49 protein-coding genes (2 of these 49 running past the window's edge) are annotated in these 57671 nt (G+C 35.8%); 29 read left to right on the top strand and 20 right to left on the bottom strand.

Annotated elements, in window-relative coordinates; all coding sequences use genetic code 11:
- From D7004_RS17825 to D7004_RS17815, 3 genes are all read right to left on the bottom strand, one after another.
- Positions 1-1257, bottom strand: partial view of a glycoside hydrolase family 2 protein gene (locus tag D7004_RS17825; protein WP_123207175.1) — the start only. Its footprint begins 1347 nt before the window's first position; only the first 1257 of its 2604 coding nucleotides appear in the window; it begins with the start codon at positions 1255-1257; its stop codon lies off the left edge, out of view.
- Between the two features lie 188 nt (positions 1258-1445).
- On the bottom strand, positions 1446-3137 hold the full coding sequence (locus D7004_RS17820) for a S41 family peptidase (protein ID WP_123207174.1): 1692 nt from the start codon (positions 3135-3137) through the stop codon (positions 1446-1448).
- 197 nt (positions 3138-3334) lie between these two features.
- On the bottom strand, positions 3335-3550 hold the full coding sequence (locus D7004_RS17815) for a hypothetical protein (RefSeq protein ID WP_123207173.1): 216 nt from the start codon (positions 3548-3550) through the stop codon (positions 3335-3337).
- A 151-nt stretch (positions 3551-3701) separates the two neighbouring features.
- Here D7004_RS17815 and D7004_RS17810 point away from each other — a divergent pair, with 151 nt between their 5' ends.
- On the top strand, positions 3702-4304 hold the full coding sequence (locus tag D7004_RS17810; protein ID WP_123207221.1) for a porin family protein: 603 nt from the start codon (positions 3702-3704) through the stop codon (positions 4302-4304).
- Positions 4305-4365: 61 nt separating this feature from the next.
- Here the strand turns inward: D7004_RS17810 and D7004_RS17805 are convergent, their stop codons facing one another.
- From D7004_RS17805 to D7004_RS17795, 3 genes are read right to left on the bottom strand one after another with little or no spacing between them, the layout of a single operon-like run.
- Entirely contained in the window at positions 4366-5151 is a 786-nt protein-coding gene (locus tag D7004_RS17805) for a DUF4397 domain-containing protein (protein WP_123207172.1), read from the bottom strand.
- A gap of 7 nt (positions 5152-5158) precedes the next feature.
- Positions 5159-6748, bottom strand: coding sequence for a RagB/SusD family nutrient uptake outer membrane protein (locus D7004_RS17800; protein WP_123207171.1), 1590 nt, complete (start codon positions 6746-6748; stop codon positions 5159-5161).
- 16 nt (positions 6749-6764) lie between these two features.
- Complete coding sequence (locus tag D7004_RS17795) at positions 6765-9866, bottom strand: SusC/RagA family TonB-linked outer membrane protein (protein ID WP_123207170.1); 3102 nt, start codon at positions 9864-9866, stop codon at positions 6765-6767.
- A gap of 235 nt (positions 9867-10101) precedes the next feature.
- On the opposite strand from D7004_RS17795, the gene D7004_RS17790 reads away from it, so the two are divergent.
- A complete protein-coding gene (locus tag D7004_RS17790; protein ID WP_123207169.1) occupies positions 10102-10848 on the top strand; it encodes a DeoR/GlpR family DNA-binding transcription regulator in 747 nt (248 codons plus the stop codon).
- A 43-nt stretch (positions 10849-10891) separates the two neighbouring features.
- On the opposite strand, the gene D7004_RS17785 is transcribed toward D7004_RS17790, so the two are convergent.
- The 3 genes from D7004_RS17785 to D7004_RS17775 form a co-directional block, all read right to left on the bottom strand.
- Positions 10892-12190, bottom strand: coding sequence for a RagB/SusD family nutrient uptake outer membrane protein (locus D7004_RS17785; protein WP_123207168.1), 1299 nt, complete (start codon positions 12188-12190; stop codon positions 10892-10894).
- Between the two features lie 19 nt (positions 12191-12209).
- Positions 12210-15383 carry a SusC/RagA family TonB-linked outer membrane protein gene (locus tag D7004_RS17780; RefSeq protein ID WP_123207167.1) on the bottom strand — a complete coding sequence of 1058 codons (3174 nt, stop codon included), beginning with the start codon at positions 15381-15383 and terminating at the stop codon, positions 12210-12212.
- A gap of 70 nt (positions 15384-15453) precedes the next feature.
- The gene (locus tag D7004_RS17775; RefSeq protein WP_123207166.1) at positions 15454-16650 is read right to left on the bottom strand and encodes an anhydro-N-acetylmuramic acid kinase; all 1197 of its coding nucleotides are present in this window, start codon (positions 16648-16650) and stop codon (positions 15454-15456) included.
- Between the two features lie 157 nt (positions 16651-16807).
- Here D7004_RS17775 and nagB point away from each other — a divergent pair, with 157 nt between their 5' ends.
- Together nagB and D7004_RS17765 are read left to right on the top strand one after the other, a co-directional pair.
- Positions 16808-18733, top strand: coding sequence for a glucosamine-6-phosphate deaminase (nagB, locus tag D7004_RS17770; protein ID WP_123207165.1), 1926 nt, complete (start codon positions 16808-16810; stop codon positions 18731-18733).
- Positions 18734-18868: 135 nt separating this feature from the next.
- Complete coding sequence (locus tag D7004_RS17765; protein ID WP_123207164.1) at positions 18869-20011, top strand: acyltransferase family protein; 1143 nt, start codon at positions 18869-18871, stop codon at positions 20009-20011.
- On the opposite strand, the gene D7004_RS17760 is transcribed toward D7004_RS17765, so the two are convergent.
- Positions 20012-21559, bottom strand: a complete 1548-nt coding sequence (locus D7004_RS17760) for a glycoside hydrolase family 10 protein (RefSeq protein WP_123207163.1) — start codon at positions 21557-21559, stop codon at positions 20012-20014.
- A 207-nt stretch (positions 21560-21766) separates the two neighbouring features.
- Here D7004_RS17760 and D7004_RS17755 point away from each other — a divergent pair, with 207 nt between their 5' ends.
- Entirely contained in the window at positions 21767-22669 is a 903-nt protein-coding gene (locus D7004_RS17755; protein ID WP_123207162.1) for a hypothetical protein, read from the top strand.
- Between the two features lies 1 nt (position 22670).
- Here D7004_RS17755 and D7004_RS17750 read toward each other — a convergent pair whose 3' ends face one another.
- The 4 genes from D7004_RS17750 to D7004_RS17735 all read right to left on the bottom strand — a co-directional run bounded on the left by D7004_RS17750 (position 22671) and on the right by D7004_RS17735 (position 28514).
- Positions 22671-26399, bottom strand: a complete 3729-nt coding sequence (locus D7004_RS17750) for a sensor histidine kinase (protein ID WP_123207161.1) — start codon at positions 26397-26399, stop codon at positions 22671-22673.
- Positions 26400-26502: 103 nt separating this feature from the next.
- Positions 26503-27384 carry an ACP S-malonyltransferase gene (gene fabD / locus D7004_RS17745; RefSeq protein ID WP_123207160.1) on the bottom strand — a complete coding sequence of 294 codons (882 nt, stop codon included), beginning with the start codon at positions 27382-27384 and terminating at the stop codon, positions 26503-26505.
- A gap of 81 nt (positions 27385-27465) precedes the next feature.
- Positions 27466-28098 carry a GTP cyclohydrolase I FolE gene (gene folE, locus D7004_RS17740; RefSeq protein ID WP_123207159.1) on the bottom strand — a complete coding sequence of 211 codons (633 nt, stop codon included), beginning with the start codon at positions 28096-28098 and terminating at the stop codon, positions 27466-27468.
- Between the two features lie 5 nt (positions 28099-28103).
- The gene (locus D7004_RS17735) at positions 28104-28514 is read right to left on the bottom strand and encodes a 6-pyruvoyl trahydropterin synthase family protein (protein ID WP_123207158.1); all 411 of its coding nucleotides are present in this window, start codon (positions 28512-28514) and stop codon (positions 28104-28106) included.
- 88 nt (positions 28515-28602) lie between these two features.
- On the opposite strand from D7004_RS17735, the gene mqnB reads away from it, so the two are divergent.
- Positions 28603-29229, top strand: a complete 627-nt coding sequence (gene mqnB, locus D7004_RS17730) for a futalosine hydrolase (protein ID WP_341867687.1) — start codon at positions 28603-28605, stop codon at positions 29227-29229.
- Between the two features lie 40 nt (positions 29230-29269).
- Positions 29270-30097 carry a menaquinone biosynthesis family protein gene (locus D7004_RS17725; protein WP_123207156.1) on the top strand — a complete coding sequence of 276 codons (828 nt, stop codon included), beginning with the start codon at positions 29270-29272 and terminating at the stop codon, positions 30095-30097.
- A gap of 8 nt (positions 30098-30105) precedes the next feature.
- Here the strand turns inward: D7004_RS17725 and D7004_RS17720 are convergent, their stop codons facing one another.
- From D7004_RS17720 to D7004_RS17710, 3 genes are all read right to left on the bottom strand, one after another.
- The gene (locus D7004_RS17720) at positions 30106-30801 is read right to left on the bottom strand and encodes a response regulator transcription factor (protein WP_123207220.1); all 696 of its coding nucleotides are present in this window, start codon (positions 30799-30801) and stop codon (positions 30106-30108) included.
- Positions 30802-30983: 182 nt separating this feature from the next.
- Positions 30984-32801, bottom strand: coding sequence for an ATP-binding protein (locus tag D7004_RS17715; protein ID WP_123207155.1), 1818 nt, complete (start codon positions 32799-32801; stop codon positions 30984-30986).
- Between the two features lie 222 nt (positions 32802-33023).
- Positions 33024-33398, bottom strand: a complete 375-nt coding sequence (locus tag D7004_RS17710; protein ID WP_123207154.1) for a DUF3127 domain-containing protein — start codon at positions 33396-33398, stop codon at positions 33024-33026.
- Positions 33399-33470: 72 nt separating this feature from the next.
- Here D7004_RS17710 and D7004_RS17705 point away from each other — a divergent pair, with 72 nt between their 5' ends.
- The 8 genes from D7004_RS17705 (at position 33471) to D7004_RS17670 (ending at position 41506) form a co-directional block, all read left to right on the top strand.
- Positions 33471-34664 carry a THUMP domain-containing class I SAM-dependent RNA methyltransferase gene (locus D7004_RS17705; protein ID WP_123207219.1) on the top strand — a complete coding sequence of 398 codons (1194 nt, stop codon included), beginning with the start codon at positions 33471-33473 and terminating at the stop codon, positions 34662-34664.
- Positions 34665-34907: 243 nt separating this feature from the next.
- The gene (locus D7004_RS17700; RefSeq protein ID WP_123207153.1) at positions 34908-35186 is read left to right on the top strand and encodes a helix-turn-helix domain-containing protein; all 279 of its coding nucleotides are present in this window, start codon (positions 34908-34910) and stop codon (positions 35184-35186) included.
- A 70-nt stretch (positions 35187-35256) separates the two neighbouring features.
- On the top strand, positions 35257-35901 hold the full coding sequence (locus tag D7004_RS17695; protein ID WP_123207152.1) for an HD domain-containing protein: 645 nt from the start codon (positions 35257-35259) through the stop codon (positions 35899-35901).
- 110 nt (positions 35902-36011) lie between these two features.
- Entirely contained in the window at positions 36012-37271 is a 1260-nt protein-coding gene (locus D7004_RS17690; protein WP_123207151.1) for a putative DNA modification/repair radical SAM protein, read from the top strand.
- 27 nt (positions 37272-37298) lie between these two features.
- Entirely contained in the window at positions 37299-38063 is a 765-nt protein-coding gene (locus tag D7004_RS17685; RefSeq protein WP_123207150.1) for a TIGR03915 family putative DNA repair protein, read from the top strand.
- Between the two features lie 33 nt (positions 38064-38096).
- The gene (locus tag D7004_RS17680) at positions 38097-39122 is read left to right on the top strand and encodes a sensor histidine kinase (protein ID WP_123207149.1); all 1026 of its coding nucleotides are present in this window, start codon (positions 38097-38099) and stop codon (positions 39120-39122) included.
- 719 nt (positions 39123-39841) lie between these two features.
- Entirely contained in the window at positions 39842-40483 is a 642-nt protein-coding gene (locus D7004_RS17675) for a DUF47 domain-containing protein (protein WP_188414583.1), read from the top strand.
- Positions 40484-40495: 12 nt separating this feature from the next.
- A complete protein-coding gene (locus tag D7004_RS17670) occupies positions 40496-41506 on the top strand; it encodes an inorganic phosphate transporter (protein WP_123207147.1) in 1011 nt (336 codons plus the stop codon).
- Between the two features lie 463 nt (positions 41507-41969).
- Here D7004_RS17670 and D7004_RS17660 read toward each other — a convergent pair whose 3' ends face one another.
- Together D7004_RS17660 and D7004_RS17655 are read right to left on the bottom strand one after the other, a co-directional pair.
- Positions 41970-43226, bottom strand: a complete 1257-nt coding sequence (locus D7004_RS17660) for an energy transducer TonB (RefSeq protein ID WP_123207145.1) — start codon at positions 43224-43226, stop codon at positions 41970-41972.
- Positions 43219-43797, bottom strand: coding sequence for an RNA polymerase sigma factor (locus D7004_RS17655; protein WP_123207144.1), 579 nt, complete (start codon positions 43795-43797; stop codon positions 43219-43221). The genes D7004_RS17660 and D7004_RS17655 overlap by 8 nt, the downstream gene beginning before the upstream one ends.
- A gap of 336 nt (positions 43798-44133) precedes the next feature.
- Here D7004_RS17655 and D7004_RS17650 point away from each other — a divergent pair, with 336 nt between their 5' ends.
- Complete coding sequence (locus tag D7004_RS17650; protein WP_123207143.1) at positions 44134-44892, top strand: DUF4197 domain-containing protein; 759 nt, start codon at positions 44134-44136, stop codon at positions 44890-44892.
- Between the two features lie 85 nt (positions 44893-44977).
- On the top strand, positions 44978-45913 hold the full coding sequence (locus tag D7004_RS17645; protein WP_123207142.1) for a TolB family protein: 936 nt from the start codon (positions 44978-44980) through the stop codon (positions 45911-45913).
- A gap of 565 nt (positions 45914-46478) precedes the next feature.
- On the opposite strand, the gene D7004_RS20765 is transcribed toward D7004_RS17645, so the two are convergent.
- Positions 46479-46652: a hypothetical protein gene (locus D7004_RS20765; protein WP_167459533.1), complete on the bottom strand. Its 174-nt coding sequence runs from the start codon at positions 46650-46652 to the stop codon at positions 46479-46481.
- A 229-nt stretch (positions 46653-46881) separates the two neighbouring features.
- Between D7004_RS20765 and ffh the strand changes: the two genes are divergently transcribed.
- The 12 genes from ffh to D7004_RS17585 all read left to right on the top strand — a co-directional run.
- Positions 46882-48219, top strand: a complete 1338-nt coding sequence (gene ffh / locus D7004_RS17640) for a signal recognition particle protein (protein ID WP_123207218.1) — start codon at positions 46882-46884, stop codon at positions 48217-48219.
- Between the two features lie 415 nt (positions 48220-48634).
- Positions 48635-50173, top strand: coding sequence for a YifB family Mg chelatase-like AAA ATPase (locus D7004_RS17635; protein WP_123207141.1), 1539 nt, complete (start codon positions 48635-48637; stop codon positions 50171-50173).
- Positions 50174-50194: 21 nt separating this feature from the next.
- The gene (locus tag D7004_RS17630; protein ID WP_123207140.1) at positions 50195-51022 is read left to right on the top strand and encodes a toxin-antitoxin system YwqK family antitoxin; all 828 of its coding nucleotides are present in this window, start codon (positions 50195-50197) and stop codon (positions 51020-51022) included.
- 13 nt (positions 51023-51035) lie between these two features.
- Positions 51036-51758: an XAC2610-related protein gene (locus D7004_RS17625; RefSeq protein ID WP_123207139.1), complete on the top strand. Its 723-nt coding sequence runs from the start codon at positions 51036-51038 to the stop codon at positions 51756-51758.
- Positions 51755-52132, top strand: a complete 378-nt coding sequence (locus tag D7004_RS17620) for a hypothetical protein (protein ID WP_123207138.1) — start codon at positions 51755-51757, stop codon at positions 52130-52132. Before D7004_RS17625 ends, D7004_RS17620 begins: the two co-directional genes overlap by 4 nt.
- A complete protein-coding gene (locus D7004_RS17615; protein ID WP_123207137.1) occupies positions 52119-52787 on the top strand; it encodes a hypothetical protein in 669 nt (222 codons plus the stop codon). The genes D7004_RS17620 and D7004_RS17615 overlap by 14 nt, the downstream gene beginning before the upstream one ends.
- Before the next feature lie 180 nt (positions 52788-52967).
- A complete protein-coding gene (locus D7004_RS17610; protein ID WP_167459532.1) occupies positions 52968-54134 on the top strand; it encodes a toxin-antitoxin system YwqK family antitoxin in 1167 nt (388 codons plus the stop codon).
- Between the two features lie 62 nt (positions 54135-54196).
- Positions 54197-54544: a hypothetical protein gene (locus D7004_RS17605; RefSeq protein ID WP_123207135.1), complete on the top strand. Its 348-nt coding sequence runs from the start codon at positions 54197-54199 to the stop codon at positions 54542-54544.
- A gap of 359 nt (positions 54545-54903) precedes the next feature.
- Positions 54904-55698: a hypothetical protein gene (locus D7004_RS17600; protein WP_123207134.1), complete on the top strand. Its 795-nt coding sequence runs from the start codon at positions 54904-54906 to the stop codon at positions 55696-55698.
- Between the two features lie 9 nt (positions 55699-55707).
- Positions 55708-56427 (top strand): hypothetical protein, encoded by a 720-nt coding sequence (locus D7004_RS17595; RefSeq protein ID WP_123207133.1) that lies wholly within the window; start codon positions 55708-55710, stop codon positions 56425-56427.
- Positions 56428-56710: 283 nt separating this feature from the next.
- Positions 56711-57082 (top strand): hypothetical protein, encoded by a 372-nt coding sequence (locus D7004_RS17590; RefSeq protein ID WP_123207217.1) that lies wholly within the window; start codon positions 56711-56713, stop codon positions 57080-57082.
- 111 nt (positions 57083-57193) lie between these two features.
- On the top strand, positions 57194-57671 hold the 5' portion of the coding sequence (locus D7004_RS17585) for a Crp/Fnr family transcriptional regulator (RefSeq protein ID WP_123207132.1). The gene runs 92 nt beyond the window's last position; the window shows 478 of its 570 coding nt (coding positions 1-478); it begins with the start codon at positions 57194-57196; its stop codon lies off the right edge, out of view.

The following is a 57671-nucleotide window of genomic DNA, read 5'->3' as shown; positions in this document are numbered from 1 at the left end:
CTGGAAAACTAGAAGCCCATATTTATCGCATGCGTTGTAAAATTCTGGTCGTTCTAAAATTGCACCACCCCAAATTCGAATTAAATTAAGGTTCATGTCTTTATGGTAACGAACTTCAGCATCATATCTGGCATCTGTAAAGCGAAGCATTGCATCAGAAATAATCCAATTGCCGCCTTTGATAAAAATCTTTTGTCCGTTGACATAAGCACCCATACTTCTGGTTTGCTCATTCCAGATATTATCTATCTGGCGAATGCCAACTTTTAAATTTTCTTCATCAAATACGGTAGCATTGCTGATGAATTTAATTTTTAAATCGTACAAATATTGCTCACCATAACCATTTGGCCACCAAAGTTTAGGATTTTGAACTGTCAAATCATCGAAACCAATCTCAGTTTTTTGATTCGCTTTAATGGTAACTGCTTTTTGAATGGTTTGCCCTGCAAACTGATACAGCAAGGTGCCTGACACAGCTTTGCTTGTGGGGTTTTCTACCTCTACAGAAACCTTTACCGTTGCGGGTTTCTGCTTACCTTCGGCTAAACGCTTGCCAGGAACTAAGGTAACCACATGTGGATTTTGAAGGTTTACCGACTGTGTTTTCTCTATCGTAACTTTATCCCAAATGCCTGTATTTCTATCGCGAGTGGGCTGAATCCAATCCCATCCAGCAGTATATTGCGTAGTTAATCCTTTTGCTATAGTTCCATCACCACCTTGCCCGCCGTTCGGGTTACCAACAAAATCTGGTGGATGAACGATAACGGCTAACCTGTTTTTGCCATTCGCGGCAAGCATTTTAGTGATGTTAAAATGGCTTCGTAAGTGCATTCCTTCTATTGTAGTCAGATTAATCTTTTTACCATTTAAGAAAATATCTGCCTTATAATTTATGCCTCTAAATTGCAGCCAAACTTGTTCGTTTCCAATCGCCTTTTCATCAAAATCTTTAACAAACCAATAGGTGTAATAAGCATTCCCGGTTTTATAAACATCGTCAATCCGCTCATTATTTATACCATAAAAAGGATCTGGAATTTTTTTATTGTTTAATAAGGTTGTTAAAATTGTACCCGGAACAGTGGCTGCCATCCAGTTGTTTATAGTGAAACTTTTCGTTGAAATCTGACTTCCATTAGCATTTACATCTTTAACATTGGCGCAAACCCATCCCGAGTTAAGTTCATAACGTTGTTGTGCATTGGCAAAAAAAGGAAGGGATATCAGCAGGAGGATTAAAAAATTTTTCATTAAAAGATTAGATTTGTTTGGGCACACAAAGAAAGTAAATTATAGCGAAAATGAATAAGAAGCTGTTTGATTATTTGTTTCAGCACGATGCTAACCAAAAGAATTTTGTTGTACAAAACTTTCAATTTAGGTTTTTGAAGAGGAATGAAAATTATACCTTCTTATAAACCAGCGATACTTTACTTATGCTAATCTAAAGTTGTGCTTTCTTTTACAGGTTTCCCAATCACTTTATAATTGCCATCACCTTTTAAAATTGCCAGCATTTGAGTTTGATTGTTAAAAAGAGATTTAGCGGCATTTAATTCTTTATCGTATTGAAAACTCTGCTCTATTCTTCCTTTTTCGTAAAAATATCGACTTACAATTTGGGTTTCCAATACTCTTTTAATCTCTGTCTTATGATTTGCTAAATCGGTCTTTTTAGCTGAAGTAAGTTTATTTTTAAGGTTTTCTAAATCGGCTTTAACTTCGGCAGTTTTATTTTCCTTATCTGCTTCGTAGCGCAATTCGGTAAGTAATCTTTCGGTTCTGCTTTGATAACTTAAATCCTTATCTGCCAGCGAATTTGCAAAAGCCGCATAATCGGCATCGGTAATTTGAAATGTTTTGGCTGATGCTACACTAGGTTTGTCTTTTTTATATTGATTTGCATAGTTAAAAAACATGCTTTTATTTAACATCGTTATAGTTATAGGGCTCAATTTTGCTGCCTCAACAACAATATCAGGATAGACGCCATTACCACTGTAAACATTTCTGCCCGCTTTGGTTTGGTACATGGTTATCGTCGAATCTGCAAAACGTTCTGCAATACCATCAGCATTTTTGTGTGTGTAATCTAGCTTTTGAATACATCTACCCGATGGCGTGTAATACTTGGCTACCGTAACTTTCACCAAACTGTTATAAGGCAAATTGAAAGTTTGTTGCACTAATCCTTTGCCATAACTGCGTTGTCCAATTACAATTGCTCTGTCTAAATCTTGAAGCGAGCCAGCAACAATTTCTGAAGCTGAGGCAGAATTATTATTTACCAAAACAACCAAGGGAACAGCTATTGAAATCGGTGGAACCTGTGTTTTGTATGATATGGTTTTCTCTGCATTTTTACCTTTTTGAGTTACAACGAGCAAATCTTTATTAACAAAAAGGTTAACAATTTTAACGGCTTCCTGCAATATTCCTCCTCCATTATTTCGCAAATCGAGTACAATGCCTTTTGGGTTTTCTTTATTTAAAGTTAACAACGCATCTTTAACCTCCTGACCAGAATTTTCCAGAAACTTATCTAGTTTGATGTACCCAACTCCATCGCCAACCATTCCGAAATAAGATACATTTGGCTGCTTAATTTCCTCACGAATGATTTTTTTAATCAGCTCTTTTCCATCGCGGTTTATGGTTAAATCTACTGCTGTTCCTTTTGGTCCACGGAGGAGTTGACTAATTTGCCCACGCTCCTTACCTTTAATTTCGATATTATTAATTTTGATGACTTGGTCGCCAGCTTTTACATCAGATTTATTTGCAGCATAACCTTCGCTTACTTCATTAACAAACAGTTTCCCATCAATTATCACAGTTCCAGCGCCAATACCGCCATACTGTGTACTTACATATTTTAGTTTATAATCTTCAATTTCCGATTCAGGAACGTATTCTGTGTATGGATCTAAACTTTCCAGCATTGCGTCAATTCCGGTTCTCATTAATTCGGGCGCACTGGTTTCATCAACATAATTAATATTGATTTCTTTGTATAGCGAAGCAAAAATATCGAGGTTTTTAGAAACCAGAAACAAATCTTCTTTAAAAGAAAAGGATAAAATTGCTAAGCCAGAAACCGCCGCAATAACTAAATATTTAATCTTTTTCATCCCTTATTAAATTTAAAATCTGCTGGTAAATTAAAATCTTGTTTCGAGATTAATTTTTGAATTGTACAATGTAAATGTACAAAAAGTGATAAAGATTTAAAACAGGCTAAACCCCTAAATAGATGATAAACTGATATTAACAGGCTTAATAGAAAGATTATTGCCCGAACTAAAATGGTAAAGAAGAAAATTGAAGATTACAATCGGTTGCCTTTAGTATCAGCAAGTGCTTTTTGAAGGGTAAACTCTACATAAGTACGATCGCGTTTTACCAATCGCATAATATCATCAACCAATTTATCTTCGTTTCCCGGAGTAAAATCTAAAGGTTGATCAACAAGATCGCGATATTTTCTAAAAAACTTAATTTTAACCTTTTCTGCGTTATCTTTTGTTAATTGGAAATTTGCCATCGTTGTATTGATTTGAAACAAAAGTAAAAATATTATCGCTGATTGACATCTTTTTTATACAATTTTGTTGCGAGGTTTAAATAGATTTCGGCATTACATGATAATTCTGTTAAATGTGCGTTATATTGAAAAACCCATAAACTTAAACACAATGAAAAAACTTATCTTCTCAATCATTTTCCTAACCGTTGGTTGGGCTAGTGCTCAGGCACAGAGTTTTAATCTCGGCATAAAGGCCGGCGTAAACCTCGCAAAAATTAATGCTGATTTCGCAAGCGAAGAAAACAGATTAGGTTACCAAGTTGGTGCATGGGCCAGAATTGGTGGTGCCAGCTTTTATGTACAGCCAGAAGCCTACATCGGAAGTAAAGGCAATAAATTTATAAGCTTTACCAACAACAGCAACACTGAAATTGCAGCCGAAGGAAAAGTAAAATTTACCACATTAGATATTCCGGTTTTATTAGGAACAAAATTTGGAAGTAAAAACTACAATATTCGCGTTATGGCTGGCCCAGTTTTATCATTGATTTTAGATGATAGCTCTACTTTTAGCTCGGCTTACCAACAAGCAACAGATTTCGACAATTACAAGAACCAGGCTTTTGGCTTACAGGCAGGCGCAGGTGTAGATGTTGGTTCGATATCTGTAGATTTACGCTATGAAGCCGGATTAACAAATATTAGTAAAAGTGAAAAATACAAGCAAACACCTAACTTATTTCAGTTGAGTTTAGGGTTTAAGATTTTGTAAACAGATTTTGAGTAAATAAAAAAGGCGACCGATGGTCGCCTTTTCTTTTTGTTATTTTCCTTTATCGATTCGGAGTATTATCAATAACAGGCCGATTAACAGCAGTACCTGTATAAGGCAATGTTATATCCCCTCTTAAACTGAAGCTATAGGTATTAGATTTGATAACACTTACTGCAGTTCTGATTACAATATTGTTTGGTGTACCCGTGTATCTTAATATCAAATCGTAAACTCCTTGTGGGACCTTGGCAAAATTTGAAGCACTTTTATAAGCTACATTTGTTGCAACAGTTGTTTCAACCAAACTTGTTGTATTTTTTAGAACCAAATCAAAAGGATTTGCATTGTAAGAAGCATGAACAAGACGTATGTAAGCTCCAGATGTATCAATAGCGGGCAACACATCATCAATCACAAAAACATCTGTTTTCTTGGTTGTGGTGTTATACAGGCCAGATAAATAAATGGAATAATTTTTACCTTCAGCAACTTGTTTGTTTAGAGTTGCAATAACCAAATTAGGATCTGCCGTAGCTGTACTAGGACGTTGTGCCATAAAATCGTAAGTACCTGGGGCAATAATAGCATATGCATTCGTTGACGGATAAACATTTGAAAACGCAACTCCAGAAGTTCCACTTTCTATTCCTGTTGTAGAGCTAGCAGCCGTAACTTTTGTACTTCCTGCATAAAAATTAACAACTGGAGCGTTTAGTGCGAAATTGAAATATTTTAATTGAGCGCCAGATACCGGTACTGAAATTTCTTGAACAGCGTTTTTCTTACAAGAATAAATTATTGTAGATAGCAGTATTACTGCTGATATGATGTATTTTCTTTTCATAATTAAATTATTGAGGCGTTGTTATCCACATTTCCTTAGTTTGATAATCGGTTGCCAAACCACCAATCGCGCTAAGGCCAACTCTATTCCAAACATATTCTGAATTAAACCTAGGACGCATTCGCTGAACTACTTTCGCTTGATTATCTGGAAAAAGCACTGTAGGAATAGTAAACCCTATAAAAACCTGATTTGCCGTAACTGGATCTTTATCAGTATAATGGTATCTTCTCAAGTCTGTCCATTGTTCTAAATGGCCCCATGCCCATTGCGCAATATATTTTTGACACATAATCTGTGATAGTGTCAAATCATTCGGATTTCCTGGTACAATAAGCGGCGAAGCAAGGTAAGTATTCTTTTCTGTTGCACTTATTTGAGTTGGAGTTTGTCCATCATCAGTATTTCTTGCATTTACAAAGTCAAAATGAGCTGAAACTGCATTTCTGTACGCAGTTAAAGCAGTTGACTTATCTCCCTTTTTATAAGCGGCTTCAGCTTTTATGAACTGCAATTGGGAATAAGTCATGATTGGAAACTTATTTTTACGTGCAAATAAATATCTAGCAGGTGTAGTGGCCGAAGCATTTGCGGCAGCCTGAGAAGCGTAGCCCCAAAGATTTAGTGGTTGTTGGGCTGCTGTTAACGCACCTATCCCTAACGTTGGCTCCAGACCGCGATATAATCCATCTGGAGATGGAGCAAGCATTCTGGATAATCTTGGGTCAACGACCCCAGTAAATGTGGTACCATCCAGTAAGGATAGAATGAATTTTGTCTGTCTTAGTGTGCCTATGTTATTTCTTGTTGCCGATAAAAAGTTGGCATCATCATTTGCTGTTCCTGCGTAAGGAATCAGAGCATCATCAGCATTACCAGCAAATGAGGCATCAACTGCAGCAATAATATCATCTGGCTTGTAAAGCGAGGTTTTATTAGAATAATGATTTAAAACCATTGCTTTAAAACCATAAGCAAATTTAATCCATAAAGCACGGTTGCCTCTGTAAACAAAATCCGTTTTGCCTAAATAAGCATCGTTTACTGCTCCATCAGTTCTCCTTAAATTGGCAATAGCTGCATCAATTAATCTTAATGTTTCTTGATATGCAAATTCCTGTGTATCGTAATTGAAAGAGGTTTTATTTGGGTCAAATGCTTCTTTAATAATAATTTCACCATTGGCATCTGTAGCGCTAAGCCATCCCCATGCTTTCAAAATTTGTGCTACACCTAATAAATCCCAACGTTGCTGACTTTCTGCCTTATTCGTCATATCAATTAGATTTTGCCCAAAATCAAAATAAGTGGCTCTCCATATCTGACCACCCTGATCAGGTGCTGTACCAGCTTGATTATTGCCATGCCTTTCCCAAAGGTCTTGGGTAGCTGTAGAGGCTAAGTTCTGGGTATAGCGACCAATATAAATTCCATCAAACTGAGGTGCTGAAGCCATCCAGTGCAACATTGGAGATAAATACAAATTTGCTTCAACTGACTGTGGTGCATTTGGGTTTGTATTTACATCCAAGAATTTCTTACAACCACTTACGGAAATAAGACTTCCCAATATTAATAGTATATATAATTTTTTCATTTCTTATTTCTCCTTATTATAAACCGATTTTAACACCAAAGTTTAATCCTATTGGTATTGGGAAATTACCATAATCTATCCCTGAAGCACCAGAACCACCTACCGCAGCTGTGTTTCCATTAACAACGGGATCAAGTCCTGAATAATTTGTAATTAAGAATAAATCTGTACCGGTTACAAATACGCTTGCACTCTTAACAAATTTTTGGCGTTTTAGTAAGTTTTGAGATAAACGATATTGTAAGGTAACATCCTTTAATCTTATCCAGTTAATATCTTTTTCAATAAAAAGCTCTTCACTTAAAGTTGTATAATAGGTATTTTGATAAAAGGGAGTGACTGCAATATTATTAATTGTTGGATTTGCGCTGTTTTCTTTACCATCTTGAATAACACCTTTAACAATTCTAGGCGTTAACCTATCTAGTGTCATGGTACTTAAGCCTCTTTGTGTAAGAAAACTCTGGGTGGCGTTAAGTACATCGCCGCCTTTTCTAATATCCAACAAGAATGACAATGCAAAATCTTTATATGCGAAAGTATTTGTAATACCGATGGAAAAATCTGGTTGTCTGTCATATCCTTTTCCAGAACCTTGAATAACAACCGATGATCTAACTGGCAATCCAGACACTGGATTGATTAAAATATCTCCACTATTATTCCTTAAATAGAACGTACCTGTCAAAGACCTTGTCGAATAACCTGGTGTTGTTCCATTTCTAATCGTTCCATACACATTGGTATCAGAAACATAAGATTCAGGAAGTTCATTTGGTAAACTTATAACAGTTGCTCTTGCACTTTCAAAATTTACTAAGGCATCCCAGCTAAAATTATTTGTTTTTATCGGTGTTCCACGTAAGGTTATTTCGATACCTTCATTTCTGGTTTTAGCTCCATTTAAATTGAATAAAACGTATCCAGTAGCGTAGCTACCTCTAATGTCATTAACAATCTGATCGGAGGTTTCTTTGCGGTAAACAGTGAAATCGAATCCCAGTCTATCTTTAAAAAATGCCAATTCTGTTCCTACCTCGTAAGAACTTGCAAACTCTGGTCTTAAAGCCAAATTCGGTCCTGTAAAACCGTAACCAAATCCTCCTCCAACAGTTGCCTTACTTTCTAATGATGGAACATAACTATAAGGTCTCGCATCTTTACCTACGTTAGCAAATGCAGCTCTTAATTTACCTGAGGTAAACACGGTACTTAAAGCTTCTTTAAAAGCAGGAACTTCTGTAAATATAAAACTACCTGATACAGAAGGATAAAAGAATGAATTAGCTCCGATTGGAATAGTAGATGTCCAGTCATTTCTACCAGTAGCGGTTATATATAGATAATCCTTATAACTTAAAGTTGCCCGACCAAACAAACTGAATAACCTTCTTTGCGAAATAGAAGATTTTGCATTTCTTAACGTTGTTGTAGTATTATTTATGGAGATGAAGTTAGGCTCTAAAAAGCCTTCTCCGTATTGCGCATCGATGGTAGATCTTAAGTCCTGTATCGCATTACCTAAAGTAGCATCGAAAGACAAATCAGATGTGATTTTTTGCTTTGTTAAATTCAGTAAATTCTGAACGTTGATATTTCTGGTATTGTCATTTGCGACATCCATAATTCCTTGCTTATTAAACCCTCTAGAACTTTCTGGGTGACTTAGCAATAAATTTTTGTTAGAATATACATCAAAACCAATATTTGATTTTAGATTAAGCCATTTAACAGGTGTAATTGTAAAGCCAAAGTTCGAAGTTATCCGATTTTGAATGGAATTAATTTTATTCTTATTTACGTTAAAGTATGGGTTTTCAATCTCTGATGTTAAATCTGTAGCAGTTGTAAACCTTCTACGCGTACCTGCAGCCGTTAAATAGTTTCTCGCATCATCTTCTTGAGGCCATAAAAGCAATCCGATTAACGGGCCCCCAGATCCTTTAAATGGCTGATTATTCAAGGCGTAAGTGTAAGTCATGGATAAATCAACTTTCATCCAATCATTCAACTTACCATTGGTAGAGCCATTTAACGTAAACCTATCGTAATTAGAATTGGGCACAACTCCATTTTGTGCAGTGTAAGATGTAGAGATTCTGTAACTCATGTCCTGTCCACCGCCATCGAAAGATAGGTTATGTTTCTGAGTAAGTGCAGTCTGAAAAAAACCATCAATATTATCGTATAACACCGTACCAGGTGCATAAGCAGGTCCAAAATATTGTAGTGTTCCTGGCCCAGAAACACCATTTGTACCTAATCCATATACACCTTGAATTTCAGGTTTGGCACTTGTTTTTTCTATACGAAAGCTATTGCTATAATTAATTGAACCTTGACCCGATTTACCACGCTTTGTTGTAATTACAATTGCACCATTTGCAGCATCGATTCCATATAATGCTGCTGCTTCCGGACCCTTTAAAACCACCAAGCTTTCAATGTCTTCTGGATTAATGTCGGCTGCACGGTTGGTAAAATCAACACCTCTGTTGGAAAACGCCGTAGTTGAACTGTTGTCTGAATAAAATGCACTTGTATTCAGAGTCTTATTATCTATGGGTAAACCATCTACCACAAATAATGGCTGATTGCTACCACTAATAGAACTTACACCTCTAATTGTAATTGACGATGATGCACCTGGTACGCCAGAAGAACTTGTAACCTCTACCCCTGCAATACGACCTTGAAGAGAATTTATGAAGTTCTCTCTTTGTGTCCCAGCAATTGCAGCACCAGATACCGTTTGTTGAGATGTTCCTAACTCACGCTTTTTTACGGTGTTACCTAAGGCAGTAATCACAACCTCATCCAAACCTTTCGCATCAGATTGTAATGCAACGTTAATAGTTGTATTTGCACCTACGCTTCTTTCTACCGTTGCATAACCAATATAAGAAAACGTTAAAACATCTGTTTTCGATGCTTTAATGGAGTAAGTACCATCTCCATTTGTTTGAAAAACTACCGTGCTTCCTTTAACTTTGATGGAAACACCAGGTATTGGTCCGTCGGATGACGTAACCCTACCGGTAACGGTTATTTGTTGCGCTATGGCATGAGCCAGCAACAAAAACGTACCGATAAAAATTAAGAGTAACTTTTTTTTCATAAACTGCCAATAAGGTTAGTAAAGTGTTTAGTTGTTTGATGTTGGGTTGATTCTTTCAAAAACACGCAAAATACCGCATGTTATTTAATATTAGGCTAATATCATAAATGTTTTTCAATAAAAGAACAAACAACCAACTATTTTATTTACAACCTACAGTATATAATTGCACAAAACCGCAAAAACACGCACAATTCTGAAAATAATTTTTACTTTCGTGTAAACCAAACCTTATATGCTCAAAAAAGAAAGGCACGATTTCATTATGCGCCAAATCAATCTCCATAACCGGGTACTTACTTCAGATTTAGTTCAATTGTTAAATGTTTCTGAAGATACCATTAGAAGAGATTTGCAAGAGTTGGTTGATATGGGTTTGCTTTTTAAGGTTCACGGAGGTGCATTATCAAAGTCTTATCATTCTTCATTTGATGACAGTACGGTGTATGCCAGAGATAGTAAAATCATCATTGCCAAAAAAGCAACCAACTTAATTAAAGATGGCATGGTTGTACTAACGGGTGGCGGAACCACCATTTTAGAATTTGTAAAGCAACTTCCCGAAAGCATTCAAGCTACTTTTTTTACGATAAGCCCATTAGTGGCTGTAGAACTGGCGAAGTACAATAATATTGAAGTTATTTTAATCGGAGGGCTTTTCTCTAAAAATTCGCAGATTACATATGGCGGACATGTAATTACACAGCTATCTGAAATTAAAGCCGATCTTTGTTTAATGGGTACTAGTGCCATTCACCCCGAAGAAGGTTTAACCGATACCGATTGGGAAATTAACCAATTAAAAAAAGCCATGTTGGCTGCTTCTAAAAAATCGGCTGTGCTTTGTATCTCCGAGAAACTAGATATTGCTTTGCGCTTGAAAGTTTGTGCTATCGAAAGCATCAGTTACCTGGTTACTGAACTGGATGCTACCGATGAAGCCCTTTCGGGATACACGATAAAAAGTTTGAACATCCTATAATTAAAAATGGTTCCGGCGTAAAGTCGGAACCATTTTTTTTGCTTTAGAATGCCGGATCGGCAGGCGTATTTGGATTATTATCGCGTTCTTGAAATGGATAAGGGAAAAAATTTCTCTTTCTATCTGTAAGTGGTTGATTAAATCTTCGCATATCTTCGAGCTTCAAGCCAGACATGTAAAGTTCTATACAGCGATTTTTATAAATCAAATCCAATAGTTGTTGTTGTGTATAAGTACCGGTTAAAGCTGGTAGTGCTGCGCCTACACCAAAAGGATCTGTAGCAGCCGTTTTTGTTACCACTTTATTTAATTCGTTTAGTGCGTTGTTTAAATCTGGTGTTCTCGCATAAACTTCCGCTTTTATCAAGATAATTTCTCCAGGCAAATAAATTGGATAAGCAGTTCCTACAGCAGCACCAAATCCATTAATACGGACCGTTGGAGCAGTAGTTGATGTTGTTGTGTAAAATGGTATACGCTTATCAGCAGCATCAGGAATAAATGCACCGGTTAAACCTAAATTTGAATCAGTAGGTTGAAATACATTGTTCGTAGACGTTGATATTTCAAAAATCGGATTTAGGGTAATTGCATCGAAATTGAACGATGATCTTTTTGTTAAATCTACCAAATTTGCTGCTGTTAATGCCAAAGCATAGTTTCCGGCAAACAGTGCATACCTTGCCTTTAATGCATACAAGGTATTCATAATATCAATACCTGAAGGAATTTGCGCTAAAAATGTTGTGCTCATTGGATTCGCGGATACGACAGCAATTGCATTATCAATTACCGCTATGGCTCTATTAAAACCTTCTACACGAGTTATAAATGAAACATTAGCACCAATAGAAGAAGGAACTCTTTCCCAATACTGAGACATGTTTCCAATTGCCATTGCTTTAAAAACACTCGAATAAGCAATTAAACCCGCGGCGTAATTTTTATCAGCTAATGCAGCTGAATTAGTGATTACATTATCTGCATCATATATAATTTTATTGGCATTAGTCCATAAATTTAATAAAATCGAGTTGGTTCCATCAATAGCGCTACCACCTGTGCTTAACTGCAATTCAGGAATATTTCCAGAGTTACGCAAAAGTACTTCGTTGGTTACAAAACCATTTGCAGTAATGGAATTAAAAAGCAAACCTGGCCTGCTAACCGTGTAAACTCTCTGCAAACCTACGGATATACCTGTTAAACCCTTTGACGATGCCAATACATCGGCAGCAATTGCCCCATTGGGGTCTTTATATTCTTTTTTGCATGAAAACAACATCAATGAGGCTGTAATCATTATTAAAAAAGATGGATATTTTATGTTTATACTTTTCATAACGATTAATTTTTAGGAATTAAAATTTAGCCTGTAAACCCAAAGAAAATGTGCGTGGAATTGGCACAGAACCAAAATCAATGTTTCTTAGAATAGTTGATTGCCCTCCAGAATTTAATTCCGGATCGTAGCCTTTGTAGTTATCCCAGCTGAATAAGTTTCTACCACTTACATTAACAGTAAGATCTTTTACAAACGAAACTTTACCTAAGTTATAACTTAAAGAAATCTCTCTTAATTTTACAAATGAACCATCATCAATACGCCATTCTTCAGTTGCATAAACACCTGCGATATAACCTCTAGGTATTTGACCTAAATCTTCTTGTTCTGCAACTTTACCATTCCCAACACCCTGCCTTGTTCGCCAGTCTGCATTCCAAACCTCACCGCCCTGAACAGCATCCAACTGAACATGTAAACTCAATTTTTTATATGTAAAATCATTAACAAAAGATGCTGTATAGTCAGGATTAGGATCGCCTAAAACCTTCCGTAAAGTTGTTCCTGTCGGCAATCCATTTGCATCGCGTTGAGGTGTAAATGTTGTTGATGAAGTTTGAACACCTTTTTCTAATTGAGGTATACCTGCTGAATTGGTCAATAAGTTTCCATCAGCATTGCGTGCGAAAAATGTTCCATAAAATACTCCAATTGGCTGACCATCGATAATAGCAACAGGTGCACCAGGGTTGGTTGATATCAAACGTAAGCCACCAGTACCAACAGCTTTATTTCTGTTTCTGTTAAATATTACAGTTGTGTTCCAACTGAAATCTTTAGTCTTTAAAGGCACGCCACTAAGCATTAATTCGAAACCTCTGTTTCGGATAGAACCCGCATTATCCAGTAAACTAGAGAAACCAGTTGTTGGCGCAACAACCACCGGGATTAATAAATCCTTAACATTTTTATTATACCAGCTAAATGTTAAACTTAAACGATTCTTAAAAAAGGCCATATCTGTACCAATTTCCAATTCTTTCTGCCTTTCTGGCTTAACGCTTGTATTCGCTAACTGGCCGCTGGAAACTAAAGAAATTTTACCTACATAAGAACTTGAAGAATACTCGTTGAAACGGTCGTACGGCCCTATGCCAGTTAAGTTACCTGATTCGCCATAAGCTGCCCTAACTTTAAAGGCATTCCACCATGAGCTAACGCCAAAATCTTTCCAATAATCAGCAGATGATGGAACATAACTAATGTTAGCTTTTAAATAATATTGAGTTCGGTTATCTTCGCCAAACACGGTTGATTGATCGACACGAACAGCGCCTGTTACAAATAAATGATCTTTATATTTAAAGTTTTGTTGTAAATAAGCCCCGGAAATCGACAATTCTGATCTTCTATCACTATTTGGCAAAATTGAACTTGCTCCGTTTACTGTTTCTACGAATGGTGCTAAACCTCTTCCGTTTAATAAACTATATAAATCTTTCTGATATTGATATGACCCCCCCAATTGTGTGGTAGAACTCAAAAGCGATGTTAATTTAGCATCGTATGTAAAGTTCAATTCATTATTAAATAACGTTGTTGTTGCATTGGCTGCACTTGCATAACCATTAAGCGATGGATCTAAAGTTGCGCCTCCTCCGTAAAACCCTGTGCTAACGTTGTAAGCAAAAGGCGGAATAAAAGTTGTACCATTTTGAATGGAATTATCTACACCCATGGTGTAATCAACTGTTAAATTTTTAACAGGATTTAATTTTAAACCCGTATTTGCTATAATCCGATTGGAAAATTGCCGCTGTTTTATATCTTCAATTACTGAAACCGGATTTACACGACCACGTTCGCCAACCGCAAGTAAATTCCCTAAAGCATCGCGTTTAAAAATATCATGGAAATTACCAATAATGGTTACCGAATTCATTGGAGAAAAGAATGAGTTTCCATCAGGTTTTTCGTTTGCATCGCTATGTACATAATTGAATCCAGCAGTCATTCTTGCCCAATTATTAATTTTCTGATCTAAATTGGCTTTAAAATTATACCTTGTAAAATCTGTATTCTTAATAATTCCCTGGTTTTTGAAATAACCAGCTGAAGTATAAAATTTAGTATTATCATTACCTCCAGAAACTGAAACCGAATTATCTGTACCAACACCTGTTTGGAAAATATAGTCCTGATAATTATAACGCGTAACTGGTGTTGTGTTAGTTAACAATACTGCGGGCGTATTCGGAACTACAACAACTGTTTGAATAATATCTTGTGTAAAATCGTTAACCGAACCACCAAATTTAATCGGTGCCTGGTTTACTTCCACTTGCTTACGCAATTCGCTAATGGTTACACTGGTATTAAAGCTTACTTGTGTTGCACCAGATTTACCTCTCTTTGTAAAAATCTGGATTACGCCAGCATTAGCTCTAGAACCATAAATTGCCGCAGCTGCAGCACCATTTAAAACCTCAATATGATCGATATCGGCTGGACTTATATCTACCATTCTGTTTTGCCCTATTGAACCAACAAAAGTTCCATTTCCGCCGGTACCACCACCTCCTCCATCATAATTGGCAGAAGTATTGGTAACACGAGTGGTTGAGTTATTCGCAATAACACCATCAATTATATAAAGTGGCTCTGATGATGAATAAACAGAACTGATACCCCTCAATCTCACTGACATGCCCCCAGCGGGATCTCCATTATTCTGACTTATTTGCGCCCCTGGTGTTTTCCCTTGTAATGCAGATAAAACGTTTCCACTTGGTGCTTTATTTAAATCATCACCTTTTACGGTACTTACATAGCTACCCAATTGTTTACGGGTTGTACCTTGAGATGTACCTGTAACAATAACTTCATCCAAACCAACAGCATCAGTACCTAAAGCACCATTTAACTGAACTTGGTCTGCACTTCCCAAATCGGCAGTTTGCGTTATGGTTTTATAGCCTACATAAGATATTTGTAGCTGATACTTGCCTGCAGCTAAATCAACCTCAAAACTGTAAGCTCCATTTGCATTGGTGCTGGTTGATAATGTAGTATTTAAAATTTTTACTACAGCCCCAGGAATTGGGTCTTTTGTTGCGCCATCTGTTACCTTTCCGCTAATGGTATAGCGTTTGGTTTGGGCATGAGCCACCTCTGTTAATAAGAGCAACAGAAATGGAATCATCAAAATTAAAAGAAACTTTGATAACCATTTTTGGTAAATTTTTTCCATAAAATTAAGGATTTTAGTAAAGATTAGGATTGAGAGCAAATTTAATAAAATAGCGCATATACAAAATGTTTTATTTGGGCAAACTAATTTTTCCCATACATATTGATGGCACACCTTGTCTTTCTCCAAAGTTAATTGGGTTTCCGCACAATGTTTCATTAGCTAAAACTGCAAATAACACAGCTTCTTTCGCATCAGGGTTGATGTTTAAATCATCTGTTGTAAGAAAAGTAGAATAAGGCAACTTAGCTTTCAAAAGGCTAACCAGTAAAGGGTTATGCATACCGCCACCACTCATAAATACCTGTGCCGCAGCATCATTCCCAAAACATCGCTGAATTGCATTAGCTATGGTTTCTGCAGAAAAATGGCATAAGGTTGCCATTACATCTTCTTTACTTATATTTTCTGCTGATGATTGCCTTTGAGCTGCTAACAAATATTCGAGATTAAATAATTCAGGCCCTGTGGTTTTCGGAAACTCAACCTCAAAAAAATCGCAGCTAAGCAAAGCAGATAATAAAGGCTTATTTAATGTTCCCGATGAAGCAATTGCTGCATTTTTATCATAAAAAAGGTTGTAGTGCTGCTGAACATATTGATCCATTATGGTATTTCCCGGACCAACATCTGTAGAGAAAATTTCATTTGCGTTTAATGTTCCGGGCAAATAAGTGAAATTGGCAATTCCGCCAATGTTTAGCATTACTCTATTTTCGCCCTTTTTCGAGAAAATCAGATAATCGCCATAAACCGCTAATGGAGCGCCTTCACCTCCAGCAGCCAAATGCTTTTGCCTAAAATCCGACAAAGTTATAATTCCTGTTTTTACTGCAATATGGTCGCCATCGCCGATTTGTAAAGTGCCATTCGGGTAATCTGTTATCTTATGTAACGATTTTGGCGCATGAAAAATGGTTTGCCCATGGCTTGCTATAAAATCAATTTCATCATTTTTATAACCCCATTCTTTCAAAGCACGATTAATTAATGATGCATGTACATCGGCAATATGTTCATTCATCAGGCAAACCAGTTGTAAGTCGACTTCTTTTTTAGAAAATATGGCTTTTATTTTAGCACGAAAGTCATCCGTAAATTCACCGGTTTTAAATTCTAAAATCTTAATGTCGGTTTCTGCACCACTACCGCTAACTTTACAAAGCGCAATATCTAGTCCGTCCATCGAGGTACCACTCATCAAACCAATAATCAATCGCTCTTGCTTATTAGCCTTTGTGTACAATTTTTCTATCTGATGATTCATAATTGAAGTGATTATTCTGAAAACGATCAAACGTTTGTTTGTGCCTTTAATTCGTTTTTCACGATTTACTTGCAATAAAAGTAAATAACCTTTGTTAAAAATCGGGCACAACTATCTATATTTACTGCTCCGTACATCATAATCCATACAAAAAAAAATGGCAAGATTAAATCTACTGGAGGAAACACGCTTCGAAAAACTACCGGTTAGCGTGTTCGAAAATCCGAAAATTGCATCTGTAAATGTTGCGCATCGCATTGCAGAACTCATCAAAACAAAACAAGCTAATAACACACCTGCCGTGCTCGGCTTGGCTACTGGTGTTACGCCAATTGCTGTTTATGCAGAATTGGTAAGGCTACACAAGGAAGAAGGATTAAGTTTTAAAAACGTAATTACTTTTAACCTGGATGAATATTATCCAATGCAGCCTAACGCTGCACAGAGCTATGTTACTTTTATGAACGAAAATCTTTTCGATCATATAGACATTGACAAGAACAACGTACACATCCCAGATGGTACTTTAGCTTTAGAAGATATACCAGCCTTTTGTTTAGATTATGAGAAGAAGATTGGCGATTTAGGCGGACTAGACATTCAGATTTTAGGTATTGGTCGTACTGGTCACATTGGTTTTAATGAGCCGGGTTCTGCACCAAACTCCGGAACGCGTTTGGTAACCTTAGATGATTTAACCCGCAGAGATGCTGCACGTGATTTTGGTGGTAAAACTTTTGTGCCAACGAAAGCAATTACCATGGGAATTGGTACCATTTTTAAAGCCCGGGAAATTATTTTAATGGCCTGGAGCCGTAAAAAAGCTTCAATTATCAAAAAAGCTGTTGAAGGTGAAATTTCTGGAGATGTACCGGCAACATACCTTCAGCTATCCGATCATGTTGAGTTTATTTTGGATGCTCCAGCAGCGTCAGATTTAACTCGTTTTGATACACCTTGGTTGGTTAAAGATTGTGTTTGGACAGAAGCTTTGATTCGTAAAGCTGTAATCTGGCTGGCAAATACCTTGAAAAAACCAATTTTAAAGCTTACTGAAGACGATTATAACAATAATGGTATGGCACAATTGGCTACTGAAAAAGGGCCAGTTTATAATATCAATATTCATATTTTTAATAAATTACAACACACCATCACTGGTTGGCCGGGTGGAAAACCTAATGCTGATGATTCTCAAAGACCAGAAAGAGCAGAACCAGCTAAAAAAAGGGTAATTATTTTTTCTCCACATCCGGATGATGATGTGATATCTATGGGTGGTACCTTCATTCGTTTGGTAGATCAAAAACACGATGTACATGTTGCCTACCAAACTTCGGGCAATACAGCGGTTTGGGATGATGATGCCCTACGTTTTGTCGAGTTTAATGTAGATTTTACCGAGAAAATGGGAATGGATAATACTCATCTTAAAGAGCTTTATCAAAAGATGAGGACTTTTATTGATGATAAGAAACCCAACCAGGTTGATACCCCAGAAATACAAACGGTAAAAGGTTTGATTAGAAAAGGTGAGGCCATTGCCGGCGCTCGTTATTGCGGTTTAGATGATGATCACATTCATTTCCAGGCACTTCCTTTTTATGAAAGTGGTAAAAATCAAAAAAACCCGGTAACGAATTTAGATATTGAATTAACCATAGCGCTTCTACAAAAAGTTAAGCCAGAACAAGTTTTTGCTGCGGGAGATTTTGAAGATCCACATGGTACGCATATTGTTTGCTTTAATATTATTTTAGCTGCTTTAACCGAATTGCGTAAAACAGAGGCATGGGCTAAAGATTGCTGGTTGTGGATGTATCGTGGTGCATGGCACGAGTTTGAAACACATGAAATTGAAATGGCAGTGCCTATCAGTCCACAGGAGTTGGAGCGTAAAAAGTATGCCATCTTTAAGCACCAGAGCCAGAAAGACAGAGCTGTTTTTCCAGGCGATGACGCAAGAGAATTTTGGCAAAGGGCTGAAGATCGCAATCGCGATACCGCCAAAGCTTATGATGATTTAGGCTTAGCCGAATATGAAGCGATGGAAGCTTTTGTTAGGTGGAAGTTTGAAGATTAGGTTATAATTTAGAAAATCCTGCTTTGGAAATACAAAGCAGGATTTTTAATTTAAATCGATTACAAAAGTTTTTGAAGTTTCTATTTCCAAAAACAATACTCTAAATTAGTTTTCGAAATCTAACCCAAATTTGAAATGACCCAACCCAAACAACGTTTGCTGTCTCTTGATTTTTTTAGGGGATTAACCGTAGCCGCCATGATTTTAGTAAATAATCCGGGCAGTTGGAGTCATATTTATGCACCTTTAGAGCATGCAGAGTGGAATGGTTGTACGCCAACAGATTTAGTATTTCCATTTTTCCTTTGGATTGTAGGTGTTTCAATAGCTTTTGCGATGAGTAGCAGCAAAGCAGATCCATCAACACATAAAAAAACTATTTTAAAAGCAATTAAACGCGGTTTAACCCTTTACTTTTTAGGCTTTTTCCTAGCCATTTTCGGGAAACTTCTTAACGATCCTGCCCATGCTTTACAAACTGTAAGGCTACTAGGTGTACTTCAGCGCATTGGCATTGTATTTATCATTAGCAGTATAATCTTTTTAAAAGCTTCACAAAAAACGATTTTTAAAACCCTTATAATCATACTCGCAGTTTATTGGGCATTATTAACCTTCGTTCCTGTTCCGGGTGTTGGTTATCCAAATTTAGAAAAGGAAACCAGTTTAGCAGCATGGATTGATAGAGGGATTTTGACTGAGCCACATATTTGGGCATCGTCAAAAACCTGGGACCCAGAAGGGGTTTTAAGCACATTACCCGCCATTGGAACTTGTTTATTCGGCATATTGGTCGGAATTTGGATGCGCAGAAAAGATGTAGATAACCCTACAAAAGTTGCATGGTTGTTTAGCGCTGGTGTTGCTGCAATTATTCTAGGCTTGTTGTGGGATTTACAATTACCGATTAACAAAGCACTTTGGACAAGCTCTTACGTTTTATATGCTGGTGGTTTAGCTTCAGTTGCCTTGGCACTTTGCTATTGGATAATTGATGTTCAGGGCTATAAGAAATTTACAACCCCTTTTGTAGTATATGGTGTAAATGCCATTACGGTGTTTTTTCTAGCCGGATTAATGCCAAGAGTGTTAAATTTAATTCAGGTAACAAACCCTGATGGAACAAAAACCGGCATTTTAGTTCGTTTTTACGAAACCTGCTACGCACCTTTTTTCTCTCCGATAAATGCCTCGTTGGTTTGGGCAATAACTTATGTGCTTGGCTTTTACGTTCTCCTTTACATTATGTATAAAAAGAATATTATTATCAAAGTTTAATTAATCTTCTTTAGCCATTGGAATTTCTACGCCAACTGGTCCGGATGGCTCACTTTCGTTTTTCAATCTATCTAAAGCAGTTACTAAATAGCTATATCTTTTCCCGCTTTCTGTGGTTGTATCAATGAAAGTCAGGTAATTATCAAAACTAATTTTTAAGATATTTTTAGGGTCGAGTATTGATATTTTCTCACCCTCTACAAATCTGTAAACTACAAATCCAGATGCAGTTTCTCCATCAGTAGCTTTTGTTGGCATTAACCACTTCAAATGCACACCATCTTTCAATGCATCAGCGGTTAGCGCTAATGGCTGGTTTGGCGGCGTTTCATCTAACCAAGGCATTTGAGGTGGTAAAGCCGGGTATTTGTATAAATCGACTTTTAAAGAATCGCCAACTGCCCTTGCAACGGTACTTAACGACTTAGAAGAGAAGAAAACACTTCCTTGGATACGAGAACTTTCTCTAACCTTTCTTATTTGATTTGGAATTTCTGATAGGTTTCTCCAAGCTAGTTCTGCCCTCGAATTTACTAGATAAGCGCCTTGCCCAATATAAACATGCCTTCCGTAAGCATTATTACTCCACCAATCTAAAAGCACTCCAAATGGGGCTACCTTCCTGGTAAACGTAAAATAAATTTGTGGGTTGATGTAATCTACCCAGCCCTCCTTTACCCATTTCCTACTATCAGCATACAATTCTGCATAATTTGACAGGCCACTACTTGCCGAACCTTCTGGATCTTCATATTTATTTCGCCAAATCCCAAAAGGACTAATACCGAATTTAACATACTTTTTATAATGATGAACGCTATCATCAACCATTTTGATTAACAGATCTACATTGTTTCTTCGCCAATCCTTTATGTTAGAGAAGTTGTTTGGATTTTTGTAGAAAGTATCTCCATCATTAATCCTTTGTCCTTCAATTGGATATGGATAAAAATAATCATCAAAATGAATCCCATCAACATCATAATTTTTTACAACATCTAAAATAACCTGTGTAATGTATTCCCTAACTTCAGGTATGCCGGGGTCAAATTGCTTCTTTCCTCCATAGGTAAAAAACCATTCAGGGTGTTTTTTTGTAATGTGCTCTGCACTTAGCGGCGTTACGCTATTCATACTTGCCCGGTATGGATTAAACCATGCATGTAGTTCCATCCCGCGAAAGTGAGCTTCTTTGATTGCAAACTCTAATGGGTCATAACCGCCTGCTGGGGCTAAACCTTGTTTGCCCATAAGCCATTGGCTCCAAGGTTCTCTTCCTTTGCCATAAAATGCATCGGCAGCTGGTCTAACTTGTAATAAAATGGCATTTAAACCTTGAGATTTATGTCTTTCAAGAATACCAATTAACTCTTGCTTTTGTTGATCTACAGATAGCCCTGGCCTTGATGGCCAATCAATATTGCTTAAGGTAGCAATCCAAACCCCTCTAAACTCTCTTTTTGGTGCAATTTTTGATGTTGGTTGTGCATTTGATATATAAGGTAGTATAATTAAAGATAAAAGTGCGTATAGGAAGTTTTTAAACATTATTTCTGTCTGTTTTTTTATTCGGGATGTAAAGTTGTTTAAATTTTAATACAATTTGAACATTAGCAAGTAAACGATTTTTTTTACAAACTCATATATTTTTTTTTAAAAAATATTGCCATTACGTTTTTCTATACTTGATTGTAATACCATTTACCTATGAAGACAAAAAGTATAATTAACTGAAACGAAAGAGCATGATTAAAAATGGAACCACAACAAGTTAATAAGGGCGATAGAAATAAAATTTACTTTCTTATAATTGTAATCGCTGCTTTAATTGGCACAAACGGATATTTATTTTTTAAAGATCGGCAACAAGGAGAAAAAATTGTTACGGTAAGTACAGAAAAAGATAAACTAAGGCTTGAGGTAGAAAAGATTGAGGTAGAATTAGATAAAGTAAATGCTCTTAATCTCGATTTAAATGAGAAACTATTGGCGGAGCAAAAACTTGCCAGAGAGAAAATTGCTGAGTTAAAACTCGCTCTTGAAAAAGGAACCATCACCAGAAATGAGTTGGATAAAGCTCAGATTCAAATTGATGAGTTGAAAGTTTTCATTAAAAATTACAACGACCAGGTTAATCAACTTCAAAAGGAAAATATATTTCTAAAATCAACAAAGGATAGTTTAGAAAATTCGATTAGAAATGCGAACGACAAAGCCAACAACTTGGCAAATGAAAACGCAAATCTTAACGCCAAAGTAAAAAAAGCTGCTGCTTTAAAAATACAAAAGGCAGAAATTATTGCATACAGAACTAAATCTAGCGGTAAAAAAATCGAAGTAACTAAATCATCTGGTGCTCAAAAATTAAGCATTCGTTTTGTTGTAACGCCTAACGAACTTGCTGAAAAAGGCCATCATAATATCTATTTAAGGGTATTTGACCCAGCAGGAAATTTGCTTGCTGATGAAAGTAATCGTTTCGAGGCAGATGGACAAGAAATGCAATTCAGCCACTCTATATTTATCGATTACAATAACGATAATAGCACCTACACTATCGACTGGACAAACCCAAAGCCTTATATAAAAGGAATTTATACGGTTATTCTATACACCGACGGAACAACAATGGGTAAAGCACAATTGGAACTTAAATAAACTAGACTAATGGAAAGTTTAGGTAAAATGTTGTACCATTTCCAATTATCGATGTAAAAGAAACACTTCCACCTGCATTTTCTACCGCTTGCTTAACGAAAGCTAAACCCAAGCCTGTTCCTGATGTTTTAGTTGTAAAGTTTGGAACAAATATCTTATCATGTAAAATGGCCGGAATACCCTTTCCATTATCTTTTATTTCGATGTAGGCATTCTTATTATCATGATAGACCAAAACGCTAATTAAGCACTTGCGGTCTTCATCATTTGCTTCTATAGCATTTTTAAAGAGGTTGTTAAATGTTCGTAAAAGCTGGTCTTTATCTGCCTGTATGTAAACATTAATTTCCGAACGGTTCATAATATTTATCTCTACCTGCTCAATGCTTTTAAAAACCTCTCTTGCTTGTTCTATAACAGGTAAAATTGCTGTTTGCTCCAACTTTGTATCTGGCATTTTAGCAAAGTTCGAAAACTCCGAAGCAATTTTTGATAAGCTATCTATTTGCTCGATGAAGGATTTACTAAATTTATTAAACTTGAGTTCAAAGTTAGGATCTTGCTCTTTCCATGATTTTTCTAACAATTGTACACCTAGCTTTAGTGGCGTTAATGGATTCTTAATTTCATGAGCCACCTGCTTCGCCATTTCTCTCCATGCACTTTCCCGCTCCGAACGGGCGAGTTTTGTCGCACTATCTTCTAAAGCGGCAATCATACTATTGTATTCTTTTATCAAAGAACCAATTTCATCGTGACGACGCCAAACAATGGGTTCGTTCCTTTGCCCGATTTTTGTTTTGCTAATGCTTTCCTGAATAAAAGTTAAAGGACTCGTAATCTGATTGGCTAAGAAAACGGCTAAAACACCTATTGCCACAAAAACCAGAGCATAAATATTTATAAGATTACTTACAAATAGAGCAATTTTATCTTTGTATTCATCCTCGTTAGAATAGTTGGGCAAACCTATGTAAGCGATGGTTTTATTTTGCGCATTTCTTATCGGCGCATAAGCAGCTGCGTATGTTAGGTTACCTATTTTTTCATCCTGATTAATAAATTCTGACCGTTGCAAACCATTTAAGTTTAAATAAGCCATCGGACCCATTTTACGCCCTATAATTTTAAAGTTATAAAGCTTAGGGTAGGTTGTCATAATTACATCACCATTTGTATCATAAAGCGTTAAATCTGCATTATTAATATCGGCGAAGTTATTAAAGTCGGCTACAGCATTTTCATCAGTACTTATCTTCCCCTCATTAAAAACTTGTTTTTCAAAATTCTGCTGTACTTTTCTAATATTATCTTTAATTAAAACATCTTGTTGACCACGGTACTCATTGTTCATATACCAATACGTCGTCCATCCTACCACGAGTAAAGTGGCTACAACAGTTAAAATAATCGAAACCTGAATACGTGTTTTATAGAGTATTTTATTTGCGTTAATCATTAAAGAACGATTAATGCTAAACCAGCCAACCCTATCGTCATCAAGATTTTTTACAAGCCAAACTAAACCATAAAGTATAATACTAAAAAGAATAAAAACCAGAAAGAAAAAGGAAAGTGCGGCAAGTCTTTCAACATAACCAACCTTTTCTTTACTGATAATAACCATTTTACGTTCGCTTGGCTTAAAAATTAGGTGGTTGTAACTTTGTGATACTTCGTTGGTCGTAACAAAATCATTTACTTTCCCTTTAAATCCACTTCCATTTAAGGGATACGTATAAGCACCTGATTGATTGAGCAACTTTTCATCGTTATACAGCGCAATAGAATAGCCTTTAAATTCTTCATCTTTACCATATTTCTGCTCTGCCAGCAGGTCAGGAAGCCGATTATTGTAGTTATATGGCTTAGAACGCAATTCTATTATTAGTGTACCAAGTAAAATATTGTCTTTAATTACGGGTACAATGCCAAAATAATCTTGATAACCAAAGGTATTGTTTACCTGATAAAAGAAATTTGAAGCTTCTATTTTAATAGATCCTGATTCTACTAACCTTTTGTATTTTTCTATAGGTTGCGCTTCTAAATTGCTTATAGCCGTTTCAAATTTATTATAATCGTAAATGTTATAATCGTAGCGATTTAAATATCCATCTAAATAATCTTTTAAGTGATTCTTTAAAACTGCAAAATTAGCCTTGTCTGCGTTCGTAAAGTATTTAACTAAAAATTCATCTTCAAGCAATTGCCTTTCCAATTTGCTCAGGGCAATAATTGCATTTGGATCCTCTGTAGATTGCACCTTTCTGGCAAGCAATTCGCGTTCACTTCTTTCTTTAATATCTTTATACTTAATGTATTTTATGGACGTATTGAATGCCAAACAGAAAAAAAGAATGGCAAGCAAGCCAACTGAAAAATGCTTGTTTTTGATGTAAGATATTCTACCAATAATAAAAAGAACCAAAGCATATACTATAAAAAATGCAGTAAAATCGGTAAAAACCTTGTATATAAAAACGCCTGCAAAACCTGTTAAAAACAAAATTACCCGCTCTTTATTGGTAACATTAAGCTGTTTTGATATTTCAATAGATACAACTGTAGTTAAATAAATTTGAAACCAAACCAGGCATAAAATAACAATGCTTACCCAGCTATTGCCACTCAGTTTAAGGATGTTTATTATGTCGAAATTTATTTTAGAGTTGTTAATTAGTCCGAAAAATAAATCATCAACAAAGAAGGCTACGGCAGAAATATGAATAAGCAAAAGCACATGAATGAACAAGCCAATCGGTTTACTTTGCTTTATCCAATCAGGAAATTTATATTGATCTTTATGATTGTAAACAAATAAAAGCCACCAGGTACCCGCAAAAACGTTCATTAAAAAATCTCCTAATGAGGGTATGAGATCGCTGTTTGCATAAATTTTTGGGTCGAAAAGTTCTAAAGGAAAATGATGGTTAAACCAGCCAAAACTTATGTCAGTTAATCTACCAATTAAAAAGAATGCAAAAAACAATAAGCTAGCCCAAACTAAATAACCTCTCCTGGCGATGTATGAGCATAAAGAATTAAAAAACATACATATACACAAAATGCCAGCTACAAATAGCCAGACTTGTGTGTCAGAATAATAATCATCGGCATAGCCTGGCTTAACTTTTAATCCGAAGAGAAAAATATTTTCGCGGCTTTTGATGGAGTAAATATCTTTATCGTAATACGAAGAAACAGTTATAATTTTCGAATCGGATAGTAAACCATCCATATCGTTCTTGAAATATTTATTTTCAGGAACGGCATAACGAGATTGAATGGAGATTAAAAAAAGTAGCGTGAAGTCTTTATCGGTTTTCTTAATAACTTCATAATCGCCATTTGATAAATAGATAACAGATTTACCTTCCTTAATTGATGCAGGATTAATATCTGAAACTTTTATCGTGCTCCAATATTTAAGTTTGTTGTTTTGAAAAGTTTGGAGGTTTATGCCAATCGGGCGATATTTTATTAAAAAATCTAGGGCTGGTTGTGCATCTATGTGATACCTTTTTGCCGCAGCAATTTCTTTTTTATTAGATAAGAAATCATCAACAATTTTTTCTTTAGATAAAAGATTTTCCTGAACCTCCTTCGCATCCCGCTCCAAAAGTTCCTCTTTATCTGTAAATCTGTTTAAAGAAATAGAGGTTGCAATAAGGCAGCAACCCAAAACAAATAATAGAAATCTTATTTTTACACCAAAGCTCAATTTCATCAGTTTGATAAAGATATTAAATATTGGCGAAAGATAATTGTTGCATCACAAATCAAATTGATATTGTGATGCAGCCTGTAAATGTTTATTATATCAACGCAAACTAAGCAACTGTAGCACTACTTGTTGCAACTTCTCTGCTAACTTTTTTTACTAAGCCTTGTAAAACATTACCCGGACCAACTTCTACAAAATCAGTTGCACCATCTGCCAACATGTGTTCTACAGTTTGTGTCCACCTTACGGCACCAGTTAATTGCTTAATCAGGTTTTCTTTTATTTGTACCGGGTTAGTATAGGGTTTTGCATCAACATTTTGGTAAACCGGACAAACTGGAGTAGTAATATTTGTAGCCTCAATTGCGGCTTGCAGTTCTATTTTAGCAGGCTCCATCAATGGTGAGTGAAAAGCACCACCAACGTTTAATTTTAATGCTCTTTTTGCACCAGCTTCAGTAAGCTTTGCACAAGCTAAATCAATTCCTTCAATACTACCTGAAATAACCAATTGCCCAGGGCAGTTGTAATTTGCCGGAACAACTACTGCATCAATTTCTGCGCAAATTTTTTCAACTACATCATCAGCCAAGCCTAAAATTGCAGCCATTGTAGAAGGTTGCGCTTCGCAGGCTGTTTGCATCGCGTTTGCACGTGCAATAACCAATTTAAATCCATCTTCAAAACTCAAAGCGTTGGCCGATACCAAAGCAGAAAATTCGCCTAAAGAGTGGCCTGCAACCATATCTGGTTTAAAATCATCACCTAAAACTTTAGCCAAAATTACTGAATGCAAAAATATTGCAGGCTGAGTTACATTTGTTTGCTTTAGTTCTTCATCAGTTCCACCAAACATAATATCGCTGATTCTAAAACCGATAATTTCATTGGCTTTCTCAAATAATCCTGCTGCTTTTGGGTTTTCATAAAGATCTTTACCCATTCCAACAAATTGTGCTCCCTGACCAGGAAAAATATATGCTTTCATACCCCTTAATCCCCTAAAAGGGGAAATATTTAGTTAAATTTATTAATAGTAAAACCCGTGTTCCCCTTTAGGGGTTGGGGGTTAATCCAAACTCGCTGTAATAAGCCTTAAAAACTCTGCTCTGGTTTTATCATTACTTAAAAAACTACCGGTAAATGCCGAAGTTGTGGTAACGGAATTTTGCTTTTGTACACCACGCATGGCCATACATAAGTGCCTGCATTCTATCACTACAGCAACACCTTTTGGCTGTAACGTATTTTGAATGCAATCTCTAATTTCGTTGGTTAATCGCTCCTGAACTTGTAAACGGCGGGCAAAAGCATCAACTACACGAGGGATTTTACTTAAACCCACAATGTGACCATTTGGAATATAAGCAATGTGGGCTTTACCGAAAAAGGGCAACATGTGGTGTTCGCACATCGAATACACTTCGATATCTTTAACCACTACCATCTGGCTGTAATCTTCTTCAAACATAGCCGATTTTAAGATTTCATCGGGCTTTAAATCGTATCCATGAGTTAAATACTGCAAAGCTTTTGCAACACGTTCGGGCGTTTTTAATAAGCCTTCACGCTCGGGATCTTCACCTAACTGACTTAAAATATCTTTATAGTGTGTTGCTACAGCCTCGATTTTGGATTCGTTATAACGATCTATTTTTACATAGCCATCTCGCGATTCGCCTTTTAAAATGTCTTTTCCCATTTAGTTTAGCCTAAGTATTCAACAAAATTATTCTCCGTTTCGTAAATTTTAACGCTGTGTAAAATGGCACCACTTTCTGCAATAGGCGCATATAATTGCTCCCAAACTGCAATTGCAAGATTTTCTGTTGATGCTAGTATGCCTTTCATAAAATCTACATCAAGATTTAAATTTTTGTGATCTACTTTATCGACAACGTAAGTATTCATTACGTCTTTTAACCATTTTAAATCAACTAAAAACCCTGTTTCTGGATCAACTTCGCCTTTTACGGTTACATACAACCAATAATTATGGCCATGCCAATTTGGGTTTGCGCACTTGCCATAAAAAGCGTTATTTTTTTCATCATCCCAATCTGGTCGGGCTAGTTTATGCGCTGCATTAAATGATGCTTTTCTTGTTATGTAAATCATTGTTATAAAAATAGACCGCAAATATACGTTTAATGGTTAAACACTAAAGAAAGGATAAATTTTAATGGAAACAATCTGTTAAATTTACATGATGAAAACATTAGTTGTTGCCGCTACCAAAGCTGAACTTACGTTTCTTTACCAACATTTTAATTTAGATGATGGAGATTTTGTTGAAGCCAAAAACTTTGATATTTTAATTACTGGCGTAGGCATGGTAGCAACCGCATTTGCATTGGGGAAGCATTTAACGCATAAATATAAATTGGTTATCAACTTAGGCATTGCCGGAAGTTTTGATAGAAACATAGAGCTTGGTAGTCTGGTAAATATTACCGAAGATACCTTTGCAGAACTTGGTGCAGAAGATGGAGAAAATTTTCTAACCATAACCGATTTGGGTTTTGGAGAGAACACCTACAAAGCTAAATGCAGCATTAATACCAACATTTTAAAAGTTACCGGAGTTACGGTAAATCGGGTAAGTGGTAATGATAAAAACATCAGGAATTTAATGGAACGGTTAAACCCACAAACAGAAAGCATGGAAGGAGCAGCGGTTTTGTATGCCTGCCAAAAAGAACATGTAGATTGTTTGCAAATCCGCAGCATTTCTAATTATGTAGAACCCCGCAACAGAGATAAATGGCAAATAGGGTTAGCAATCAAAAATTTAAATGATTGGGCAATTGCGTTTTTAACAGATATGAATTGATTATGACTAACAAATTTGCGGCATAAGCTAATTTTGAATTATGAAACTTACACTCGGTTTTTCGCCCTGCCCTAACGATACATTTATATTTGATGCCCTTATTCACAATAAAATTGATACCGAAGGTTTAACTTTTGATGTAATATTTGATGATGTTGAAACCTTAAATCAAAAAGCTCTAAATGGAGTGTTAGACATTACGAAGCTAAGTTTTCATGCTTTTGCTTATGTGGCAAACCAATATGCTTTACTCGATGCTGGTAGCGCTTTAGGTTTTGGTGTTGGGCCCTTACTTATCAGCAAAAATAAATTTGAAGGTGATTTAAATCCTGATTTAAAAGTGGGTATCCCTGGGAAATATACCACTGCCAATTTTCTTTTGGGCATTGCTTATCCTCAATTACAGCATAAAGAAATCATGGTTTTCTCAGAAATTGAATCGGCTTTACTGGAAGAGAAAATTGATTTAGGATTAATTATACATGAAAACCGCTTTACCTATCAAGATAAAGGCTTAAATAAAATTGTTGATTTAGGCGATTATTGGGAAAAATTAACAGGATGCGCCATTCCATTGGGCGGTATTGTAATTAATAGAAATTTAGATAGGGAAATTCAGCTAAAAGTTAACCGCCTGGTACGTCAATCAGTAGAATATGCATTTGCACATCCAAAATCATGCATAGAATTTATCCGCCAACATGCACAAGAAATGGATGAAGCCGTGATGTATAAACACATAGAATTGTACGTAAATAAATATAGTATCAATTTGGGTAACGAAGGAAGAAAAGCCATTGATACCTTGTTTAATCTCGCTCAAGCAAGAAACCTAATCCCAGCAGTACAACAAAATTTGTATATTTAAGTGTAAGCCTAATTTACCAAAAGCTTATAACCTTTTCCATGTACGTTGATGATTTCTACCGTAGAATCATCTCTTAAATATTTACGCAGCTTACTTAAAAATACATCCATACTGCGTCCGTTGAAGTAATTATCATCATGCCAGATGGTTAATAATGCTTCTTCACGGGTTAAAACAGTATTTTTCTTCAAACACAACAAGCGTAACAATTCGGCTTCCTTTGTAGATAGTTTTTGTATGTGCTCTCCAGCGGTAATTAATTGTGTAGTGTAATCGAAATTGTATTTGCCAATAGAAAACTGACTTTCTTCTACTTCTTCTCCACTGCCGGATTTATTTGCAACACGTTTAAACATGGCATTAATACGCAGCAATAATTCTTCGATACGGAACGGTTTAGTGATGTAATCATCTCCACCCAAATCATACGCTGCAGATTTATCTTCGAGCATAGTTTTTGCCGTTGCAAAAATCATTGGTACCTGGGCATTTATCTTCCTGATATCTTTCCCTAATGTAAAACCATCCTTCTTAGGCATCATTACATCTAAAATACAAAGGTCGAAATTTTGTTTATTAAATGCCCTTAAGCCTTCTTCGCCATCGGTGCATAAAACTACATCAAACTTGCCTTTTAATTGCAGGTAATCTTGCAGCAATAAGCCCAAGTTCGGGTCGTCTTCTACCAAAAGTATTTTTTTCATTTCTTTATAGTTATTGGTGTAAGCACTTTGGCCTACGCTAAGGGTTTGAGTATGATTTTGCATTACGGTTTAATCTAAAACTGATATAAAATTAATTATCAGCTATTTTAGATAAGTTTTATTGTAAACCTTTTTATGTATCGGTATAGCACTATTTTGTATCGATAGTTTTTCGCTTGCTTTTATAAAGGTAAAGATATTTCGAAGGTGGTACCCTTATCTTTTTCGCTACTTACTTTAATGGTTCCGTTTAATTTCTTAATAATATCCTGCACATAGTTTAAACCAAGACCAAAGCCTTTAACATCGTGCAGGTTACCTGTTGGCACTCTATAAAACTGGTCAAATATTCTTTTAGCATTTTCTTTGTTCATACCAATACCTTTATCAGTTACCTCGATGATTAAGTTTTTACCAGCGTTTCTGGTGGCAATGGTTATTTCAGGGATTTCTTTGCTGTACTTATTTGCATTATCGATTAAATTGTACAATACATTTGATAAGTGAAGCTCATCACCAAAAACTACAGCATTTTCGGCATCGGTATTTACATTTAAAATTGCATTTTTTTTCTGCAGTTGCAAGCTCATACTGTCTAGAACAATCATAATTAAATCGTTCATATCAACCTCTTCATGCTCTAATTTTAGTTCGCCTTTTTCTAAGCGGGCAATGCTTAAAACCCTTTCAATATGGCTACCCAAACGAACATTTTCATCGTAAATTATACCAGCCAATCGTTTTAACCGAGCTTTGTCTTCTGTAATTTCAGGGTCTTTAAGCGCTTCGCTTGCTATCATTATCGTTGCAACCGGCGTTTTAAACTCATGCGTCATATTATTGATGAAATCTGTTTTCATCTCAGAAATTTTCTTCTGTTTTAATATGGCATATAATGTATAGCTAAAGATAAAAACCAATACCAATAACAAACCGACAGATGATGCCAAGGTGGCGCTCAAATTGCCAACAATAGCTGAATTCTTACCCGGGAAACTTATTTCCAAAACACCTGGGTCTCTAAACAAATCATTGTTAAATAGCTCAGTTCTGTAGGTATTATCGGGTAGAAATACCGCATTTTGATGTGAGGCCTGTAGATACAATACAGAATCTTTTTGCGCCAGTTTAACCTGTACGTTATATGGTTGGTTGATGTTATGATTGAGCAATTCCTTACGCAGAAGTTGCTCCAGGTTATTAAAATTTATTCTTTTGTAAAGCGGGATATCTTTCTCTTTCATTTCTTTGGCTACATCATCTAAAAGTTTGTAGTAAGAATATTCCGCAGGTACTTTCCCAAGAGCCGATATTTGAACTTCAAGTTTTCGTTTCGCTATTGCATCTTCACGTTTAAATTTTTTTACTAATTCCTCTGATATTTTTGGCAAATAAACAAACTTAGGATAACCTCGGTTATCAAAAACCTGGTATCTAATTGTATCGGGAAGGTTTTGTGGTGTTCTAAAATTAAAAGTTTTTGCAGTATTTAATATCGGCTTTGAGCGCATGCTGTAGCCCTTTATGGTATAACTATTTAAGTCAACATAAGCTTCCATTTGCAAATCCAACCTTGCATTTCCACCTGGCGAAAGCGAAACGTATTCTTGCTCGGTAATTACTTTAGGTGCAACAAACCTTTCGCGTATTAAGCTATCTTGCTGATTAAGGTAGTTTTCAATCTGGCTTTCTCGCTCAGCTTGCCTTATTTCTGAGGCCTGTGCAAATTGTTGTTTTAAATCTTTTATATCAAGCAATCGTTGTCTGATATCTTGCCCTCTTCTTATTTTATTTTCAGCATCTTTTTTATTTATTCTATCTGCTGCATTTAACCGTTGAAGCTTATTTACGACTGATGTAAGCGTTTGGTTTACTTGCTGATCGAACAGTTGAGATTTTAGGTTATAGGCTTCCCTGATGTAATACAATTGCATTACAAAAACACCAAGTAAAGCTACCGTCATTAAAACGGTAATTAACCAAAAACTTCTTTTCTTCATTTAATAATTAGTCGATTTATTAAGTAAGGCATGTTAAATATACCATCAGATTTAAAAAACTTAACGCTCGTAAAAATACTTAATAAGTGCCTGAAAAGCATGTATTTAACATATTTTAACAAGAACAGTATGATAGTTTAATTTTAAACCGAATTATGTATAAACGAAAAATGCCAGATTACATCCGGCATTTATCAAATTGTTTATTAAAAAGAATCTTTATTAGAATGGCAGGTCATCATCTTCACCGGCTGTATTGCTTACATCAGCAGGTGCTGCATAGGCAGGTGTATTTGTTGCTGCCGCAGGTGCACCACCAGCAATAGCGTTAATACGCCAAATTACCAAACTGTTAAAATATGATGTTTTTCCTGTTTTATCTGTCCAAGGGCGACCACGTAAATTAAAGAAAACTTCAACCTCATCGCCTGCTTTAAAACTATCTAATAATGCTGTTTTATCTTGCAAAGCCTCAAAACGGATGTACTCCGGATATGTAGGGTTTTCTGCAAATTCTACTATTAAATCGCGTTTTTTAAACGTTTCACTTACTTGTTGTGTGGCACCTACTTCGTGTACTTTTCCTTTAATTTCCATATCAAATACTACTTAATTGTACTATAAAGATCAAATCTCTATAATTTTATTGATAACTTCGCATATAATATGATGCAAGTTTTCCACAATAAAAGCAAGGTAATTATTACCTGCAACAAGCGCCTTTCTCCCTATTTACAAGACGAAGTTACGGCCTTAGGTTACACCATAGAACGAGCTTTTGCTACAGGCGTTGAGCTTAATATAAGCCTTACAGAGTGTATAAAGCTAAATTTGAATTTGCGTTGTGCAAGTCAGATACTTTATTCTATAAAAAGTTTTAAGGCCATAACGCCTGATGATTTGTATAATGAAATTTCGGCTATTGAATGGGAAGATTTGATAGATTTTACCGGCTATTTTTCGGTTACATCGAACGTTGATAATCCAAATATTACGACACCTCTTTTTGCCAATTTAAAAGTTAAAGATGCCATTGTAGATAGACTAAAAGAAAAGAAAGGCATTCGCCCAAATTCTGGTTCAGATGGGAATAAAACTGTAGTTCATTTATATTGGAAAGATGCTGAAGCAGATGTTTTTATGGATACTTCGGGCGAAACATTAGCCAAACACGGATACCGCAAAATACCAGGAAAAGCACCAATGTTAGAAGCTTTGGCGGCAGGTGTAGTTTATGCTACCCAATGGGATAAGAAATCGCCATTTATCAATCCGATGTGTGGTTCTGGAACTTTAGCTATAGAGGCTGCATTGATCGCAACCAATCGGGCACCCGGACTTTACCGCATGAACTATGGTTTTATGCATATTATGGGTTATAACGAAGAAGAGTTTTTTGCAGAACGAAGAATATTAAAAGACCAAGTAATTAAAAACATCGATTTAAAAATCGTTGCTTCTGATATTTCTGAGGATGCTGTTGAAGTGACCAGACGAAATGCAAAAACTGCCGGTGTAGATACACTTATCGATTTTGAGGTATGCGATTTTGAAGCTACGCCAGTTCCAGAAAATGGCAAAGGCGTTGTGGTTTTTAATCCAGAATATGGTGAACGCTTGGGTGTTCATAGTCAGCTGGAACTAACCTATAAACGCATGGGTGATTTTATGAAGAAAGAGTGCAAAGGATACTCTGGTTACATTTTTACCGGAAACCCAGACTTAGCGAAAAAAATAGGTTTAAAGGCATCAAAAAAAGTAGAATTTTATAATGGTAAACTCGATTGCCGTTTGTTAGAATATGAATTGTATGATGGTAGCCGCAGACTGCCTGTTAATGATGTGCAGCAGAATGACTTATAGTCGGAAATACTAGACAATTTTTTTAAATTTTACTCAAAAACATAGTTTTAAATTACCCTAAAAGCAATAGTTATTCACTTTTCAACGCATTGATTCAGAATTTTATAGCAATTTTTTTCCTACAAATATTGCCCTCAGAGGCCTATATAACACTTTTGATTCAAAAATCGGCCTTTTATAAATCCTAAATGGAACAATTTTCGTTTATTATGGTATTAGTATATAAAAAAAACATCCTTACCTATGGAAGATCTATTGGCTTTGAAGACGAAGAATGTAGCCGGGAATATTAGAAAAGTTAGAGAATTCAGAGATTATACTCAAGATTATTTAGCTGCTAAGTTGAAAATCTCCCAAAATGCGTACAGTAAAATTGAACTTGGTTATAGTAAATTAACGATTGAACGCATGTTTCAAATTGCATCCATCTTAGAAATTGACGTAACTCATCTAATTACCTTAGAACCTGCAGCGTTGTTAAAAACAATCTCAGAAGAAGAACTTGTAGTCGCACATAAATAGTCAGCTCAAAAAAATTAAATCAAATTTTCATCCTGCATTTATTACGATAACTTTGAAAAAAGATTATCGTATGCAGGATGTAATAAAAACCACCACAGAATTTGTAAAGAAAACGTTAGAAAATGCAGAAGCCGGACACGATTGGTTTCACATTGAACGCGTTTATAAAACTGCTTTAACAATTAATCATGCCGAAAAAGGTGATGAATTGATTGTTGCCTTGGCAGCGCTTTTACATGATATTGCAGACCCTAAATTTAATAACGGCAACGAAGAATTGGGACCGCAAGTTGCAGAAGACTTTCTTAAATCAATTTATGTATCCGAAGATGTAATCAGACAGGTAAAATTGATTATTCAAAATATGTCTTTCAAAAACAGTTTTGATAATCAAAGCTTTACATCAAAAGAGATGGAAATTGTTCAAGATGCAGACCGATTGGATGCCATTGGCGCCATAGGAATTGCCAGGGCATTTACATACGGAGGTTTTAAAAATCGTGTTTTATACGACCCATCAATTCTCCCTGAACAGCATCAAAATAAAGAAAGTTACAAAAACACATCTGCTCCTACTATAAACCATTTTTATGAAAAATTGCTTTTATTAAAGGATATGATGAACACCACCGAAGGTAAAAGAATCGCTTTAGAACGCCATAATTTTATGCTGCTATATCTGGACCATTTTTATGCAGAGTGGGAAGGCAAATAAACTCCTGCATCTTTTAAAACTTATTTTATTCCAATCAGGAATAGGATTATAAAATCTGAATACTAATATTTTTAGTTATTAAAACTATATTTGTTAGTAAATAAAATTTTATGTCTTTTGATCGGATTCGCGAAAAATTAAATATCCTTGCTGATGCTGCTAAGTATGATGTTTCATGTTCATCGAGCGGCGGTACAAGGAAAAATGATAATAAAGGTTTAGGCGATAGCCATAGTTCGGGTATTTGCCATACTTATACTGAAGATGGTCGTTGTGTTTCTTTACTAAAAATTCTGCTTACCAATCATTGTATATACGATTGTCTATTCTGTGTTTCCCGAAAAAGTAATGATGTTAAACGAGCTGCGTTTACCGTTGATGAAGTGGTTGAATTAACAATGAATTTTTATCGCCGAAATTACATTGAAGGTTTATTTTTAAGTTCAGGTATTTTTAAAAATGCTGATTTTACAATGGAAAGATTACTTCTGGTTTGTAAGAAACTTCGCTTGGAGCAAAACTACAATGGCTATATTCATTTAAAAACTATACCTGGTGCAAGCGATGAATTGATAAAAGAAGCCGGTTTATACGCTGATAGAATGAGCATCAATTTAGAAATGCCCACTGAAGCAGGTTTAAAACTTTTGGCGCCTGAGAAAAGCCACGCTGATGTGATAAAACCACTAGCTTTTGTTCAGCAGAACATTTCGCAATTCGCTGCTGATAAGAAACTGATTAAACACATTCCGAAATTTGTTCCGGCAGGGCAAAGCACACAAATGGTAATTGGCGCAACGCCAGAGAGCGATAAAGATATTATGTACACAGCAAGTGCTTTTTATAAGAATTTCGCTTTAAAACGCGTTTATTATTCTGGCTATGTACCGATAAGTAACGATTCCAGAATGCCTATTTTGGGTACTCAACCACCATTATTACGAGAAAACAGACTCTATCAAACCGATTGGCTGATGCGCTTTTACGGCTTTAAGGTGCAGGAAATTTTAAATGACGCCAATCCAAATCTGGATGTAGATATAGATCCAAAATTAAGTTGGGCCATTCGAAATATGCAACATTTTCCGGTGGATATAAATAAGGCAGATTATAGAATGATTTTACGTATTCCTGGAATTGGCGTTATGTCGGCAAATAAGATTGTACAAGCCAGAAAGTTTGGAAAATTACGGATAGACCAATTAAAAAAGATTGGTGTAGCCTACAATCGTGCAAAGCATTTTATTACCTGTGCAGATACTCCATATCAAATAAAGGATTATCAAGGCACACAAATTAAAGCTTTTATAATGGCAGATAGTCAGAGTAAATATTTAAAAACCGATAATAATCAAATGCTTCTGTTTTAGAAGTATGCCACGGAAGCACAGAATTAAATGAATTACATTTTCGATGGCTCTTTACCCGGTCTTTTAACCGCAGTATTCGAATGGTTTGAGCGCAAACCTGGAAAAGTTGTGCTTAAATCAACAGAAATGTTTCAGCCAGAGGCGTTTGCAGAATCCCTTTTGGTAGAATCAAATTCTGACAAGGCAGATAGGGTTTGGAAAGGATTACAGAAAAAACTTAAGAAAGATTGGCTCAGGATATTCTATTGTTCCTATCTATCAGAAATTCCAGAGGCTTACAACCATCTTTTTCAATTTACTATCTACATTTTTCAAAATGAATTGGGTGCCCAGAATAATTACGGTAACGAACACGTAATTGCTTTAGCAAAATATGCTAAAAGCGTAGAGCGAGAGAAACATAGAATGGAGGCTTTTATTCGCTTTCAACATACAGCTGATGGAATTTTTTACACAGGTGTCGATCCTGATTTTAATGTGCTTCCTTTAATCTCCAATCATTTTAAAAACCGGTATGCCGACCAGCAATGGATAATTTATGATTTGAAACGCAAATATGGGCTTCATTATAACTTAAGCACGGTAGAAGAAATTACCATAAATTTCACTAATGGTGTTAATAGCAAAAATCCATCTGCTATTTTATTAGATGAGAAAGAAGAATTGTATTCCGTTTTATGGAAGGATTACTTTAAAAGTGCAAATATCGTTGCACGTAAAAACACGAAACTTCATGTACAACATGTACCAAAAAGATACTGGAAATATTTAACCGAAAAGCAGTTAAGTTAACATTCGGTTAACATAAAAAAACTAAATTGCGGTATGAAATTAAGTGTGCTGGTTTTATTTACTGCTGCTGCCGTAGGCTTATCTATTGGCATAGTAAACTTCTATTTTCAACATAGTTGGTATTACCTTGCCATCTCTTTCGGCGTTTCGTTTTTAAGTAGCTTTTTAGTTTTTTACTATCTTTTAGAGAAATACATCTACACCAAAATCAAATTAATTTATAAGCTTATTCATAACCTAAAATTAGGGAAAGATTTAAAAGATGCACTTGGCGAATATGTAAGTTCTGACCCCATAAATGATGTTGAACACGAGGTTAAAGAGTGGGCAGGAGCTAAGAAAAAGGAAATTGATTTACTGAAAAAGCAGGAACAATTTCGCCGGGAATTCCTCTCGAATGTATCGCATGAATTCAAAACTCCTCTTTTTGCCATTCAAGGCTATATTGAAACCTTACAAGATTGCCTGATAGATGACCCGGAAATGGCAACGAAATTTTTAAAAAAAGCTGAAAATAATGTGGAGCGTTTAAGTTACCTAATTAATGACTTAGATGCCATCGCTAAACTTGAAACCGGAGAATCGCCGATTAACTACCAAAAATTTGATTTTGTACAGCTTGCGAAAGATGTGATGGAGAATTTGGAAGATAAGGCCAAAAGGAAAAATATAAATCTGTTTTTTAAGGATAAATACACTGCTGTAACGATGGTTAATGCCGATAGGGAGAAAATCCGCCAGGTTTTGATTAACCTTATGGTAAATAGCATTAAATACGGTATTGAAAATGGTGAAACAGCAATCAAGATTTTTGAATTGCATGATCAGTTTTTAATTGAGGTTACGGATAATGGGATAGGCATTGAAGAGAAACATCTTTCGAGATTATTTGAGCGTTTTTACCGCATTGATACTCACAGAGCAAGGGAAGTTGGTGGTACGGGCTTGGGTTTAGCGATTGTTAAACACATTTTAGAAGCACATGAGCAAACCATTTCAGTTAGAAGCACACCTGGAATTGGGACAACCTTTGCATTTACTTTGCAAAAAGTAAGTTAGGTTATTTTAACTGCAAGTAGCATAAAGAGGTTTTACCATATAAGACATTTAAGAACATATAAGCTTGCATCTCAAACTAACCGAAGAAAATTGTACCGCTGTTTCTAAACCCGATAAAAGCGGCAGCCCCGAATTTTTCTATGAGGGCTACAGCGCTTAGCGGGACTGAAGTTTCCGAAAAGCTTATTACCATTGTTTTCCAAAAATTAAAATAGTTCAATCTCTTTAAATGAATTTTACCACCGAGGTCGAGAAGGAATTCACAGAGCACACAAAGCTGAACGCAGATTTTTTACCATATAAGACATTTAAGAACATATAAGATTGCTTCGAAAAACTAAGCGAAGAAAATTGTACCGCTGTTTTTAAACCCGATAAAAGCGGCAGCCCCGAATTTTTCTATGAGGGCTAAAGCGGTTAGCGGGACTAAAGTTACCGAAAAGCTTATTACCATTGTTTTCCAAAAATTAAAATAGTTTAATCTCCTTAAATGTATTTTACCACAGAGGTCGAGAAGGAATTCACAGAGCACACAAAGCTGAACGCAGATTTTTATATCATAAGAGATATTTAAGGAAAGATAAGTGATTGCCACTATAAATTTATTGAGGCTGAGTAAACAATTAACCTATTAAGCAACTGATTACCGTTAATATAATTTAGAAATTAACATTAACTTAACATTGGGCTTGTAGCTTTGCAACATATTAAAAATTAACATGAACAATATTTTTAAGTTCTTTACGCCTCAGGATAAAAAGTTTCACCCTTTATTTGAGCAAGCTGGTAGCAATGCACTAAAAATTGCTGAATCACTTTTAGAAATGGTTAGCACAGCTGATGCTGAAAGCAGAAAGACAATTTTTAAAGAAATTGAACGCCTGGAACATGTGGGTGATGATATTACCCATTCTATTTTCCTTGAACTAAGCAGAAACTTTATTACACCTTTTGATAGAGAAGACATACACCAATTAGCTACTGCTGTTGATGACGTTGCTGATTACATTTATGGCACCGCAAACCGTATGCAAATGTACAATATGAATGCGATTAGTGAACCAATTGTTAAAATTGCAGAGCTTTTAGTTGAAATGTGTACAGATATTGATAAAGCAATTAAAGAATTACGCAGTTTTAAAAACATACGTGTTATTGCTGATGCTTGTATCCGTATTAATAGCGGCGAAAACCAGGCAGATTATGTATTTACTTTAGCGGTTGCCCGTTTATTTGAATACGAAACCAACGCGATTGAATTAATTAAACAAAAAGAGGTTTTACAAACGATAGAAAAAGCGACTGATAAATGTGAGGATGTAGCAAATGTGCTTGAAACTATCCTAGTTAAAAACGCTTAATAAAATATAAACATGGTAACTACCTTATTGGTTGTTGTTGTAATTCTGGCTATTGCTTTCGATTACATTAACGGCTTTCACGATGCCGCTAATTCGATTGCAACAGTTGTTTCTACAAAAGTTCTTACGCCATTTCAGGCGGTTTTATGGGCTGCGCTTTTTAATTTTGCAGCTTACTTCTATTTTACCGACCACAAAGTAGCCAATACGGTTGCTAAAACAGTAATTGAAAATTACATCACTTTAGAAGTTATTCTTGCTGGTTTAATTGCGGCAATTATCTGGAATTTGTTAACATGGTGGTATGGTATTCCATCGAGTTCATCTCATACCTTGATCGGTGGTTTTGCAGGCGCCGGTATGACTTACGCTTTGATTACAGGCGCTAGTCCGCTAGATGCCGTAAACATGGGTTATGTGGTAAAAATAATTTCTTTTATTGTATTAGCGCCAATAATTGGACTGGTTATATCAGTTGTTTTAACGCTAATTATCATCAACATTTGTAAAAATGCTAAGCCAGCAACTGCAGAAAAGTGGTTTAAACGATTGCAGTTGATTTCATCGGCAGCATTAAGTTTTTTCCACGGTGGTAATGATGCGCAAAAGGTAATGGGTATTATTGCAACAGCATTAATTGCCGCGAAGGTAATTCCTAATTTCGAGGCAATGCCGTGGTGGGTTCCTGTAGCTTGTTATTCTGCAATATCTTTAGGTACGATGAGTGGTGGTTGGAAAATTGTGAAAACAATGGGTTCAAAAATTACTAAAGTTACCGCACTAGAAGGTGTTGCAGCAGAAGGTGCAGGTGCAATCACATTAGGAATTACAGAACATTTCGGTATTCCTGTTTCTACAACGCATACCATTACAGGTTCGATTGTAGGTGTGGGTGTGGTAAAAAGTGTATCAGCAGTAAGATGGGGCGTTACCATTAACCTAATTTGGGCATGGATTTTAACTATTCCGGTTTCAGCAACATTAGCTGCTATTATTTATGCGGCCATTTATTATTTCAAATAAAACAAAATCCTTTTAAATATACTCGGAAAGACTAAGGCAGACTGCTTTAGTCTTTTTTTGTTTATAATACCTTCAAAAGTTTATTTAAGGCTACAGCAACACCCATCCCAAATATAATAAAGGAAAGTAAAAAAAGACTTAAACTAGTTAAAAATAATGTATCATACCAAGTTAAATCTCTAATTTGGTAATAATATTTTCTGATTAATATAAAGCCAAAAATGCTTTGCAATATTCCTATGATCAGAAGAATAAAATCTACCATTCTTTACTTCTCTAGCTAATTCCTTTTATGCTTTTCGTCATTGCGAGGTACAAAGCAATCTAAAATATCGATTAGATTTATGAGCGAAAACGTTAAGATTGCTTCGTAACTCGCAATGACGAGCGTTCTTACCTGGTGCAGCAAAAAATATATTCTACAGAATCTTTCCTTTACAAACTCGATGATTAAATGCGAAAACTAAAACTTAACACTCATTTCAACCAAATCATTACCGTTTTTAGGTAAAACCCAGTCTGGACCGCTTTGAATAAGTCTTTTAGCTTCGGCATCAGCTTTTCTATTTAGCGATTTTATAACCGTTACATTTGTTGGTCTTCCGTTAGGTTTGACTTTAAAACTAACAACAACAAACTGCTCTGGTCCTTTGGGATTATAAAGTTTATTATTGCTTTCTAGATACTGCTGATAATTGATGGTAGATAAAGGGATAGGCTTTGCTATTTCGCCATTCGATTTATCCAGGTTTTCGGTGGCCCTTAATACGATTTTTTTCGGTGTAATGGTTTCCTTTTTACGCCCATTTGAGCCAGTAATTAACGCAATTTCATTTATAGATTTGTTACCGGTAAGAGCCGTACGAATTGCATTTTCATCGGTAGTAATGGCCCTATCGTTAAATCCTTGAGCTTTAATTACCACTTCTTTATTTTTATCAACACTATCAACAGGTAAAGAAAAATAACCTACAGAATTGGTAGCCGTTACCGCTTTTGAATTTTCTAATTTAACCACAGCACCAACAACAGGCTGCCCGCTTTGAGATACAACGTTACCGCTATACACCATTCCGCTTCCAGCTGAGGCTGGAGCCGGAGCTACAGTTATTTCGTTTAGAACGTTAACTTCTGCCCTTCTTAAAGCAATACTTGGAGATTTCTGCACGCTTAGATTGGCACTAACTTCGTCCATTTTAGCCTCAGGCATCGATTTTGTATTTTTAGCTAAATCGCCAGTTTTCGCTGATATAACTGCCTTATCAATTAGTGCCGATTGTGATGGCACATTAGGATTAGATGCAATGCTGTCAGCACTAGGCTTGACCGACGCGATTGCATTTGCAGAATCTAAATTCACAATTACACCAGTTGACTTCCTTGCGGCAACTTCGGCATTTTTCCGGTTCGTTTCCCGCATAAAAAAAAGAATGCTTACCGCGATAAAAGCAACCGTTGCCGTCGCCGCAATACTCAAACGTTGCGTTGCGATGCCCCACATTTTACGCTTAATCGGTTTCTGAGAAACCCTATCGTAAAGTTGTTTTTGTAAAATAGAAAGTGTTTGCTTACGCTTTGGCGATTGGCGCAATCCTTCGAGGGCTTCGGCAACAAAAGGATCATCTAAAGCCTGCCTTTCTACAAAGTGCATACCTTTAGCATCAAGTTTACCATCAAGGTAATCTTCCAGCACATCAATATCTAACCAGTCGTTATTCACTGCTATTTTTCTCTATACAAATCTTTAAATTCCGCTTTCCATTTTGGATGTAACTCTTTACCTTAAGCATGTCGTAACCAGTAATATCGGCCACTTCCTTATAACATTTTTCTTTTAAATAAAATAAATCTACGCTTTTTCGTTGTTCTTCAGTTAAAGTTTCCATGCACTTTTCCATAATGGTAAGCTGCGTTTCTCTTGTGTTGTCAATATCCAGATGCACAAATTCGCTGTTTTCCACAAAAGTATCCTCTATAGAAACGATATTTTGCTTCGCCGATTTCCGCAAAGCCATTAAACAATGGTTTCGGGTAAGTACATGCAGCCAGCTTTTAAAATTCTGCACCTCATGAATTTTGAGTTTCTTAACCAATTCCTCAAAAATTTGCATCACTGCGTCTTTGCTTTGCTCTTCATCTTTAAAATAGTTTAAGCAAACACCAAAAACCAAGTGCATATATTTATTATAAAGCGTACCCAAAGCATTTAAATCACCAGTACTTTTGTACTCGGTAATTAAATCTGCATCTTCTTTCTGGTTATTTCCAGATGTGTTTTTTATAAACTTCAAAAATTGGGCGCTAAGTCGAAATATCTTTCAAGTATAAAAAATATTTTTGAGTGATGGGGTATAAACAATCATTTAGGATATCGACCCAATTGATTTTTTTGGAAAGCAATGTCCGCAGCATTTCGGTTGCGGCAGTCCCGCTTTTTGCTACAATCTTTCTCAAACCTTATAGGTTTAATCGAAAGTATTTCCGCGACAATCGGGTTTAAAAACATAGGCTTGTTCTAAAAACTCAGGTTGCAGAGTAAACGAACGTAATCAGAGTTATCTTTGGTTAATTATCTTCGTGTAGAGATTATGGCAGTTGTTTTGCTTACTATCCGCTAAACACACAAAATGAAAAGAACTAATATTTTAATTGCATCCCTAGCATTGATATTATTTACAAATGTAAAGGTTCGAGCACAGATTAAGCTGAGCGACATCTTTAAAAAAGTTACGGAAAGGAGTTCTACAACGACTGCAACGGGTACACCAACAACATTAGAAATTGGGCAAGGCATAAAAGAGGCTTTGCAAATTGGAGTTTCTGCAGGTGCAGATAGGTTGTCGGCGAAAGATGGTTTTTTGGGTAACCTGGCTGTTAAAATTTTAATGCCTCCTGAAGCGCAGAAAGTAGAAAAAACATTAAGAAGCATTGGTTTAAACAAACTTTGGGATAACGTTGTACTTAGCTTAAATCGTGCTGCTGAAGATGCAGCAACTGAAGCCAAACCAATTTTCATCTCGGCAATTAAGCAAATGACCATAGCAGATGCTACAAATATTCTTTTAGGAAACAACAACGCGGCTACTGATTACTTTAAAAGGGTTACTACTTCGCAATTGATGCAGAAATTTAGCCCTATTGTTACCACAAGTTTAAATAAGGTAAATGCAACAAAATATTACAGCGATTTAACTTCACAATATAACAGGTTGCCCCTGGTTAAGCCTGTAAATACCAATTTAACTGAATACGTTACACAAAAAGCTATTGACGGTTTGTTTATAGAAGTTGCCAAAGAAGAACTAAAAATTAGAGGAAACTTAAGCTCGAGAAGCACGACATTACTGCAAAAAGTTTTCGGTTATGCGGATAGGAAAAAGAGTTAAGTCTTGGTAAAATCATAAAAGACAAAGATTCAGGTTTCGAAAGCGCCTGAATCTTTTTTGTTTAAAACTATTTGTAAAATTGTACATGACGAAATTTAACATAAAAAGGGCTTCTATTATAGTTTTTGCCTGCGGATTACTTACTGCTTGTAGCAATGAAAATTCAAGTGATAACAGCAATAAGGCTATTTTAGATACTGTTTCGTTAAGCAATAAAAATTTCGCTTTGGCTTACCAAGATGGTAATAAAATTGTAGCTACCAGTATTGATACCATGAAGCAAATCTCTTTCGGTGGCGCAACAGACCCAGCAATTTCTCCAGATGGAAATAAACTCGCTTACACGGTTAATGATACCGCCGGCCATAGAACGATTTGGGTTGCAGATATGGAAAATAAAAGTCAGTTACAACTTCGCGTTAACAATGATAATTATTACCAGGCGGTATGGTCTCCTACTGGAAATTCTATAGCTTTTAATATTTTTAGTGATGCGAAACTTTGGAAAATCGGGATTATTAAAACCGACAACACCGGTTTTGTAATACTTGACAGTAAATCGCCTGTTAATATTTATGCACCAACCTGGAAAAGCGAAACGGAGCTAATTGGGCATGATTTAGTTAACCTGTATACTTTTAATGTTTCAGGGAAATTAATTGACACAAAACCTATTTCCAGTTTAATAGGTAAGAATTTTTCCATTGCAAGCAGCAATCGTTTTTTCTATTCGAAAGATGGAAAAAAGCTAATTTTTAATGCCGGCAATGCTGATGTTTTAGATGGCTTAATTGGCCCAAGCGAAGCTATTTACTGTGTAGATTTAGCGAGTAAAAAAGTAGAAAGACTTACGCCAAAAGGCATGCAGGTAAGCTATATTTTTGTTACTGCCGATGATAGAATTTTTTACAGCGGTGCAGAAAAGCCTTTTACACAGAGTAAAATTTACGTGTCTAATTTAAAAGGTAATGCTAAGTTGGTTGTTGATAGAGGAACAAACCCAACAGGAACTTTGAAGTAAGGCTTCGTTTGTCTTGGCTATTCAGGCTTTTTCTTTTGGCATCCCTTAAAATTTTGAAAATTCAATGTTGATAAGAACCACCCAGCCTTGCAGGTACCCCCGCTGCAAACGCAAATGACCGTTCGTTTCTAAAAAAAAACATTTAATTTAAGATTCATTACCCTAATTTTTTGGAGCGCAATGCCGCTGCAAACCAATTAATTTCTTCCTGTGTTACGCTTATACACTTTGCATCGTCGTGCCTCCTCGCTGCAGGGTACCGCTGCACCCAGGGCTAGGTGGCTAAAGCAGTAATAATTTTTAACGGTTTGCAACAAGCTCATGTTCTTAAACCCGACAGCAGCGAGCATACCGATTTTTCATCGGTATAAAGCGAATGGCGGGACTGCTGACCGCCAAATGCTTATGACCGCTCATTTCCAAAAAAACACGCTTAATTTAAGATTCATCACCCTAATTTTTTGGAGCGCAATGCCTCTGCAAATCAATTAATTTCTTCCTGTGTTACGCTTGTACACTTTGCATCGTCGTTCCTCCTCGCTGCAGGGTACCGCTACACCCAGGGCTAGGTGGCTAAAGCAGTAATAATTTTTAACGGTTTGCAACAAGCCCATGTTCTTAAACCCGACAGCAGCGAGCATACCGATTTTTCATCGGTATAAAGCGAATGGCGGGACTGCTGACCGCCAAATGCAAATGGCCGCTCATTTCCAAAAAACACATTTATTTTAAAATTCATTCGCCTAATTTTTGGAGCGTAATGCTTCTACATATCAATTAATATCTTCCTGTGTTACGCTTGTACGGTTTGCAACAAGCCAATTCCAAAAATTAATCGTTCACATTCGTTCAATTAACATTTTTGCCTTTGAGTTGCAAAGATTTACAACCAAAATTTGATACATTTGCGTTTCATTAAAAACAAGTGGCTTTTGCTTTATGGCAATATGCCAATAGCTTATAAAAAGATGTTTGATAATTTACAGGACAAGCTAGACAGAGCATTTAAGGTATTAAAAGGGCAAGGTAGTATTACGGAAATTAACGTGGCAGAAACCATGAAAGAAATCCGTAAAGCGCTATTGGATGCCGATGTTAACTATAAAACCGCCAAAGCATTTACCGATGATGTAAGGCAAAAAGCATTGGGGCAAAACGTTTTAACGGCGGTTTCGCCAGGGCAATTGCTTACCAAAATAATGAACGATGAACTTGCCGCTCTAATGGGTGGCGAAGTTACAGAGTTAGATACGAAAGCAAATCCAACCATTATATTAATTGCCGGTTTAAACGGGGCAGGTAAGACTACTTTCGCTGGTAAATTGGCTTTACATTTAAAAGGTAAGGGCAAAAAGCCTTTGTTAGTTGCTGGTGATATGTACCGCCCTGCAGCGGTTGATCAGCTAGAGGTTTTAGGAACTTCGGTTGGGGTTTCGGTTTATGCTAACCGCGATTCTAAAGACCCTGTTGCAATTGCTTTAGAAGGTATTGCACATGGTAAACAGCAAGGGAACAACGTAATTATTATCGATACGGCCGGTCGTTTAGCGATTGATGAATCGTTAATGAACGAAATATCGGAAGTTAAAGCGAAAACACAGCCACACGAAATTTTATTCGTAGTGGATTCGATGACTGGACAGGATGCGGTAAACACAGCCAAAGTATTTAACGATAGATTGGATTTTACAGGTGTTGTTTTAACCAAACTGGATGGTGATACCCGTGGTGGTGCTGCGCTTTCAATTAAATCGGTTGTAAATAAGCCGATTAAATTTATTGGTACTGGCGAGAAAATGGAGGCACTGGATGTTTTCTATCCAGACCGTATGGCATCGCGTATTTTGGGTATGGGTGATGTGGTTTCGCTTGTTGAACGTGCTCAAATGCAGTTTGACGAGAAGGAGGCTGCAGAATTACAAAAGAAAATCCGCAAGAATAAATTCGATTTTAATGATTTCTACAACCAGATTCAGCAAATTAAGAAGATGGGTAACATGAAAGATTTGATGGGCATGATACCAGGTGTAGGTAAAATGATGAAGAATGTTGAAATTGAAGATGATGCATTTAAATCTATCGAATCGATTATTCAATCGATGACGCCTTTTGAAAAAGAAAACCCTGATAGCATTCAACAAAGTCGCCGTTTAAGGATTGCAAAAGGCTCTGGTCGCAAAATTGAAGAGGTTACCAAGTTGATAAAACAGTTTGAGGATATGCGTAAGATGATGAAACAATTCTCTAACCCTGCCGCAGCTGCAGCAATGATGAAAAACATGCCTAAAATGCCTCAAGGAAGGTAGTTTAAGCTTTAAGACTTAGCGAAGCTAGCACATAGTAAATATTTAAATCCTAATCAGAAATGGTTGGGATTTTTTGTGCAATTAGATTTTCTGTTGGCATAGTCTATTTCATTGCCGTTGGTTTCAACCAACGGAAAAGATAAGAGCAATAGTTAGAGATTAAACCTATAAGGTTTTAAAAACCTTATAGGTTTGGAAAATTTCATGGCAAGCTCCTATCATATCCTTGTGCTTTACAATGTTTTTCCTCGCACCATACATTTCATTACCGTTGGTTTCATCCAACGGAAAATAAATAAGAGTTTTAATAATAAAATTAGAATTTATATTATCTAAACAATTCCTATATTAGCCTCCACAATCCATTATTCATCCCCGAATAATATAACATCCCAACATTTTCAAGGAATTTTTAATGCTTGTAAAAACTTATGGGAGTGCCGTTTACGGTGTAAATGCTTTAACAATAACCATCGAAATAAGCATTAGCGCAGGCAATAAATATTTCATGGTTGGCCTGCCCGATAATGCCGTTAAAGAAAGTTTGCAGCGGGTAGAAAGCGCTATTCATGTTTCTGGTTTCCGTATGCCGCGGCAAAAAATTGTGGTTAATCTGGCTCCTGCTGATATCAGAAAAGAGGGCTCGGCTTATGATTTACCCATCGCTATTGGCATACTTGCGGCGTCAGGACAAATTCCTGCAGATGAATTAGAAAACTATTTTATTATGGGCGAACTATCTTTAGATGGAAGTATCCAACCCATAAAAGGAGCTTTACCTATTGCGATACAAGCGCAGGAAGATGGTTTTAAAGGTTTTATTCTACCAAAACAAAACGTTCGCGAGGCAGCCATTGTAGATGGATTAATTGCTTATGGCGTAGAAACTTTGGCGCAGGTTATTGCCTTTTTCAATAAAAGCGAGCCGTTAGAACAAATAAAAATTAACACCAAAGAAGAATTTCTTAAAAATATTGGCAATTACGAGCACGATTTTGCAGATGTTAAAGGACAGGAAAACATCAAACGAGCTTTAGAAATTGCCGCCGCTGGCGGACATAACGTAATTCTAATTGGTCCGCCGGGAGCGGGAAAAACCATGTTGGCAAAACGCCTGCCTACCATTTTACCTCCCCTAAATTTATACGAGGCGTTAGAAACAACAAAGATTCACTCTGTTGCAGGCAAACTTTCTGCAGCAGATGCATTAATGACGGTTAGACCATATCGTTCGCCGCATCATACCATTTCTGATGTTGCTTTGGTTGGTGGTGGCATGAATCCTGCTCCCGGAGAAATTTCTTTGGCCCATAACGGCGTTCTGTTTCTAGATGAATTACCAGAATTTAAACGAACCGTTTTAGAAGTAATGCGGCAACCATTGGAAGATAGAAAGGTTGCTATTTCAAGAGCGAGATTTTCTGTTGAATACCCTGCAAGTTTCATGTTAGTCGCGTCGATGAATCCTTGTCCTTGTGGTTTCTATAACCATCCGGAAAAGGAATGTGTTTGTGCGCCTGGTGTAGTTCAAAAATACCTAAGCAAGATTTCCGGACCATTATTGGATAGGATTGATTTGCATGTGGAGGTTACGCCTGTCAATTTCACAGAACCGGCCTCATCCCGCGAAGCGGAAAAAAGTGAACTGATTAGAGCCCGGGTAATTAAGGCAAGAGAAATTCAAGACCATCGCTTTGCGGATAAAGAAGATTTACACTATAATGCCCAGATGAGTACAAAAATGGTACGCAAAGTTTGCCAGATTAGTGATGCCGGAACAACATTGTTGAAATCAGCAATGGAGCGTTTAGGTTTATCGGCCCGGGCTTACGACCGCATTTTGAAAGTAGCCCGAACCATTGCCGATTTAGATGGGAGCGAAAATGTAGAACTGGAGCATCTGGCAGAATCTATAAATTACAGAAGTTTGGATAGAGATGGCTGGGCAGGATAAAATTTACTTATAATTAATTATATGAAAATCATTTTAAAAATAACACTTGCATTATTGCTATTTACCAACTCGAATCTTTTTGCACAAATGCCTGAAGAAATCAAGTGGCAACACCTGCAAAAAACTTACAACACCGATAGTAGTGAATTGGTACTAAGTCTGAACAACAAACCATTACAAGGTCAGTATAAAATACCTTTTGATGAAGGCGGCTTTGCACTTTACAACATCAAGAAAGGAATAATTACTGGAGAGGCATTTTGGTATTCGCAAGGCGGAAGAATGGAATGTAAGCTTAATTACAAAAATGGCGTACGTAATGGCCTGAAAGAAAATTACGATAATGATGGTAAAGTTTGGTTAAAACAAGAATATAAAAACGGCAAGAAAAACGGAATAAGCGAAATGTATAGCAATGGCAAAATCACTAATAAAACTGAGTATTTGGCTGATAAAAGAAATGGCTTATCGGCAAGCTATTCGGATGGGAAAATTATCACAGAAACACCTTACCTAAATGATTTACGAGATGGAACATCGAAAAATTACGATTCGAATGGTAATGTAAGTGTAGAAATTAATTACAAAAACGACAAACGAAATGGCATTTATCGAGTTTATAACGATGGGCAAATAATGACGGAAACCAATTACCAAAATGATTTGCAGAATGGTTTATCAACAACTTATTCATTAGGTAAAAAAACTATGGATGCCGAATTTTTGAATGGAAAACGCCACGGAATTTCGCGAATGTACAAACCAGATGGTGCTGTGCTTTTTACCAGCTATTATTTAAATGGAGAAAAGGTTTCGGAGGCCGATTACAAACAAGCATTAAAGAATTAATTGTTGATAGAAAATGAAAAACGCAATTATCATTTTATATGTATTCGCATTATTTGCCTGCAACAGTAACCTCGCAATAAAGCAAAATGCTGATACAATTGTAAGTATTGTGCCTAAATCTTCAGAAAAGGAAGTAATAAAACGAGATAGCCAAATACAGGGAAATACCAGCGATAGTAAAATTTTTAACCAATGCGACCCAAATTGTGTATGGCAATACCATTATCCTTTTGCTGATAGCAGCTATGTTTTTGCCATTCAAAATTGTGCGGAAGAATTTATAGATAAAGGCAAAACTGCCCGCATTTATTTCGGAATAGATAAAGGGCTTACTGATAAGATTATTTGGACAAAAAATATTTACATCCAACCAAATGGATCAGGCACAATTAAATATGATGACTATAACAACGATGGGGTAAAAGATATGCTTGTTTTTAAAGAGACTGGCGCTCGTGGCAGTAATGAATTTTATTACTTATTCTTAGTAAACTCAAAAAAACACCAACTAACTATGGTACAAGGTTTTGATGATATTGTTAATCCGATTTATAACAAAAAGCATCAAGTAGTTGTGGCTTACGGAATGGCGGGCAAAAACTATTATAGCATTTATAAAATATCAAAAGCCAACAAAGCCGAAAAAATTGGAGAAAGCTTTGAAGACGATTTTAATAGCGATGAAGATATGCTCGACAACAAAATTGCACAAATTTTGAAAACCGATGAACAATGAAAAACCTAATCATAATATTAACCGTTACAATTTTAAGTGCCTGCGGGCAAGGGAACGGATTATCTAAAACCAAGACACTTAGGGATTTTATTGATATACCCGCGATAGACAAAGCAGAGGTAAGCAATAATCACGGAAGATTTCATCTCAATGCAAAACAGCTTAACAATTTTAAAACTGCACTTAAGAAATTAAGTTATGAGCCAAACCAAGATATATATATGGGAGGAAAGGGAGTTACGTTTGCTATTAATAAAAAAGAATACCATTTATCTATGCGTACCAATGGCGAAATGGCAGAAATAACTATAGATAACCAAACGTTGGTATTTAAAACAAATGGTTTAAACCTTGATAATTATGAGAAAAATTAGTTTAATCGCCGTGGTTATTTTAGGCTTTTCTGCCTGCAAAAATGAGGCAAATAAATCTATAGAAAAGCCAAGTGAGCATTTGGAAGCACAACTTAATGAAATTTCAAAAGATACTTCAAATACCAAAGTATCTAACAATTACATCGAAGTTAAAACTTGGATTGATGATTTCAAGAATTTTAGGCAAGCGGTTTATACAAATGATAAAGCAAAGCTGAAAACCTATTTTAGGTTCCCAATTGTTGGCGAAACTTCGGGTATATGGTCATTAATGTCGTTTAATGATGTCGAAATAGCAAAAAGAAAAGCAAAATATATTAACCCTGATTTGTTTTATGAAGAGGATTTAGATGAATTTCCTGATGGTGTTTTCAATGCCGATTTTGTTAAAACCATTATGAAAATTAAAACAGCGCAGTTATTTAGTAAACGGCAAACAGAAACGCCCGAATTTACAGCTAATGGGCAAAACTTTAAAATGATAGCCACATATGATGATGATGAAGCTATACTCCAATTAAATATAAGCTATAGTAATAACGCTGTAGATGAAAACGGCGAAAAGGTTAGCGAAGGCGAACACAATGTGATTTATATTTTTGATGTCATCGGTAATAAAAGAATTTTCTTCAAGAAAATTGAATTGGCAGGATAATGAAAAAACGCTATTGGCATATTAAAAAATGCTCGAAATTTTAACCATCCTGTATGGTACTATAAGTTGGTTTACCATTTTTTTATGAGCTAAAAAAAATTTCAATCAACAATACATTAAAAAAACACAGGCTAAAAAATGCAATTGAAAAATATATGGATACTTACAATGCTATTGCTGATGCAATTTTTTGCTTTCGGACAAAATGAACAAAAAAACTATCATAACAATGGTAAGTTAAGACAAATAGGTTTATATGATAAAAATAATCAACAAACAGGCGTTTGGAAGTTGTTTCACGAGAATGGGCAATTAGAACAAGTTGGACAATATGCCAATGGAGTGGAAGTTGGAGAATGGAAATTATATTACCCAAATGGCAAACCCTCAAGTATAGAGTGGTTTAGCAATGGAAAATTAACTGGCGAATCAAAAAGTTATTATGAAGACGGTAGCTTACAAATAATTGGAAATTATGAAGAGGGCAGAAAAATTGGCGAATGGAAATGGTATCACGAGAATGGGAAATTGGCAACCATTGGTAAAGACGATAATGATGAAAAAGTTGGAGAATGGAAGGAATATTTTCCAAATGGAAAATTAAATGAAATAGGAAGTTGGGAAAATGGAAAACTGACAGGAAAATGGGAAAGCTATTATATTGATGGTAAAATATATAAAACAGGAATGTATGCCAATGGAAATGAAACAAATGAGTGGAAAGTATATTCTGAAAATGGAAAATTGTTGGAAATAGGAAGCTATGAAAACGGAAAAGAAATTGGCGAGTGGAAAAAATACCACGAAAATGGACAACTCTTATCTATTGGAACTTACGAAAACCAAAATAAAACCGGTGAATGGAAATGGTATTATGAAAGCGGGCAATTAGAACGAATTGGAAACTATAAAAATGGAACAGAAGTAGGAGAATGGAAAGAATATTACGAGAATGGAAAACTCTCAAGTATTGAAACTTATAACAATGGACAGCTGATTGGGCTGTCAAAAAGATACCACGAAAATAACCAATTGTGGATAATTGGAAATTATGAAAATGGCAAACAAACTGGCGAATGGAAATGGTTTCATGAGAACGGTAAACTAAAAACGATTGGTAATTACCTAAATGGAAAAAGCGTTGGCGAGTGGCGGAGTTACCATGAAAATGAGCAACTAGAAAAAATTGGGCAATATGACGAGAACGGGAAAAGAACTGGCGAATGGAAAACATTTCACAATAACGGAAAGCTGGAAAGTATCGGAAAATCTATTGATGGCAAGCAGATTGGTGAATGGAAATATTACGATAAGAAAGGGAAATTAATCAATAAGGAGCCTCACTAATTGTAAAAACACAATGAAAAATTTCCTTAAAACCTAAAAAATTGATGTCTAAAATCTTGTTTATGTTCAAGTTATTTATAATTATAATTCTTTTTCTGTCTGCTAAGCTTTTTGCTCAGAGAAGGCAAGTCCCACCACCTCCAATCCCAATGAAAAATGGCTCAAATTTAAAACCTAATTATATGCCTGTTTCTTTGGCTAATAGATTGAAAAAATTTCCGTTTAAAAATGCGGCAACTATAGAAATAATCTCATTCAATTTAGAAGCTGATGCTGAAACTATGGATCTGGTTCTTGCAACTACAGACCCTATACTGTGTATTTCAATAAAAGTATCCACCCTGTTTCATTCCAAAGTGTCCAGCACAATAAGGACTTTTTATTTTTGCGAGCTTTGTATATGCCTTTGATTAACCCAGGCTGAGGCAAACATCCCGAACGCGATCACCGCGTCTTTTGTCCAGCAGAAGCCCACAATGAACTTCAGGATTCCTGTAAAAGACCAGAATCAATATTGTTTAGACAACAGCCCAAAAAATTCTCTTTTAAACGCTTTTAGCTTTCCAGATTCTGTATTTGAACACCATCCAAACCTGATACCCCAGAAATCATTTTCAGTACCTTAAAACATCTTTAAATCAGCCAAGTGAACAGTTTCAGCCGAAACGAAGTGGATACTTTGGAGCGAAACATGCGGCCACTTTGCACAAAAATAAGTGGCCACTTTTGAAATAACCCCCAGTATATCAAATTATACAAAAATTAACCAATGAAATATATTAGTTTAATAGTAGTGATATTACTTTTTGGATGTAATCCTTTTCCAAAAAAAGATGCACATCCGGAAGTTCCTTTATTAGCAGATTTACTGAAAGATAAGATGAAATTCGAAAAAGTATTTGATGGGAAAGATGTGGGCGATGTTGTCTTTTTAAACGATGATAGAATACTTATCAAACCAAACAATAGCAATCTTCCTTTTAAAATTATCGATGTAGATAATAAAGTTATCTTTAAAGCTGTTTACAACTGGCATATGCCTTTTTACATTGATGAGAAGGGAAATTTATATTTTAATCAACAGAAATTTTTTTACCCAGATTATAAAAAGCAAGAGAATTTTAAAACTGTCGTTGTTGCAGATAGTTTAAGCAAGAAAGTAGAACAAGTAAAAGGTTTGAATGATAGTTTGAGCTTGCAAGCCGTCAAAAAATATGAGATTGAATTATTAAAGCCATATCATTTAGCTCCTTGTGAAAATTCTATTGTTAACACCATTGGCTGTAGCGTTTTTAAAATTAAAAACAACACATTAATTGTAAGACAAACAGACCTTTTTAAAAGTGAACAAAACAAACCAGAATTTGAAATACCCAAATTTGATGATGATGTTTTAACTGGATGGAATAATGGACGTTTACCAAGTCCTGTCTATTTAGCATATTACGAACTTAACAAACTAAAATTTAAGTGCGATGATTTGACTAATCCTAGAACCCTCACATTAAAAAGCAATAAATATTTTTACGTTCCAAGTTTAGGGTTGTATAAAGTATTATTTTAATCCAACTTTATGAAAAATGTGATCATTCTAGTGTTCTTATTTGTCAGCATTAAGCACTCTATAGCCCAAACCAAACAACTAGCCATTAAAACCACAGCAACTAAAATTACTGATTTTGTGCCTGCCAAATGGAAGTTAATAGCCCAAGCCAAAGGCGATTTAAATAAAGATGGTTTGGAAGATTGTGCTTTGGTTATCGAAAATACAAACCCAGAAAATTTATTAAGCAACAAAGATAAGCTTGGTGGCGATACCTTAAATGTAAATCCGCGTTATCTATTGGTTATTTTTAAAAAAAGCAATGGCATTTATGAACTGGCCACAAAAAATACTTCATTTATTCCACCCGCAAATAGTGAGGAAAGTCCTTGTTTAACCGACCCGTTTGCAGAAAACGGCGGTATAGAAATCAACAAAGGGTTATTAAGTGTTCACCTCCAAAATTTTTATAGTTGTGGTGCCTGGGAGGTTTACAATTTCGATTATATTTTTCGTTACCAAAACCAACAATTCGAATTAATTGGTTACAATAAATCAAGTATGCATCGCTCTTCTGAAGAGGAAACCTCCAAAACAATCAATTTTTCTACAATGAAAATGAATTATACAAGCGGAACAAATGCTTTTAAAGATGATAATAAACCAAAAACCGTTTGGAAAAACATCAAACCAATAAAGTTATTATCGCTCCAAACTATAACGGCAGATTCGCTTGATGCTTTTGATTAAAATTATCGTTCGCTAAACTAAACAGTTTAGTCAAGTTAGTTCTATTTATAATCTAATAAAAAACACTTAATTCAAATCATTAAAATACACTCAATGGCATGCTAGTCAAACACACTGACATACAGTAGATTAACAATTTAATTCAAGTCTGCTAAGTCTCAATTTATATACTGTTTTAAACGCTTAATATTTTCATTGGCACAGTCGTTGTAATGTGGCTGTTGCATTACTAACCAAAATCTGTTGTTTACCGCAGCTGATTTTTAACATGAAAAACAATAAGATGAAAAAGACAGTCCAAATTTTTAGCATGCTTTTAATAGCATTAACAGTATTGGTATCTTGTAAGAAAGATACAGACCCAGCAGATAGAGATTTCTTTGTTGGCACCTACAGAGGAACCGTTTCTTACAGCAAAGATGGCACACAAATTAATAGTACTGACGGCAAAGTGACCGTAACCAAAGTTAGTGACACTTATAGCTTTTTCTTCGGAAACAACATTCCAGATATTACTGGTGTTAAGTTTCAGGAAAGTGGCAATACATACATCAGTGTTGGCACAGGCGTGATAGGAATTACCATTGATGCCAGTACTTTAAAAATTGGCGTTTCAAATAGCAACGGAACCTGGACAGCCAATTGTACGCGATAGGATTAAAAGAGATTAGAGCCCTGATATGAATCAGGGCTTTTTTTATGGCAAAAATTTCTCGCACCGCCATTTAAATTTCAAAGCAATTCCGAATTTATTTAGCTTTACAAAATGAGCTTTGAATTAAAGAAACATATCGAAGAAATCGTTTCGCTTACCGAACAGGAATTTGAATACATCAACAGCCATTTCCATTCAAAACACCTCAAGAAGCATCAATATTTAATTCAAACTGATGAATCGGTAAAACACATCTATTTCGTAATCAGTGGACTTTTAAAGGCAACTTATACCGATGTAAATGGAAAAGAATACATTATTCAATTCGCTATGGAAAACTGGTGGATTTCTGATTTCCAGGCCTTTTATAACAATGTAAATTCGATTACCAATATCAGCTGTTTAGAAAATGTAGAACTACTTTCTATTTCTAAAGAAAATTTAGATAAGATTTGTAACGAAAGCCACAAAATGGAACACTTTTTCAGGGTTAAAAACAGCTCTGGTTATGTAGCGCTACAGCAAAGAATTTTATCCTTGCTCAGTACCAGTCCTAAAGAGCGCTTTGAACAATTTAACCAGCACTACC

This window comes from Pedobacter jejuensis, assembly GCF_003725795.1.
GTDB classification, from domain to species: Bacteria; Bacteroidota; Bacteroidia; order Sphingobacteriales; family Sphingobacteriaceae; genus Pedobacter; species Pedobacter jejuensis.
Note: the sequence above shows the minus strand (reverse complement) of the source record. Positions and strands in the feature narration are given on the sequence as shown.

Bases quoted from the DNA above. Each gene is read 5' to 3' on its own strand.
- D7004_RS17590 (WP_123207217.1), top strand. From the start codon at position 56,711: ATGAAAAAGACAGTCCAAATTTTTAGCATGCTTTTAATAGCATTAACA.
- D7004_RS17750 (WP_123207161.1), bottom strand. From the start codon at position 26,399: ATGAAATTGAGCTTTGGTGTAAAAATAAGATTTCTATTATTTGTTTTG.
- D7004_RS17610 (WP_167459532.1), top strand. From the start codon at position 52,968: ATGCAATTTTTTGCTTTCGGACAAAATGAACAAAAAAACTATCATAAC.
- D7004_RS17755 (WP_123207162.1), top strand. From the start codon at position 21,767: ATGGAACCACAACAAGTTAATAAGGGCGATAGAAATAAAATTTACTTT.
- D7004_RS17820 (WP_123207174.1), bottom strand. From the start codon at position 3,137: ATGAAAAAGATTAAATATTTAGTTATTGCGGCGGTTTCTGGCTTAGCA.
- D7004_RS17760 (WP_123207163.1), bottom strand. From the start codon at position 21,559: ATGTTTAAAAACTTCCTATACGCACTTTTATCTTTAATTATACTACCT.
- D7004_RS17785 (WP_123207168.1), bottom strand. From the start codon at position 12,190: ATGAAAAGTATAAACATAAAATATCCATCTTTTTTAATAATGATTACA.
- D7004_RS17685 (WP_123207150.1), top strand. From the start codon at position 37,299: ATGAATTACATTTTCGATGGCTCTTTACCCGGTCTTTTAACCGCAGTA.
- D7004_RS17645 (WP_123207142.1), top strand. From the start codon at position 44,978: ATGACGAAATTTAACATAAAAAGGGCTTCTATTATAGTTTTTGCCTGC.
- D7004_RS17690 (WP_123207151.1), top strand. From the start codon at position 36,012: ATGTCTTTTGATCGGATTCGCGAAAAATTAAATATCCTTGCTGATGCT.
- D7004_RS17795 (WP_123207170.1), bottom strand. From the start codon at position 9,866: ATGAAAAAAAAGTTACTCTTAATTTTTATCGGTACGTTTTTGTTGCTG.
- D7004_RS17635 (WP_123207141.1), top strand. From the start codon at position 48,635: ATGCTTGTAAAAACTTATGGGAGTGCCGTTTACGGTGTAAATGCTTTA.
- D7004_RS17775 (WP_123207166.1), bottom strand. From the start codon at position 16,650: ATGAATCATCAGATAGAAAAATTGTACACAAAGGCTAATAAGCAAGAG.
- D7004_RS17705 (WP_123207219.1), top strand. From the start codon at position 33,471: ATGCAAGTTTTCCACAATAAAAGCAAGGTAATTATTACCTGCAACAAG.
- D7004_RS17790 (WP_123207169.1), top strand. From the start codon at position 10,102: ATGCTCAAAAAAGAAAGGCACGATTTCATTATGCGCCAAATCAATCTC.
- D7004_RS17720 (WP_123207220.1), bottom strand. From the start codon at position 30,801: ATGAAAAAAATACTTTTGGTAGAAGACGACCCGAACTTGGGCTTATTG.
- D7004_RS17725 (WP_123207156.1), top strand. From the start codon at position 29,270: ATGAAACTTACACTCGGTTTTTCGCCCTGCCCTAACGATACATTTATA.
- D7004_RS17625 (WP_123207139.1), top strand. From the start codon at position 51,036: ATGAAAAACGCAATTATCATTTTATATGTATTCGCATTATTTGCCTGC.
- D7004_RS17805 (WP_123207172.1), bottom strand. From the start codon at position 5,151: ATGAAAAGAAAATACATCATATCAGCAGTAATACTGCTATCTACAATA.
- mqnB (WP_341867687.1), top strand. From the start codon at position 28,603: ATGATGAAAACATTAGTTGTTGCCGCTACCAAAGCTGAACTTACGTTT.
- D7004_RS17735 (WP_123207158.1), bottom strand. From the start codon at position 28,514: ATGATTTACATAACAAGAAAAGCATCATTTAATGCAGCGCATAAACTA.
- D7004_RS17595 (WP_123207133.1), top strand. From the start codon at position 55,708: ATGAAAAATGTGATCATTCTAGTGTTCTTATTTGTCAGCATTAAGCAC.
- D7004_RS17605 (WP_123207135.1), top strand. From the start codon at position 54,197: ATGTTCAAGTTATTTATAATTATAATTCTTTTTCTGTCTGCTAAGCTT.
- D7004_RS17650 (WP_123207143.1), top strand. From the start codon at position 44,134: ATGAAAAGAACTAATATTTTAATTGCATCCCTAGCATTGATATTATTT.
- D7004_RS17670 (WP_123207147.1), top strand. From the start codon at position 40,496: ATGGTAACTACCTTATTGGTTGTTGTTGTAATTCTGGCTATTGCTTTC.
- D7004_RS17800 (WP_123207171.1), bottom strand. From the start codon at position 6,748: ATGAAAAAATTATATATACTATTAATATTGGGAAGTCTTATTTCCGTA.
- fabD (WP_123207160.1), bottom strand. From the start codon at position 27,384: ATGAAAGCATATATTTTTCCTGGTCAGGGAGCACAATTTGTTGGAATG.
- folE (WP_123207159.1), bottom strand. From the start codon at position 28,098: ATGGGAAAAGACATTTTAAAAGGCGAATCGCGAGATGGCTATGTAAAA.
- D7004_RS17675 (WP_188414583.1), top strand. From the start codon at position 39,842: ATGAACAATATTTTTAAGTTCTTTACGCCTCAGGATAAAAAGTTTCAC.
- D7004_RS17710 (WP_123207154.1), bottom strand. From the start codon at position 33,398: ATGGAAATTAAAGGAAAAGTACACGAAGTAGGTGCCACACAACAAGTA.
- D7004_RS17695 (WP_123207152.1), top strand. From the start codon at position 35,257: ATGCAGGATGTAATAAAAACCACCACAGAATTTGTAAAGAAAACGTTA.
- ffh (WP_123207218.1), top strand. From the start codon at position 46,882: ATGTTTGATAATTTACAGGACAAGCTAGACAGAGCATTTAAGGTATTA.
- D7004_RS17615 (WP_123207137.1), top strand. From the start codon at position 52,119: ATGAGAAAAATTAGTTTAATCGCCGTGGTTATTTTAGGCTTTTCTGCC.
- D7004_RS17680 (WP_123207149.1), top strand. From the start codon at position 38,097: ATGAAATTAAGTGTGCTGGTTTTATTTACTGCTGCTGCCGTAGGCTTA.
- D7004_RS17810 (WP_123207221.1), top strand. From the start codon at position 3,702: ATGAAAAAACTTATCTTCTCAATCATTTTCCTAACCGTTGGTTGGGCT.
- D7004_RS17700 (WP_123207153.1), top strand. From the start codon at position 34,908: ATGGAAGATCTATTGGCTTTGAAGACGAAGAATGTAGCCGGGAATATT.
- D7004_RS17815 (WP_123207173.1), bottom strand. From the start codon at position 3,550: ATGGCAAATTTCCAATTAACAAAAGATAACGCAGAAAAGGTTAAAATT.
- D7004_RS20765 (WP_167459533.1), bottom strand. From the start codon at position 46,652: ATGAATTTTAAAATAAATGTGTTTTTTGGAAATGAGCGGCCATTTGCA.
- D7004_RS17715 (WP_123207155.1), bottom strand. From the start codon at position 32,801: ATGAAGAAAAGAAGTTTTTGGTTAATTACCGTTTTAATGACGGTAGCT.
- D7004_RS17620 (WP_123207138.1), top strand. From the start codon at position 51,755: ATGAAAAACCTAATCATAATATTAACCGTTACAATTTTAAGTGCCTGC.
- D7004_RS17765 (WP_123207164.1), top strand. From the start codon at position 18,869: ATGACCCAACCCAAACAACGTTTGCTGTCTCTTGATTTTTTTAGGGGA.
- nagB (WP_123207165.1), top strand. From the start codon at position 16,808: ATGGCAAGATTAAATCTACTGGAGGAAACACGCTTCGAAAAACTACCG.
- D7004_RS17780 (WP_123207167.1), bottom strand. From the start codon at position 15,383: ATGGAAAAAATTTACCAAAAATGGTTATCAAAGTTTCTTTTAATTTTG.
- D7004_RS17600 (WP_123207134.1), top strand. From the start codon at position 54,904: ATGAAATATATTAGTTTAATAGTAGTGATATTACTTTTTGGATGTAAT.
- D7004_RS17630 (WP_123207140.1), top strand. From the start codon at position 50,195: ATGAAAATCATTTTAAAAATAACACTTGCATTATTGCTATTTACCAAC.